The organism is Shewanella sp. 2_MG-2023 (assembly GCF_030548905.1).
Taxonomy (GTDB): Bacteria; Pseudomonadota; Gammaproteobacteria; order Enterobacterales; family Shewanellaceae; genus Shewanella; species Shewanella electrodiphila.
Map to the genome: position 1 here is coordinate 1 of NZ_JAUOSO010000015.1, position 57,671 is coordinate 57,671.

Annotated in this window: 50 protein-coding genes (1 of these 50 running past the window's edge); 17 read left to right on the plus strand and 33 right to left on the minus strand. The window is 39.0% G+C overall.

Annotated features, from left to right (window positions below; genetic code table 11):
* Nucleotides 1-201 precede the first annotated feature (201 nt).
* The 3 genes from Q4600_RS15010 (at nucleotide 202) to Q4600_RS15020 (ending at nucleotide 3,535) form a co-directional block, all read left to right on the plus strand.
* Nucleotides 202-705: a VC2046/SO_2500 family protein gene (locus tag Q4600_RS15010; RefSeq protein WP_229368580.1), complete on the plus strand. Its 504-nt coding sequence runs from the start codon at nucleotides 202-204 to the stop codon at nucleotides 703-705.
* 132 nt (nucleotides 706-837) lie between these two features.
* Nucleotides 838-1,125: a DUF406 family protein gene (locus Q4600_RS15015; protein ID WP_102527228.1), complete on the plus strand. Its 288-nt coding sequence runs from the start codon at nucleotides 838-840 to the stop codon at nucleotides 1,123-1,125.
* A 232-nt stretch (nucleotides 1,126-1,357) separates the two neighbouring features.
* Nucleotides 1,358-3,535 carry an EAL domain-containing protein gene (locus Q4600_RS15020; protein WP_229368697.1) on the plus strand — a complete coding sequence of 726 codons (2,178 nt, stop codon included), beginning with the start codon at nucleotides 1,358-1,360 and terminating at the stop codon, nucleotides 3,533-3,535.
* 28 nt (nucleotides 3,536-3,563) lie between these two features.
* Here Q4600_RS15020 and Q4600_RS15025 read toward each other — a convergent pair whose 3' ends face one another.
* Complete coding sequence (locus Q4600_RS15025) at nucleotides 3,564-4,046, minus strand: YchJ family protein (RefSeq protein WP_303517190.1); 483 nt, start codon at nucleotides 4,044-4,046, stop codon at nucleotides 3,564-3,566.
* A gap of 147 nt (nucleotides 4,047-4,193) precedes the next feature.
* Nucleotides 4,194-4,805: a DUF4440 domain-containing protein gene (locus Q4600_RS15030; RefSeq protein ID WP_303517189.1), complete on the minus strand. Its 612-nt coding sequence runs from the start codon at nucleotides 4,803-4,805 to the stop codon at nucleotides 4,194-4,196.
* Nucleotides 4,806-4,930: 125 nt separating this feature from the next.
* Between Q4600_RS15030 and smrA the strand changes: the two genes are divergently transcribed.
* A complete protein-coding gene (gene smrA / locus Q4600_RS15035) occupies nucleotides 4,931-5,524 on the plus strand; it encodes a DNA endonuclease SmrA (protein ID WP_248956345.1) in 594 nt (197 codons plus the stop codon).
* A 776-nt stretch (nucleotides 5,525-6,300) separates the two neighbouring features.
* On the opposite strand, the gene Q4600_RS15040 is transcribed toward smrA, so the two are convergent.
* Both Q4600_RS15040 and Q4600_RS15045 read right to left on the minus strand, forming a co-directional pair.
* Nucleotides 6,301-6,441: a hypothetical protein gene (locus tag Q4600_RS15040; protein WP_157936199.1), complete on the minus strand. Its 141-nt coding sequence runs from the start codon at nucleotides 6,439-6,441 to the stop codon at nucleotides 6,301-6,303.
* 623 nt (nucleotides 6,442-7,064) lie between these two features.
* Nucleotides 7,065-8,939, minus strand: coding sequence for a M2 family metallopeptidase (locus tag Q4600_RS15045; protein ID WP_303517187.1), 1,875 nt, complete (start codon nucleotides 8,937-8,939; stop codon nucleotides 7,065-7,067).
* Between the two features lie 193 nt (nucleotides 8,940-9,132).
* Here Q4600_RS15045 and Q4600_RS15050 point away from each other — a divergent pair, with 193 nt between their 5' ends.
* Entirely contained in the window at nucleotides 9,133-9,777 is a 645-nt protein-coding gene (locus tag Q4600_RS15050; protein ID WP_102527232.1) for a TetR/AcrR family transcriptional regulator, read from the plus strand.
* A 9-nt stretch (nucleotides 9,778-9,786) separates the two neighbouring features.
* Nucleotides 9,787-12,063: an acyl-CoA dehydrogenase gene (locus Q4600_RS15055; protein ID WP_303517186.1), complete on the plus strand. Its 2,277-nt coding sequence runs from the start codon at nucleotides 9,787-9,789 to the stop codon at nucleotides 12,061-12,063.
* A gap of 125 nt (nucleotides 12,064-12,188) precedes the next feature.
* Here the strand turns inward: Q4600_RS15055 and pyk are convergent, their stop codons facing one another.
* Together pyk and Q4600_RS15065 are read right to left on the minus strand one after the other, a co-directional pair.
* On the minus strand, nucleotides 12,189-13,628 hold the full coding sequence (gene pyk, locus Q4600_RS15060; protein ID WP_102527234.1) for a pyruvate kinase: 1,440 nt from the start codon (nucleotides 13,626-13,628) through the stop codon (nucleotides 12,189-12,191).
* A 206-nt stretch (nucleotides 13,629-13,834) separates the two neighbouring features.
* Nucleotides 13,835-14,689 (minus strand): MurR/RpiR family transcriptional regulator, encoded by an 855-nt coding sequence (locus Q4600_RS15065; protein WP_076541003.1) that lies wholly within the window; start codon nucleotides 14,687-14,689, stop codon nucleotides 13,835-13,837.
* A gap of 330 nt (nucleotides 14,690-15,019) precedes the next feature.
* On the opposite strand from Q4600_RS15065, the gene zwf reads away from it, so the two are divergent.
* The 7 genes from zwf to Q4600_RS15100 all read left to right on the plus strand — a co-directional run bounded on the left by zwf (nucleotide 15,020) and on the right by Q4600_RS15100 (nucleotide 22,185).
* Nucleotides 15,020-16,492 (plus strand): glucose-6-phosphate dehydrogenase, encoded by a 1,473-nt coding sequence (gene zwf, locus Q4600_RS15070; RefSeq protein ID WP_303517185.1) that lies wholly within the window; start codon nucleotides 15,020-15,022, stop codon nucleotides 16,490-16,492.
* A 9-nt stretch (nucleotides 16,493-16,501) separates the two neighbouring features.
* A complete protein-coding gene (gene pgl / locus Q4600_RS15075; RefSeq protein ID WP_229368590.1) occupies nucleotides 16,502-17,200 on the plus strand; it encodes a 6-phosphogluconolactonase in 699 nt (232 codons plus the stop codon).
* A gap of 11 nt (nucleotides 17,201-17,211) precedes the next feature.
* Nucleotides 17,212-19,038 (plus strand): phosphogluconate dehydratase, encoded by a 1,827-nt coding sequence (gene edd, locus Q4600_RS15080; RefSeq protein WP_303517184.1) that lies wholly within the window; start codon nucleotides 17,212-17,214, stop codon nucleotides 19,036-19,038.
* A 19-nt stretch (nucleotides 19,039-19,057) separates the two neighbouring features.
* A complete protein-coding gene (locus Q4600_RS15085; protein WP_229368592.1) occupies nucleotides 19,058-19,699 on the plus strand; it encodes a bifunctional 4-hydroxy-2-oxoglutarate aldolase/2-dehydro-3-deoxy-phosphogluconate aldolase in 642 nt (213 codons plus the stop codon).
* 163 nt (nucleotides 19,700-19,862) lie between these two features.
* The gene (locus Q4600_RS15090; protein ID WP_303517183.1) at nucleotides 19,863-20,540 is read left to right on the plus strand and encodes a class I SAM-dependent methyltransferase; all 678 of its coding nucleotides are present in this window, start codon (nucleotides 19,863-19,865) and stop codon (nucleotides 20,538-20,540) included.
* Nucleotides 20,541-20,608: 68 nt separating this feature from the next.
* Nucleotides 20,609-21,592 carry a hypothetical protein gene (locus Q4600_RS15095; RefSeq protein WP_303517182.1) on the plus strand — a complete coding sequence of 328 codons (984 nt, stop codon included), beginning with the start codon at nucleotides 20,609-20,611 and terminating at the stop codon, nucleotides 21,590-21,592.
* Nucleotides 21,593-21,732: 140 nt separating this feature from the next.
* Nucleotides 21,733-22,185, plus strand: coding sequence for a DUF4124 domain-containing protein (locus Q4600_RS15100; RefSeq protein ID WP_303517181.1), 453 nt, complete (start codon nucleotides 21,733-21,735; stop codon nucleotides 22,183-22,185).
* Nucleotides 22,186-22,306: 121 nt separating this feature from the next.
* On the opposite strand, the gene Q4600_RS15105 is transcribed toward Q4600_RS15100, so the two are convergent.
* The 4 genes from Q4600_RS15105 to yfbR form a co-directional block, all read right to left on the minus strand.
* Complete coding sequence (locus Q4600_RS15105; protein ID WP_303517180.1) at nucleotides 22,307-22,864, minus strand: DUF1569 domain-containing protein; 558 nt, start codon at nucleotides 22,862-22,864, stop codon at nucleotides 22,307-22,309.
* A gap of 203 nt (nucleotides 22,865-23,067) precedes the next feature.
* A complete protein-coding gene (gene adhE, locus Q4600_RS15110) occupies nucleotides 23,068-25,686 on the minus strand; it encodes a bifunctional acetaldehyde-CoA/alcohol dehydrogenase (RefSeq protein ID WP_102527243.1) in 2,619 nt (872 codons plus the stop codon).
* 638 nt (nucleotides 25,687-26,324) lie between these two features.
* Nucleotides 26,325-27,704 (minus strand): anti-phage deoxyguanosine triphosphatase, encoded by a 1,380-nt coding sequence (locus tag Q4600_RS15115; RefSeq protein WP_102527244.1) that lies wholly within the window; start codon nucleotides 27,702-27,704, stop codon nucleotides 26,325-26,327.
* 75 nt (nucleotides 27,705-27,779) lie between these two features.
* The gene (gene yfbR, locus Q4600_RS15120; protein WP_102527245.1) at nucleotides 27,780-28,388 is read right to left on the minus strand and encodes a 5'-deoxynucleotidase; all 609 of its coding nucleotides are present in this window, start codon (nucleotides 28,386-28,388) and stop codon (nucleotides 27,780-27,782) included.
* A 191-nt stretch (nucleotides 28,389-28,579) separates the two neighbouring features.
* On the opposite strand from yfbR, the gene Q4600_RS15125 reads away from it, so the two are divergent.
* Entirely contained in the window at nucleotides 28,580-29,488 is a 909-nt protein-coding gene (locus tag Q4600_RS15125; protein ID WP_303517179.1) for a hypothetical protein, read from the plus strand.
* Between the two features lie 15 nt (nucleotides 29,489-29,503).
* Here Q4600_RS15125 and Q4600_RS15130 read toward each other — a convergent pair whose 3' ends face one another.
* Entirely contained in the window at nucleotides 29,504-30,349 is an 846-nt protein-coding gene (locus Q4600_RS15130) for an endonuclease/exonuclease/phosphatase family protein (protein ID WP_303524414.1), read from the minus strand.
* A gap of 157 nt (nucleotides 30,350-30,506) precedes the next feature.
* Between Q4600_RS15130 and cls the strand changes: the two genes are divergently transcribed.
* Complete coding sequence (gene cls, locus Q4600_RS15135; protein WP_303517178.1) at nucleotides 30,507-31,958, plus strand: cardiolipin synthase; 1,452 nt, start codon at nucleotides 30,507-30,509, stop codon at nucleotides 31,956-31,958.
* Between the two features lie 126 nt (nucleotides 31,959-32,084).
* Here cls and Q4600_RS15140 read toward each other — a convergent pair whose 3' ends face one another.
* The 7 genes from Q4600_RS15140 to Q4600_RS15170 all read right to left on the minus strand — a co-directional run bounded on the left by Q4600_RS15140 (nucleotide 32,085) and on the right by Q4600_RS15170 (nucleotide 37,742).
* A complete protein-coding gene (locus Q4600_RS15140; protein WP_229368604.1) occupies nucleotides 32,085-33,299 on the minus strand; it encodes a pyridoxal phosphate-dependent aminotransferase in 1,215 nt (404 codons plus the stop codon).
* A 313-nt stretch (nucleotides 33,300-33,612) separates the two neighbouring features.
* A complete protein-coding gene (gene efp / locus Q4600_RS15145) occupies nucleotides 33,613-34,173 on the minus strand; it encodes an elongation factor P (RefSeq protein WP_102527250.1) in 561 nt (186 codons plus the stop codon).
* A 46-nt stretch (nucleotides 34,174-34,219) separates the two neighbouring features.
* On the minus strand, nucleotides 34,220-35,467 hold the full coding sequence (gene earP / locus Q4600_RS15150) for an elongation factor P maturation arginine rhamnosyltransferase EarP (protein WP_303517177.1): 1,248 nt from the start codon (nucleotides 35,465-35,467) through the stop codon (nucleotides 34,220-34,222).
* Nucleotides 35,468-35,764: 297 nt separating this feature from the next.
* Nucleotides 35,765-36,292, minus strand: a complete 528-nt coding sequence (gene fldA / locus Q4600_RS15155; protein WP_102527252.1) for a flavodoxin FldA — start codon at nucleotides 36,290-36,292, stop codon at nucleotides 35,765-35,767.
* A 49-nt stretch (nucleotides 36,293-36,341) separates the two neighbouring features.
* Nucleotides 36,342-36,614, minus strand: coding sequence for a LexA regulated protein (gene ybfE / locus Q4600_RS15160; protein ID WP_055023987.1), 273 nt, complete (start codon nucleotides 36,612-36,614; stop codon nucleotides 36,342-36,344).
* Nucleotides 36,615-36,622: 8 nt separating this feature from the next.
* The gene (locus Q4600_RS15165; RefSeq protein ID WP_102527253.1) at nucleotides 36,623-36,844 is read right to left on the minus strand and encodes a DUF2788 domain-containing protein; all 222 of its coding nucleotides are present in this window, start codon (nucleotides 36,842-36,844) and stop codon (nucleotides 36,623-36,625) included.
* A 133-nt stretch (nucleotides 36,845-36,977) separates the two neighbouring features.
* Nucleotides 36,978-37,742 (minus strand): alpha/beta fold hydrolase, encoded by a 765-nt coding sequence (locus Q4600_RS15170; protein ID WP_303517176.1) that lies wholly within the window; start codon nucleotides 37,740-37,742, stop codon nucleotides 36,978-36,980.
* Nucleotides 37,743-38,076: 334 nt separating this feature from the next.
* Here Q4600_RS15170 and seqA point away from each other — a divergent pair, with 334 nt between their 5' ends.
* Nucleotides 38,077-38,700, plus strand: coding sequence for a replication initiation negative regulator SeqA (gene seqA, locus Q4600_RS15175; protein ID WP_303517175.1), 624 nt, complete (start codon nucleotides 38,077-38,079; stop codon nucleotides 38,698-38,700).
* 22 nt (nucleotides 38,701-38,722) lie between these two features.
* Entirely contained in the window at nucleotides 38,723-40,363 is a 1,641-nt protein-coding gene (gene pgm, locus Q4600_RS15180; protein ID WP_303517174.1) for a phosphoglucomutase (alpha-D-glucose-1,6-bisphosphate-dependent), read from the plus strand.
* A 143-nt stretch (nucleotides 40,364-40,506) separates the two neighbouring features.
* Here pgm and Q4600_RS15185 read toward each other — a convergent pair whose 3' ends face one another.
* The 15 genes from Q4600_RS15185 to Q4600_RS15255 all read right to left on the minus strand — a co-directional run.
* Nucleotides 40,507-41,688 (minus strand): DUF1501 domain-containing protein, encoded by a 1,182-nt coding sequence (locus tag Q4600_RS15185; RefSeq protein ID WP_102527257.1) that lies wholly within the window; start codon nucleotides 41,686-41,688, stop codon nucleotides 40,507-40,509.
* Nucleotide 41,689: 1 nt separating this feature from the next.
* Nucleotides 41,690-43,195: a DUF1800 family protein gene (locus Q4600_RS15190; protein WP_303517173.1), complete on the minus strand. Its 1,506-nt coding sequence runs from the start codon at nucleotides 43,193-43,195 to the stop codon at nucleotides 41,690-41,692.
* A 335-nt stretch (nucleotides 43,196-43,530) separates the two neighbouring features.
* Nucleotides 43,531-43,695: a hypothetical protein gene (locus Q4600_RS15195; protein WP_198589538.1), complete on the minus strand. Its 165-nt coding sequence runs from the start codon at nucleotides 43,693-43,695 to the stop codon at nucleotides 43,531-43,533.
* Between the two features lie 49 nt (nucleotides 43,696-43,744).
* Nucleotides 43,745-44,089, minus strand: a complete 345-nt coding sequence (hypA, locus tag Q4600_RS15200; RefSeq protein ID WP_303517172.1) for a hydrogenase maturation nickel metallochaperone HypA — start codon at nucleotides 44,087-44,089, stop codon at nucleotides 43,745-43,747.
* Nucleotides 44,089-45,102 (minus strand): hydrogenase expression/formation protein HypE, encoded by a 1,014-nt coding sequence (hypE, locus tag Q4600_RS15205; RefSeq protein WP_303517193.1) that lies wholly within the window; start codon nucleotides 45,100-45,102, stop codon nucleotides 44,089-44,091. Before hypE ends, hypA begins: the two co-directional genes overlap by 1 nt.
* On the minus strand, nucleotides 45,095-46,216 hold the full coding sequence (gene hypD / locus Q4600_RS15210) for a hydrogenase formation protein HypD (RefSeq protein ID WP_303517171.1): 1,122 nt from the start codon (nucleotides 46,214-46,216) through the stop codon (nucleotides 45,095-45,097). The genes hypE and hypD overlap by 8 nt, the downstream gene beginning before the upstream one ends.
* Complete coding sequence (locus Q4600_RS15215) at nucleotides 46,216-46,458, minus strand: HypC/HybG/HupF family hydrogenase formation chaperone (RefSeq protein WP_303517170.1); 243 nt, start codon at nucleotides 46,456-46,458, stop codon at nucleotides 46,216-46,218. Before Q4600_RS15215 ends, hypD begins: the two co-directional genes overlap by 1 nt.
* A 1-nt stretch (nucleotide 46,459) precedes the next feature.
* Nucleotides 46,460-47,176, minus strand: a complete 717-nt coding sequence (gene hypB, locus Q4600_RS15220) for a hydrogenase nickel incorporation protein HypB (protein WP_102527262.1) — start codon at nucleotides 47,174-47,176, stop codon at nucleotides 46,460-46,462.
* A 119-nt stretch (nucleotides 47,177-47,295) separates the two neighbouring features.
* Nucleotides 47,296-49,770: a carbamoyltransferase HypF gene (gene hypF, locus Q4600_RS15225; protein WP_303517169.1), complete on the minus strand. Its 2,475-nt coding sequence runs from the start codon at nucleotides 49,768-49,770 to the stop codon at nucleotides 47,296-47,298.
* Between the two features lie 9 nt (nucleotides 49,771-49,779).
* The gene (locus Q4600_RS15230; RefSeq protein WP_303517168.1) at nucleotides 49,780-51,801 is read right to left on the minus strand and encodes a hypothetical protein; all 2,022 of its coding nucleotides are present in this window, start codon (nucleotides 51,799-51,801) and stop codon (nucleotides 49,780-49,782) included.
* Complete coding sequence (locus tag Q4600_RS15235; protein WP_303517167.1) at nucleotides 51,794-52,348, minus strand: HyaD/HybD family hydrogenase maturation endopeptidase; 555 nt, start codon at nucleotides 52,346-52,348, stop codon at nucleotides 51,794-51,796. Before Q4600_RS15235 ends, Q4600_RS15230 begins: the two co-directional genes overlap by 8 nt.
* 3 nt (nucleotides 52,349-52,351) lie before the next feature.
* The gene (gene cybH / locus Q4600_RS15240; protein ID WP_303517166.1) at nucleotides 52,352-53,017 is read right to left on the minus strand and encodes a Ni/Fe-hydrogenase, b-type cytochrome subunit; all 666 of its coding nucleotides are present in this window, start codon (nucleotides 53,015-53,017) and stop codon (nucleotides 52,352-52,354) included.
* Between the two features lie 29 nt (nucleotides 53,018-53,046).
* Nucleotides 53,047-54,750: a nickel-dependent hydrogenase large subunit gene (gene hyaB, locus Q4600_RS15245; RefSeq protein WP_303517165.1), complete on the minus strand. Its 1,704-nt coding sequence runs from the start codon at nucleotides 54,748-54,750 to the stop codon at nucleotides 53,047-53,049.
* 3 nt (nucleotides 54,751-54,753) lie between these two features.
* Entirely contained in the window at nucleotides 54,754-55,890 is a 1,137-nt protein-coding gene (hyaA, locus tag Q4600_RS15250; protein ID WP_303517164.1) for a nickel-dependent hydrogenase small subunit, read from the minus strand.
* A 512-nt stretch (nucleotides 55,891-56,402) separates the two neighbouring features.
* A protein-coding gene (locus Q4600_RS15255; RefSeq protein WP_303517163.1) for a hypothetical protein crosses the window boundary here: on the minus strand, nucleotides 56,403-57,671 show its 3' portion. 1,218 nt of this gene lie beyond the right edge of the window; the window shows 1,269 of its 2,487 coding nt (coding positions 1,219-2,487); the start codon falls outside the window, past its right edge — the gene reads right to left on this strand; the stop codon is at nucleotides 56,403-56,405.

Consider the following 57,671-nt stretch of genomic DNA (forward strand, 5'->3'; position numbering starts at 1 on the left):
GGAGAAGGATTCGAACCTTCGAAGGCTGAGCCGTCAGATTTACAGTCTGATCCCTTTGGCCACTCGGGAACCCCTCCTCAATTGCGGCGAGAATAATAGTCACGAATTAAATATAAGTAAAGCCAAAATCGAAAATAACTCTCAAGTATTTGTTCAAGTGGTCGATAAAATAACAATCGCAGTAATTAATGATGTTTTTATATGCAAATTGAGTTTCCTTTAGTCAATGAACTACAACTGGGCAATCGTTTAAATGATGCGATTGAACATGATCGTCGTGGTGAATTTGGCCTTCTTTTATCTATGTTGTCTGTTGATGCTCGTGACATGTCACAATTTCAACTTGATAAAGAACTCAATGTCGATGAAAAACTATACAAAACTTTTCAGTTACCTCAAGCTCAACAACTCGTATGTGATTTATCACAACAGCAAGCTATAGATCACGCCACTGATTTTCAACGCGGCGGGGTATCGCAATTTCATTTACAACAAGCTTTAAAACCCGAAGCATTAGTGACTCGCGGGCAATATGAGGATGAAATGCAAATCGTTTTGGCTAATTGCGATGAGCTTACTAAATTAAAACACCAACAATCAGTTCCAGAAATTACAGAAATAAATCAAATTCATTTCTTAGATCAATTAGCCACTCAGCGTAAAATAAGTGAGACTTTAGCAAACCAGCTTTATGCAGTTGCTTGATTTTTAAACTGTAATGATTGTTGTTGTCACATTTGTTGAATATTATGTTCTGCTAATTGTGTGAACTAGCTAGATAATAAATGACAGTTTTTACGTTATGCTGACGCTTTATAGCAGTGAAAGGCGATTAATATGATTAAAACGATTACTAAGCAAGACGTTCAAGTTAGTGATAGCTGTAATGATTGTGGTTCATTTGTTGATATCGGTACTGTGATCGATGAACAAGATACGCAGTTGATTTTGCAAGTTGAAGGCGAAACAGCCTTAGCGGATGCTCAGGCGATTATTGAAAAAGCAGAAACACGATTTGACTCTGTTAACACTCGTTTTGATGAAACCGACAATCACATAACGGTGTTTATTGAGTTTGAATTTACAGCTGAAAAAATGATTTTTCAGTTAGAAAACAGTCTGTAAAAGCGAAAACTCTTGGTTACAATCTAAATTTAAGGGTTACATCTTGCAATTTTATGTCGTAAGTGTAACCTTCGTAACACTAATACTTTTGGGATAGACCTTTTGTTTATTCCTATATACAGGTTTTTTTCTGTATAACACTTATGGGTATGATAATTACCCTGATTTTAAATGGATAAAGACCTCCTAAGAATGAGGTCAACCCGATTGCTATGCTGTCTTTTTGGGAATAATAATGAAGCAAACTGAGCAACACTTATTAGAGTTAATTGTAAACTCTGTGGCTAAAGAAAAGGGGGACTTCACCGGAACCTCTGAATTAGTCTGTAAATTGCTGTTGAAGCATTTTAATGCCACTTGTGTGTCTGTTATTTCTCTACGAAATAAAGCACTTGAGCAAAAAGTTGTTGCCTGCCTTTCCCCAGTAGTCGCTATTAGTGATGCGATTAAGCAATTACGTCATGATAATTTTGCCTCTGAATCATATTTTGAAGAAATCCGCCGTTATAGACACATTGCTAGTAGCATTTCAGCAACTGATAAGCGTTTAAGCTGTTTTTCTGACTATTATAAACAAACTGGAATTGAATCTAATCTTGATGTGGCTATCCGAATTAATGGCCATATCGAAGGTCTACTTTGTATTGAGTTTGATCACCAAGTTGAATTATCCATACCAAACATAGAATTTGCATGTCAATTTGCAGATCAATTAGCACTGACCCTCGCAACGCGTTATGCCTATGACAATAATGAACGACTAACTTTATTTCATAGTGCGACAGAACAAGCTAAGCATGTACTGATGTTAATCAATCTGAAAACTCAGATCATTGAGTACGTCAATCCTGCTCATGAAAAGATGACAGGGCTTGCTCGCGAGATTGTTCAAGATAACGAGTTAATTACTTTAGATTTTTTCCGTGGTAAACGCGAACTTGCCAATGAACTCACTGAAAAATTAATTGCTGGTGAAACGATTCAAGGTGAAGCTGAGCTGGAGAGAGTCGATAACACTAAATACTGGGTACAGTATCAAGCCAACCGCTTTGTAACAGAGCAAGGTAATTATTATGCCTTGGTTTCTTGTATTAATGTTTCTGAGCAGCGTCGACATAAAGACGAATTAGAAAACCTTGCTTGGAATTGTACTTTAACAGGCTTGCATAATCGGCTGCATTTCACCCAGCAACTTGACCGAGCTTCAAACGGTATACTGTTTCTAATCGATTTGATGGGCTTCAAACGTTTTAATGACACCAGTGGTCATGAGCAAGGTGATGCACTGTTAACTGAAGTTGCACGTAGATTAAAACACTTCGCACTAAGTAATAATGCCATTGATGTTGCACGTGTAGGCAGTGATGAGTTTGCCGTTTTGTTACCTGATCTTGAATCAACAGAAATTCTTGAAGAAGTTGTTTTTAAGCTTTATCAAAAGCTAGCTGTTCCTTCTGTTATCGGTCGCGAAAAAGTTGATCCTAAAGCAGCCATCGCGGTTGTGGATGTCGCTGCTGTTGCATCACAATTCTCACCTTTATCTTGTGCTGATATTGCACTGCAATATGCCAAGAAGAAAGCCATGTTGAATTTTCAGATATTCAATGATGATTTATTAGCCACGTTTAAAAATAATGCTGATATAGAAAGAGATTTAATGTCTGCTATCCGTGGTAGGCAATTTGAGCTCTACTATCAGCCGTTAATGGATTTAAAAAACCACAAGTATATTGGTGCTGAGGCGTTAATACGCTGGCATCACCCTAAAAAGGGCATACTTTATCCTGGTGCGTTTATTGAGATAGCAGAACAATCAGGAATGATTAATGCTATCGGCGACTGGGTACTCGAAGCGGCTTGTAAACAGCTTAATTTATGGCAGCGTAAAGATGTTGACATAGTGATGCATGTTAACGTTGCAGCAAGACAGTTCTTCAGTGGCAATTTATTCGAGCAAGTTTGGAATTTAGTCACTCGTTATAGAATAAAACCACAGAGTTTGATTCTAGAAATAACAGAAACAGAATTAATGGGTGATATTCGACATGCCACTCGTTTGTGTCAAGAATTGGCTGACTTGGGTGTAGGCTTAGCCATTGACGATTTTGGCACGGGCTATAGCTCTATGCGTTATCTAAAGCAATTTCCTATTACTAAGTTAAAAATAGATCGTTCATTTATATCAGATTTAACCACTAGCCATGAAAGCCGTGAGATAGTTAGCGCAATTATCGCAATGGCCAAAGCCTTGAACATATCATTGACAGCGGAAGGGGTTGAAACTAAAGAGCAGGAAATATTCCTCGAAGATAGTAGTTGCCATCATGCACAAGGGTATTTATACAGTCCCGCTATAAGAGAAAACGAATTTTCAAAGTTCATTTTTGAGCAAAATACAGCGGTACATTAAGCATTGATTTCACTTTAAAGCTTTAACGTTAGACAATTTTTCGCATGCAACAAGCTTTAAACTTTTTTCCACTGTAGCAAACGCACTTATCATTTCGTTTGGGTAACTCAGCCGCTCTTTGTTCTCCTTCTGTGTAATACCACATGCCATTCAACTTCTGAAATTGTGAACACTCGTAAATAGCATCGATGTCATTATTGTTTATATACCATGCTTTAAAAGTGACTGTGCCTTCGACCAAATCATTTTGCGATTCTTCTACGTCTAATCCTAACCATTCAGTGTCATTTGCGCCTTGCGCTAGAAGTTCAACGGTTAAGCCATTTAAGTAGTCAGGGTGGTGGGTGTCGATTAAGTATTGATGATGCTGTAGAACAAAAGCGCAATAACGAGAGCGCATGAGTGTTTCTACATCATTTGCAGTGTTAACTTTTAAGTGAAATGGCTGGCAACACTGGGCGTAAGTGAGTGTTCTGCCGCAAGGGCAAAGAGATTGAATGTTTATTGTCATGTTAATGGCTAATGATCTGCTGGCATTTTATTGATTAGTATTGAAATGACAATGGTACAGATTTTTAAAGCGTAACAGAATATCTTTATCGATTCACCGTCGTTATGGCATTTCTAATTGCGATTTTATTGACTGAACATGAACAAATTAATGGTCGTGTTCGTCAGACTCTTGATGATTTTCATGTAAAGCCGTGGTTTCTTCATGTGATTCTATTAGTGGGTTAAATTGACGCCCGTAGTATAAGTTTGAACTTGGTTTTGCAGAGAAGTAGAAATCAGGTTTAACTTTAGTATTTGAATCAACGATAAACTGCCATTGTTGCTCACCAACTTTACGAGACACGAGAACAAACTTTCCTGAGAATACACTCGTTGGTTCGCCAGTTTCTTTACGGGGATGGAAACGCACTAAGTAATAACCTACATCGGTTGCATTTTCATCGGTCAATTCTCGGTTGATGACTCTAAAATCGACATCGATATGGGCTGATTTTTTGGCAATTTTCTTAAAAAAGACTTTATACAAGGATAAGATATTTTCTTTACCTGTCACAATTTCTTTATCGAAGGTTTCTGAAATGTAAACGGCATCGTCAGCATAAATTTGATCAATGATGTTGAGATCTAATTTTTCAAATCCTGAAGAAAAGACTTTATAGTTAGCATTAATTAAGTCGTTGTCTGTCATTGTTTCAGCAGTTGAAAAGTGACTGAAAAAAGATAAAACGAAAATAAACAAAAGTTTTATATGGCTCATGTAAATATAATGCTCTTAAAATGAGTTTTAAATGAATGCGTATGCAGTTCAAGATATGGATGACACTATAAATTATTATAATCCGCAGCAAAAGCGTGGAATCTTTACAAATTGTGTAGGAGTTGATGATGCAGCAAGAAGACAGTGATTTATTTTGGGAAGAAATGGCAGGTGTTAAGCCACTTAAGGTCAATGATAGTCATTTTAATCAATCCACTCATTTACCGACTGACTCACAGTTAGCAAGACGAGCTGCGGCAGCACAAAACGAGTATTTGGATAAACTTACTGTTGATCCTGCTTTGATACTACCGGTTGAACCAGAGGAGATCATTAGCTATAAAATCAATGGTGTCCAAGAAGAAGTGTTTCGTCATTTACGTTTAGGTAAATATAAAACTAAATCTGTAATAGATCTGCATGCTTATCGTTTGGTTCAAGCACGTGAATTGTTAATCGATGCTGTTTTACAAGCCTATGGGCGAGGTGAGAGAAATATATTAGTTATTCACGGCAAAGGGTTTAAAAGCAAACCTTTTGCTGGATTGATGAAGTCGGCTGTTAATCATTGGTTAGTTCAGTTAGAAGAGGTACAAGCTTTTCACAGTGCAACCCGCGAACAAGGTGGAACAGGAGCTTTGTTTGTGATGTTAGTCAAATCTGAACAGCAACGCGTAGTAGCAAGTGAAACCAATCGCAAAGGCAGCGGCTTTAGATAATGCATATGTCGTTAGGAATATGTGATTAATAAAGCCCGTGGGGAAGGGCTTTACGTGTTGTTTATCTTTGCTGCAGTTATATCAGTAAATAGCCAAGTACACCGATAAGAATCACAAATATAATGATTGTGGTTGTGTTGTTTGCTTTATCACTGCTTTCGTTATTTAAACGTTGTGATCGCTCATTTCTGTGTTTTTGATAACTTTTCTTGTTCATGTTGTGCCTAGGTTTCATTGTTTGAAACCGATTTAATGTTTTAGAAGGCTGCGGGATTAGGTTTGATGCCTTGTAGACTCGACCATAACTCCTGGAGATCATTAAATTGTATTAAGTAAAACAAAGGATATTGCGGCTTAGATACACCGATCTGAGTCAATATTCTTCTCAATAGAAGCATTCAATCAAAGCTAATGATTAAATCTTTTAAGCAAACAGTTGTAATCAACAACCATTGGTGACAATCACTATTAACAATCACTAATAACAGTCATTAATTAACAATCACTCACATTCAAATATTAATTAGTAGTACTGAGGTTTGAGTGCTTTTGAAATTGATTCCATTAATAACTTTGTCATTTTCATCTAAAAAAATAACTATGTTTTATCCATAAATGTGAACTAGTGAGACATTTCATAAAAGATATTGTATAAAGCAAAGCTGATGGTTATAAAATGTTTAAAGTCGAAACTAATAAGTTAATTAACAGTAGCTTACATGTTGTTTGTTGTTGCTGAATTATTCACAAAAGGCATCATTGAACCGGCTTTGCACTTACATGACGAAATACAACACTGCCATAGTGATGAAGAGAAAGTGAATGCTAGTTTTGTGGTTAGCATAATTTAATGTCGAACCTTTACGGATCCGTTTAGCTCGACCATTTCTTAGTTTTACATAGTTACTTTTTTTCACACAAAACTCCTTGCTCCTGAATAATTCAAGAAAACAATACTTAGAATGAAGAAGGGCTAATTAATAACTGAATGATTAATTATATTTTTAAACGAAGGCGGGTGTTTAACTGTATTGAAATCAACAGAAATCCGAATGTGGATTGTTGATGTAATAGGATCACCTACGCATTCGCTGCACAAGTAACTCCATTCACTTTGTGTTCGAACGTAAATTACCACAAAGACTTGTCTCATAAACGGCTATTTATGTGATCTAGATCGTATAAGTCAAAATAACAACAGGTGTCATATTAATGTCGTTAAAAGGTGTGTAGGTTTTGGTTGCTCACCTGTTTCTCATTTGTTTTGATCTGGTTAAATTGTGGCGTTGTGTTCAGTAAAGGGATAAATGAGATTTTGTGTGATTGAAGAAGCAAAAGGTTATGTTGTTGGTATTTGTATTCGATTTATATTAATTGATTAGGATATGCAAAGACTGACATTAGCAGTCATCAGGTTAATGTGCCTAGAATTGATTTAAGGCTAAATATTACTGTAGCTACAAAAAGAGCACCTTAATTAGGTGCTCTTTAATGTTTTGATTATTTACCAAAACCAATAGGTGTATCTATATTGACTCGATTACCAACCGCATTGACGATTTTCGGTTTTATTCTGCTCATCAAGCCAAACCTGCAATGGCGCAAAATAATCCAATACCGCTTTAGCATCCATTGACTTAGTACCAGTAACAATATTCAGTGCTTCAGGCCAAGGCTGACTGAGTCCAGCTTCTAGCATTTGATTTAACTTATCGCCAGCTTCTTTGTTGCCGTAAATACTGCATCGGTGGACAGGGCCTTCATTACCAGCAATGTCACATAACGATTTGTGAAATTGGAATTGAAGTACATGAGCTAAGAAATAGCGTGTATAAGGCACGTTACCCGGTACGTGGTATTTAGCACCGGGATCGAAATCGGCTTCTGTACGTGCTATCGGTGCAGCCACACCTTGATATTTTTCACGTAAATCCCACCAAGCTTGGTTGTATTGTTCAGGTGTTATTTCGCCATTGAAGACTTTCCAGCGCCACTGATCAATCATTAAGCCAAATGGCATAAAAGCAATTTTATCGAGTGCTTGTTTTAATAATAGACCTATGTCTTTAGAAGCATCAGGTACCTCGTCAAGTAAACCTATTTGTTTTAAGTAGCTTGGGGTGATTGATAATGCGATGGTATCGCCAATAGCTTCATGGAAACCATCATTGGCAGAGCCTTTAAATAAATGAGGCTGGTTTTTATAGGCTCGTTGATAATAATTGTGGCCAAGCTCATGATGAATAACAGTAAAGTCTTCAGCAGTTTTTTGAATACACATCTTAATACGAATATCATCTTCGTTGTCTAAATCCCAAGCAGATGCATGACAAACGACATCACGATCTTTGGGTTGAACAAAAAGGGAACGTGTCCAAAAAGTATCTGGTAATTCATCGAAACCAAGGGATGAGAAAAAGCCTTCAGCTTGTTCAACCATTTTAATTTCGTCATAATTATTTGCAGCAAGTAGGGCTGTTACATCATAACCTGGATCAGCATCTTCAGGTGCCACTGAATTGTATATGGTTCCCCATTGCTGTGCCCACATGTTACCCAATAGATGAGCAGGAATTGGACCTTGCTTAGGTGCTATGTCATCACCATATTGCTCGTTTAACTCGCCACGTACGTAACAATGTAGAGAATCATATAAAGGCTTAATGTCACCCCATAATCTATCGAGTTCTGCAGAAAAGTCGTCTGGTTTCATATCATATTGACTACGCCATAATTCAGATAGATCAGCAAAACCTAAGTCTCTAGCGCCTTCATTAGCAAGTTCAACTTCTCGTTCAAACAAAGGGCGCATCGGCTTAGCTATTTCACGCCAACCTTGCCAAGCCTCTAATAATACAGCGGGATCTTGAGACTCTGCCATTAACGCTGAAAGTTCAGGCTGCGTGAGACAACGTCCATCATCAAAACAGTATTTCCCTTTGCCATATAAGCCGTTTAATTCTGAACTGATTTGTGCAAGTTCTGCATTCTTTACTGGATCGAGAGGTGCGGGCAAAACAAGGCTACTGCGTAGAATATGTAACTTACGGGCATTGACAGAATCGAGTTCTACATTGGCATATTTGGCGGCTTCGGTAGCAAAGCTAACTGAGCGAGAAGTCATTTTCTCACCAATAGCAGCTGAGAGTGCGGCTGTATCTTCAGTAATAAAGTTACTATATACCCATTCAGTACGAGCGCCTTCTATAGACAGTTGAGCCAACTCAGCTTCTGCTTGATTAATAAACTTAATTGCTGATTCACTATCAATTGTTGATGTTGCTTTAATAACAGTATTTTGAACTTCCGCTGTTGAAGTGATGATTTCTTCTTCTGCTTGTTGGCAGGCAGTAAGCCCTAATGCAATTGAAATAACCAATGCAATTTTGGACGGCTGTTTAAAAGGGTGTTTCATCTTATCGTTTTCCTTATTTTTATTGTCGGCGTTAGTTTACATAAATAAGGCTTATATTGCATATAAGTTAACAGAACCCGCTGTGATGCCTATAAACCTGCTATTAACTTAGTCTGTTAACAGTAAATTAGATTGACAAGTGTGCGCTCAATGTTTAATTTAAACGAGTGTTTTAATTGAAATGGGTCATGGAATGGCAAGCAGAACAGATACAAAAACAAGAATTCTTGATGCCGCTGAAAAATTATTTGCCGAAAGAGGCTTTTCAGAAACATCGTTAAGGTTAATTACCAGTAAAGCTGAAGTCAATTTGGCATCCGTTAACTATCATTTTGGTTCAAAGAAAGAACTCATTCGAGCGGTGTTAGCACGCTACTTAGATGTGTTTATGCCTAGTGCAGCAGCTGAAATACAAAGGTTATTTAAAAATCCAGAGCTTGCTAATTTGAATGAAATATTTTCATCGCTAATTAAGCCCTTGCTGGAACTCAATCAGGTACGTCATGGTGGAACAACGATTTTTCTACAGTTGTTAGGTCGTGGTTATATTGAGAGTCAAGGTCATTTGCGTTGGTTTATCACAACGCATTATGGACAATATTTAGAAGCGTTCGTAAAAGCGGTTTCAGCAAGTGCGCCGCATATTCCGCCTGCAGAAATGTTTTGGCGTCTACACTTTACCTTAGGCACAATTGTTTTCACTATGGCTTCTGCAGATGCATTAAATGAAATTGCTGCAGCAGATTATGGTGAACATAACGATACCGAAGCAATTATACGTAAAGTCATACCATATATGGCAGCTGGCGTTTCAGTACCCATTTTAGCAAAGGAATAAGGGATTAACATGACTGTCCTCATACTAGTTTTAATAGCACTGATTGTGCTATTTGGTGTCCGAAATTTAAGGATGCGTTTTATTACTCGTCCTGTTTTTAGTTTTTTCAAAAAAGTGTTACCACCGCTCTCAAGTACTGAAAAAGAAGCTATGGAAGCTGGCGATGTATGGTGGGAAGGTGAGTTATTCCGTGGTAACCCTAACTGGAATACGTTACATAACTACGGCAAACCAACACTCTCTGCTGAAGAACAAGACTTTATTAACAATCAAGTGATGACAGCACTCACAATGATTGACGATTATGACATTGTTCATAATCGTAAAGATCTACCTCCTGAATTATGGGATTACTTTAAAAAAGAAGGTTTTTTCGCTTTAATTATCCCTAAAAAGTTTGGTGGTCGTGAGTTCTCTGCTTATGCGAATTCAACTATTGTAAGTAAAATTGCTACCAGAAGTATCAGTGCTGCTGTGACAGTTATGGTACCTAATTCACTGGGTCCTGGTGAATTATTGACTCACTATGGTACTCAAGAGCAAAAAGAGCGTTGGTTACCAGCATTAGCGGTTGGTGAAGAATTACCGTGTTTTGCGTTAACTGGCCCTGAAGCAGGTTCAGATGCTGGTGCTATTCCAGATGTTGGTATCGTTTGTCGTCGTGAGTTTAATGGTGAAGATACCCTAGGTTTAAGTTTAACTTGGGATAAACGCTATATCACTTTAGCACCTGTTGCGACCGTACTCGGATTAGCGTTTCAAATGCGCGATCCTGAAGGTTTATTAGGTGATGAACAAAACATTGGTATTACTTGTGCGTTAATTCCTACCGATCATGAAGGGGTTGAAATTGGCCGACGCCATAACCCACTCATGATGGCATTTATGAATGGCACCACCACAGGTAAGGATGTATTTATCCCCCTTGATTGGATTATTGGTGGCCCTCAATTTGCCGGTAAAGGCTGGAGAATGTTGGTTGAGTGTTTATCAGCTGGTCGCGGTATTTCTCTACCTGCACTTGCCACTGCATCAGCGCAAATGGCGACCAAAACAACAACTGCTTACAGTTATGTGAGACAACAATTTGGCATGCCAATTGGTAAGTTTGAAGGCGTACAAGAAGCTTTAGCCCGTATCATTGCTAATACTTATCAACTTGAAGCCGCGCGTTGTTTAACGACAACAGGTATTGACCTTAAGGTTAAACCGTCAGTAGTAACGGCTATTGCAAAATACCATATGACTGAACTGGGTCGAGATGTGGTTGAAGATGCAATGGATATTCAATCAGGTAAGGGTATTCAGCTTGGCGCTAAAAATTACTTAGGTCATGCATACATGTCTAGCCCAATTTCGATAACGGTTGAAGGCGCAAACATCCTCACTCGTTCTCTGATGATTTTTGGTCAAGGTGCAACACGTTGTCATCCTTATGTCCTTGCTGAAATGGAAACGGCAGCGATGGAAGATCAAAAAGCAGCTATTAACCGTTTTGATGCTTTGTTGATGGGTCATATGGGCTACGCAGCGCGTAATGGTGCTATGGCGTTCTTTAACGCATTAACAGCCAGTAAAACTAATTCATCGCCAGTGAGTGGTACCACGCAGCAGTATTACAAAGACATGAGCCGATTATCATCGGGTTTAGCCATCATGACGGATTTGTCTATGCTAATAATGGGCGGTGACTTAAAGCGTAAAGAAATGATTTCTGCGCGTATGGGTGATGTACTTAGCCAACTTTATTTAGCATCTGCCACTTTAAAGCAATTTGAAGACAACGGCCGTCAACAAGACGATTTGCCGATTGTGCATTATGTAATGACAGAACGTTTACATCTTGCGGCTAAAGCGCTTCATGAAGCAACACGTAACTTCCCAAGTAAGCTTGTTGGCATATTATTGAAAGTGATTATATTCCCATTAGGCAATCATTTTAATGCGCCATCAGATAAACAAGCGACGACATTAGCAGACAACTTCTTACAACCATCACCAGCAAGGGATCGTATTACTTTCTTATGTGCTGATTTTGAAGGGGATAAGAGTGGTATTGCTGAAGTTGAACAAGCTTTTCTTGCAAAGATTGAGTGTAAGCATTTATATGCTCGCTTGAGAAAAGCACAGAAGGCAGGTGAACTCACGCCAAAACTACCTGCTCTAGCTAGTTTCAGTGAAGCATTAGAAAACAATGTTATTGATCAGCAAGAGTACGACCAATTGGTTGATGCTGATATAAAACGTTTAGCTGCGATTAATGTGAATGATTTTGAATCACTATAATTAATGTTATTTGAAAGATTAAAACACACGTAATAAAAAACCACCTCATTGAGGTGGTTTTTTTATGAAGCTAAATAGCGAGTTAATTACCATTGAGCTTGATGTAAATGTAGTTACAAAATCAACTAAGCTACGACTAACACTTTACAAGTGTTTGTGCCGCCAACTGTTTCCATCGCATCACCTTTAGTCATTAAGACCATGTCACCTGATTTAAGGTAACCAGCTTTAGCGACAGCTTTTAGTGCTTCAGAAGCTAATGCATCTGCTGCGACTGCTGTAGAGTCAAACTGAACCGGCATCACACCACGGAACAATGCAAGCTTTGCTAACGTCTTTTGATGACGTGACAGCGCAAAAATAGGTAATGATGAACTGATACGAGACATTAATTTAGTTGTCTCACCAGATTCAGTCAAACTGATAATCGCTTTAACACCTTCAAGGTGGTTAGCTGCATACATAGTAGAAAGAGCGATAGTTTCTTCAATAGAATTGAACTTTTGATCCAATCTATGTTTAGAAGACATCACTGAAGGATGTTGTTCTGCACCTTTACAAACGTTGCTCATTGCTAACACAGTTTCTTCTGGGAAGTCACCGGCAGCTGTTTCAGCTGAAAGCATTACCGCATCTGTGCCATCTAATACAGCGTTAGCTACATCCATCACTTCTGCACGTGTTGGCATAGGACTAGAAATCATTGATTCCATCATTTGGGTCGCTGTAATAACAACTTTATTAAGTTGACGTGAGCGCTTAATGAGTTTCTTTTGAACAGCCACTAATGCAGCATCGCCAATTTCAACACCTAAGTCACCACGAGCAACCATTACAGCATCAGATGCTTTAATAACATCGTCCATTGCTTCGTCAGTACCAACAGCTTCAGCACGTTCCACTTTTGATACGATTAATGCATAGCTACCAGCTTCTTCAGCAAGTTTACGAGCTAAGTCTAAATCTGCACCTGTACGTGGAAATGAAACGGCAAGGTAATCAACTTGAATTTGAGCAGCTGTTAAAATGTCAGCTTTATCTTTTTCAGTTAATGCTGGTGCAGTTAAACCGCCACCTTGCTTATTGATACCTTTATTGTTTGATAGAGGACCAGCAACAGTAACAGTAGTGAAAACTTTTTGACCGTCTACTGAATCAACACGAAGTTGAACACGACCATCATCAAGCATTAAGATGTCACCGATAACAACGTCGTTTGGTAACTCTTTGTAATCAATACCAACTTGCTTTTCGTCACCTTCGCCTTTGCCTAATGCCGCATCTAAAACAAAGATATCACCTAAATTCAGTTGAATTTTCTTGTTATCTTTGAAAGTAGAAACACGAATTTTAGGGCCTTGTAAGTCACCTAATACTGCGACATGAACGCCTAACTCTTTAGCGATGTTACGAGCGTCAGTAGCACGTTTAAGATGATCTTCTGGTGAACCATGTGAGAAGTTAAGACGCACCACATTCGCACCTGCTGCGATGATTTTACGTAAATTGTCATCACGATCAGTTGCAGGGCCAAGTGTAGTAACGATTTTAGTTCTGCGGAACATAAGATACTCCGTTAATTTAAAGAAAAAGAATTCGGTACATATAATGAAACTATATTAACAGAGATTTTGGCATTATGTAGGAAAGTTACAAACAAAAAGAACGGTTTTTGTGTTTTATTTTTGTGACATAATCGATCTTTAGACAAAAAAAAGGCCGAACAGTTAATACTGTTCGGCTTTTCAGTCTTGTCATTTAAAGGAAATATTTAAATAGTAAGATCTTTATTAACTCGTGATTCTTTTAAAACTTCCTTAACACGCTTCAAATTATCTCGAAAACGTGGGCCTCTGCGAAGGGTAAACCCGGTTGCCAGAACATCAATTGTGACGAGCTGTGCTAAACGAGATGCCATAGGCAAATACATATCTGTATCTTCTGGCACTTCCATCGTCACTGGTAGAGTACATTCGTGTGAAAGAGGGGAATTACGTGCAGTAATACCAATCACGGCAGCGCCGTTCTCACGTGCAATACGGGCTATTTCAATTAATGATTTGGTACGTCCAGTATGTGAAATTAGTACGACCACATCACCTTCATCACAGCCAATGCAGCTCATTCGTTGCATCAGTACATCATCAAAGCATATAACTGGAACATTAAAGCGGAAGAATTTATTTTGCGCATCGTGAGCAACAGAAGATGAAGCACCTAGGCCGAAAAACGAGATGGTTTTAGCTTGAGTTAGGATATCGACAGCTTTATTAACTGCTACTACATCTAGGCTTTGACGTGCTGTATCAAGGGATGCCATTGAAGATTCGAAGATTTTTGTTGTATATGATTCTGGAGAATCATCTTCTTCGACATGACGGCTAACATAAGGCGTGCCGTTAGCAAGACTTTGCGCTAGATGTAATTTAAAATCAGGAAAACCTTTAGTGTCTAGACGGCGACAAAAGCGATTCACCGTTGGCTCACTGACGTCAGCCATTTTCGCAAGCGTAGCTATACTAGAGTGGATAGCTGTTTGTGGAGAAGATAAGATAACTTCTGCCACTTTACGCTCTGACTTACTAAATTGTGTAAGGCTCTTTTGCACCTTTTCAAGGGTATTCATAAGCAATTGTCCGCTAAAATGGATGATGTAATTTTATATCATAAATTACATTTTAATAGTAAATGAAGTAATTTTCGTACTTCTATAAACGTTATGTAGTCAGTTTACTGAGTTATTCTGTAACTATAAAGAGATAGTAGAGTAATTTAATCACCAAAATACTATCAGGTTTTATGTTAAAAAGGCTAGATACAAGACAAACGAATATTTTCAAATTATAGATGCACAAATCTAATTCTGTTGTTATATTACAACAAAAGTGTGTTTTAAATCATCGGCAGCACAAAATAATAGCCAATGAGCACACAATATAAAGGAGTATGTAAAGCAATGAGTAACTCATCATCAGGGGCTAAGGCTTGCGATTTTGTACTTTTTGGTACGAAGGGCGATCTCGCGAGACGTAAATTACTGCCTTCACTTTATCAATTAGATAAAGCAAACCTGCTAGATAAAGATACGAAAGTGATTGGTGTCGCTAAAGATGCCTTCACTCATGAAGAGTTTGTCGCCTTAGTACATAAAGCGTTAAACACATTTGTTAAAGACGAATTGTGTGAAGAAACCCTAGAAAGATTTATTGCTCGTTGCCATTACATCGGCACTAACTTTACAGAAGCTGAAGGCTATAAAGCATTCCATGACTTATTAGAGCCTACTAAGCGTGTCATGGTAAGTTATTTTGCAACACCTCCTTCTATCTTCGGCGATATCTGTCGTTGTCTTAATGAACAAAATCTTATTCACTCTGATACGCGTATCGTGCTTGAAAAGCCAATTGGTACTTGTCTTGAGTCTTCAAAAGTTATCAATAATAAAGTATCTGAGTATTTCAATGAAAATCAGGTTTACCGTATTGACCATTACTTAGGTAAAGAAACAGTACAAAATCTGATAGCACTTCGTTTTGCAAATTCTTTATTTGCATCGAAGTGGGATAACCGAACCATTGATCATGTACAAATTACTGTCGCTGAAGAAGTGGGTATTGAAGGCCGTTGGGGTTATTTTGATACTGCAGGTCAAATGCGTGACATGATCCAAAACCATTTATTACAAGTGTTAACCCTTGTTGCAATGGATCCTCCAGTTAATCTTGATGCTGACAGCATTCGTGATGAAAAGGTAAAAGTCCTTAAATCATTGCGTCCAATCACACCATATAACGTTTTTGAGAATACTGTGCGCGGTCAATACACCGCTGGTTTCTTAAAAGGCAGCCCAGTACCTGGTTACCTTGAAGAAGAAGGTGCAAACGTTAAATCAAGCACTGAAACTTTTGTAGCACTGCGTGTTGATATTGATAACTGGCGTTGGGCAGGCGTACCTTTCTACTTACGTAGTGGTAAGCGTATGCCATTTAAGAGTTCTGAGATTGTGGTTTACTTTAAAAATCCACCGTTGAACTTGTATCGCGACAGCATGCGTAATTTGCCGCCAAATAAATTAACGATTCGTCTACAGCCTCATGAAGGCGTTGAAATTCAAATGATGAATAAAGTGCCTGGTTTGGAAGAGAAACAGCGCATTCAAACTACCAAGCTTGATTTAAGTTTCACCGATACTTTCAAAAACGAACGCATTGCTGATGCTTATGAACGTTTGTTATTAGAAGCCATGATTGGTAACCAAGCCTTATTCGTTCGTCGTGATGAAGTTGAAGAAGCATGGACTTGGGTTGACGGCATCATGAATTCTTGGGAAAACGGCGGCGAAAAGCCAAAGCCTTACCCTGCAGGCACTTGGGGCCCAGTTGCTTCAGTTGCTCTTATTACTAAAGACGGCCGTTCTTGGGACGAGTAAGGATTGATGATGATAAAAGAATCTGTATTTAAATCATTTGATACACCTAGCGATTTAGAAGCAAAGCTTGCTGATAAAATTGCTAGCCAATTACAAGACGCAGTTGATAGCCGAGGTAAAGCTAGCTTAGTTGTTTCTGGTGGCTCAACACCGTTGAAATTATTCAAATTACTCAGTAATAAAGCCATTGATTGGGCTGATGTATACATTACATTGGCTGACGAACGTTGGGTTGATGCTGAAGCCAATGACTCAAATGAGCGTTTAGTCCGTGAACATCTATTACAAAATCGTGCAGCAAATGCAAAATTTCGCGGTTTAAAAAACATGTTTGATAGCCCAGAGAAAGGCTGTGATATGACCATTGAGTCATTAGCTAATTTCCCTAAACCTTTTGATGTCGTTGTTTTAGGTATGGGAACAGATGGACACACCTGTTCTTGGTTCCCGTGCAGCGCTGAATTAGATAATGCATTTACCACCGAGTCTTTGTGTGCAGCGGTTAATCCAACTACAGCGCCACATGCTCGTATTACTTTATCTAAAGGTGCAATCTTAAACAGCCGTCAAATCTATCTTCACCTTGTAGGTGAGTCAAAATTATCCGTATATCGCCAAGCGTTAGAAAATGACGATGTGAACGAAATGCCTATCAGAGCAGTATTAGCGCAGCGCAAGACGCCCGTTGATGTGTTCTATAGCGCTTAAAGGAGTCCATTATGCACTCAGTAGTTCAAGCTGTAACCGATAGAATTATCGAACGCAGCAAAGATTCTCGTAAAAAATATTTAGCGGCATTAAATGATGCCAGTGCCAAAGGTGTTCATCGCAGTGCATTAAGCTGCGGTAATTTAGCTCATGGTTTTGCTGCTTGTCAGCCTGCAGATAAAGAATCATTGCGTCAATTAACAAAAGCCAATATTGGTATTGTTACTGCGTTTAATGACATGCTTTCTGCACATCAACCATATGAGACTTATCCAGATTTTTTAAAGAAAGCGTGTCAAGAAGTCGGTAGTGTTGCACAAGTTGCAGCAGGTGTTCCTGCAATGTGTGATGGTGTGACTCAAGGTCAGCCTGGCATGGAACTCAGCTTACTTAGCCGTGAAGTCATTGCTATGTCAACTGCAGTGGGTCTTTCTCACAATATGTTCGACGGTGCATTACTGCTGGGTATTTGTGACAAAATCGTACCTGGTTTATTGATTGGCGCACTGAGCTTTGGTCATTTGCCTATGATGTTTGTCCCAGCAGGGCCAATGAAGTCGGGTATTCCAAATAAAGAAAAAGCACGAGTACGTCAGCAATTTGCCCAAGGTAAAGTTGATCGCGCTGCATTGCTTGAAGCTGAATCAAGCTCTTACCATAGTGCGGGGACATGTACTTTCTATGGTACTGCAAACTCAAACCAGTTAATGCTTGAAATCATGGGGCTGCAGCTTCCTGGGTCATCTTTTGTGAATCCAGACGATCCATTACGTGATGAATTAACCGCTATGGCTGCCAAGCAAGTGTGTCGTTTAACCGAAATGGGCACCCAATACACACCAATTGGCGAAGTCGTTAATGAGAAATCAGTGGTTAACGGTATTGTCGGCATTCTTGCAACAGGAGGGTCAACTAACCTAACAATGCATATTGTTGCCGCCGCTCGTGCAGCTGGCATCATTGTTAACTGGGATGACTTTTCTGATTTATCTGATTGTGTGCCATTAATGGCGAAAGTATATCCGAATGGTCATGCAGATATTAACCATTTCCACGCTGCAGGCGGAATGGCATTTTTAGTTAAAGAATTACTGGATGCAGGCCTTATTCACGAAGATGTTAATACCGTCGCAGGTTTCGGACTACGTAAATACACTCAAGAACCACGTATTCTTGATGGCAAGCTAACCTGGGTAGATGGACCGGTTGAAAGTCTAGACAAAGAAGTTTTAACCAATGTTGCTACACCATTCCAAAATAATGGTGGTTTAAAATTGGTTAAAGGTAATTTAGGCCGTGCAGTGATTAAAGTCTCTGCAGTACCTAACGGTAACCGTATTGTTGAAGGTCCTGCCGTTGTTATTGACGATCAAAACAAACTTGATGCCATTTTCCAAGCGGGTGAATTAGACAGAGATTGTGTCGTTGTTGTTAAAGGACAAGGACCTAAAGCTAATGGTATGCCTGAATTACACAAACTCACGCCGTACCTTGGCACGCTCCAAGACAAAGGATTTAAAGTTGCATTAGTCACCGACGGACGTATGTCTGGTGCGTCGGGTAAAGTACCTGCTGCAATTCATTTAACGCCAGAAGCGTTAGATGGTGGAATGATTGCCAAAGTAGAAGATGGCGATTTAATCCGTGTTAATGCCGAAACTGGCGAATTAAGTTTACTTGTGGATGAAGCAACCTTAGCTGCACGTGTTGCCGGTAAAGTGGATTTACATCATTCAAGTTATGGCATGGGACGCGAACTATTTGGTGCACTTCGAAATAGTTTAAGCAGTCCTGAAACAGGCGCTCGCAGTACCAGTGCCATTGACGAAATTTACTAATTTTAAGGAAGATTAACGAATGCTTGAGAATAACTGGACAATACAGCCGCAAGATATTTTTAAACGCAGTCCGATTGTTCCTGTAATGGTTATCAATAAAATTGAGCATGCTGTACCGTTAGCGAAAGCATTGGTTGCGGGTGGCATAAGTGTTTTAGAGATTACTTTACGCACAGAGTGTGCTTTAGAAGCAATTGAATTAATTGCTAAAGAAGTACCAGAAGCGATTGTGGGTGCAGGTACAATTTTAAATGAACTTCATCTTCAGCAAGCCATTGATGCAGGATCACAATTTATCATTACCCCTGGTGCTACAAAAGGATTACTTGAAGCTGCGAAAAAAGGTAATGTGCCTTTAATTCCTGGTGTTGCGAGTATTTCTGAAGTTATGGTTGGAATGGAGCTGGGTTATACCCACTTTAAATTCTTCCCTGCAGAAGCGTCTGGCGGCGTGAATGCGCTTAAAGCTTTCTCGGGGCCTTTAGCTAATATTCGTTTTTGTCCAACGGGTGGTATTACGCCATCGAGTTACAAAAATTACTTGGCCCTGCCAAACGTTGATTGTATTGGTGGAAGCTGGATTGCGCCAACTGATGCAATGGAGCAGGGTGACTGGGAACGTATTACTCAGTTATGTAAAGACGCGATTAGCGCACTTTAATTATTGCACTAGCACTAGTTTAGCTCTAGATACGCAATGATTGTAAAAACCACCTTAGGGTGGTTTTTTTATATCCTAAAATTGTAATATTGGTTAATCTTTTACCCACTGTGAATTGAATATTTTTGTTTCTGTAAGCTGACTAAATGGACTGAATAATTATATGGATAAGGTCAATGAGACTGTCTCAACTTTTAATAAAATGGCCCAAAAATATCAAGATAAATACATGGACTGTGGTTTATATCGCGACAGTTTAGATAAGTTATGTGGACTAATCTTTGAAGAACAAACATTGAATAGAACAACCATACTAGAGGTTGGTTGCGGCCCTGGTAATGTTAGCCAATACTTATTGAACTGGCGCTCCACAGATAACGAAAAACTTAATATTGATATTGCCGGTTTTGACCTTGCACCATCGATGATTAAACTTGCTAAGCAAAACAATCCGCAATGTCATTATCATGTTAGAGATATGCGTGACTTGAATGATTTATGCCCTCAATCTTCAGCTGATACATTTAATATTGCTATATGTGCGTTTTGTATCCCTTATTTAGACCAACTCGAGTTAACACAATTTATTACTGATTTAGCTAATGTATTAGCTGCCAACAGTTTATTGTTTATTAGCTTTATGGAAGATGATTATCAGAATTCCGTCACCCAAGAATCAGCAGTGGGTGACCGCGTGCATATGCACTATTTTCAATCTGAAGATGTGATTAAATTATGCCAAGCGCAAGGTTTTGAGCTTGTTGAAAAACATACTAAAGATTATCTGGTTGATGATGTTAAACAAGCCACGGATTGTTTTATTTATCTAAGGCGAGAGTAAATAATTCAGCTATTAATGACTAATGGTAACAATACTAAATAATGTGTTTATAAAGGAATATATCCACCATGACAAAGCACAAGTTAATACTAAAGCTTCCTTTTGTTTGCTTCGTTTGCATGTCGATAGCTTGGTGGTATTTTTATACCCATGATATGTGGCTAAACGATTTTGGCAGAGTAAAAAGTGAATGGCTTTTACTGATTGATATGATGGTGACAATGCCATTAATTTGTTTTATGTGTGTAAAATCCAATAAGTTAGCCTTGCTCAAGTCATTAAGTTACTTTGCGCTGTTTGTCGCTCTCGGTAGTTATGTTATTCCAGTTGAAAATCAAGTTTTATGGCAACACTTAACCGATTTACGCTATGTACTAATCACGGGATTTTTTATCATAGAGTTAAGTGCTATTTTGTGCGTAATACTTGCTATTAAGCAAGCTGTAAAAAGCGGTGAAGATCCTGATATAGCTATTGATAATTCAATTATAAACCTCGTAGGAAATGGCATATTAGCCAGTTTGTTAATGCTTGAAACGCGAGTATGGAGTTTTGTTTTTTGCAGTCGTTTTATTAAACCAAGTAGCTATAAAGGGGAGCAACATTTTTATTATCACCTTAAGGATGCTAATCAATCGAACGCACTTGGTTTTATGTTAATGATTGCTTTTGAAATCCCCTTAATGCATTTACTGATTCATTTTATATGGTCACCTTTTGCTGCAAACATCATTACTGGTTTAACCTGTTTTAGTTTGGCTTTTTTCATTGCAGAGTATCGCGCGATGTCACGTCGTCCTATCAGCATTGACCAACAAACATTATATGTGCGTTATGGGGTGTTTAACCAATTTACGATTAGTCTGTCTAACATCACCTCAATTAATATCAATCACGATGTGATTGCTCGAAGTGAACATATTAAGCGTTACAATTTCAGTGGTGTACCTAATGTCCGTATTTTACTCACATATCCTGTCAACGGTATTGATGCCATTTATCTTGGTGTAAATGAACCACATAAGTTAATCAGTGCTATTCATAATAGTTAATAAGATATGTATGCCTTTACCTATACGGTCATAATTATCGTGAAATTGAAATTGAATTTGACACCCTAAAGAGCTATTTATTTTTGAACTTATTTTCAGTAGGTTATGGTTCCTATTCATAATTATTATACGATTTATAAATGATAAAATTAAATATTAAGCCTTCGCTCATATCCACTAGCTTATTAATCGTGCTCTCCTACCCAGTGTCTGCAGAAATTTATAAATGGGTTGATGAGGCTGGAGTGGTGCATTTCTCTCAGCATGAACCTAAAAATTTACAGGTTGAAGAGATTGATGTTGCCGTCGTTAATAATATGAAGACCAGTGGTTCTCACAGCAGCGCTGCAGGTTTATCGCAATTAAATTGTGATAAAGCGGTACGAAATTCAACTAAGTTAATTTTAGCGGATTTGAAAAGTAAAGCTGAAGGTCAGTCTAACCTGTTTATTAAAACCATGAGTTCGCCAAGCTTTATAGATGATGGCGTTAAGCGGTGTAATAGGGATAAAAACGATCCTAAACGCGCAGGTGCTTGGCTGTGCCAACAAAGAGCAGTATCTGCCAGTGCTGTTAAAAGTTGTGAAGCTTAAAATTTTCTACCGCGGTAAATGAATGCACTTAATTCATTTATTATTTTTTTCATTAAGTCAGTTTTAATGAGTTAATTAGTCGCTGACTCAGTTAGGTGTATTTAAGTTAGGTGTATTTAAATTAGACCACCATAATTTCTTTTAAATGGTTATTAAAGTGCATCACATGTGCTAATTCATATTCTGATTTCGTTAATTCGCCATAAGCGAAGTGTGGTTGCAGCTTACCTGCGTGTTGCTGGAAGTCAGTTAATGACAGTTGCAGACGATTTAAAGCCACATCAATATCTTTTGGGGTGAGTAGTGGTGCGCCTGGTATTGCTTCGCTCAGGTTATGACTCATTTTCCCTTTTGCAGCAAATGCTGAAAACGCGAAGCTACCGAGGGTGTTTTTGAATAACTCAGATTTATGCTCTGGGTATCCGCTGATAGAGTATTCAACACTTTGAGCACAATGATTTAAAATTTGGCTAAGTTCCCAATTACCAGTCGTTAAAATTCTTGAATCGTTTGTCTGTAAATTCAGTAAATTCTGTTTCATTTCAGCAATGCGCTTCAACGTATACTCAATAGTTAACGGACCTTCTTCGGTATCCATGGCAATCCAAGTGGTTGCGCCTGCAACCGTTAATATAGCGCTACCAGTTAATACAGATTTTAGAAGTAAACGACGTTCCATTCAGACCCACATGATTGTTGTGTTAGCTGACTAGTTAATCAGAAGGGCAAGAAAACAGCAATGGATTAACAATAAACAGTGATTGATTAGATTAATTAAATTAACTGTCAAAAATGAAAAACGCCAATCAATTGATTAGCGTTTCATTATTGAAAGCTGAATAGTAAAACAGAATCTATTCAGACTGAGTACTTTGACTATGACTATGCCTGTTTATCTTGATACTCTGTACCGTAAAAGCTATCGAGTAAAATCTGTTTTAGCTCTTTGATTAATGGGTAACGTGGGTTAGCACCAGTACATTGGTCATCAAAAGCATGTTCTGCTAATTCATCTAATTTTGCTAAGAAATCAGCCTCATTTACACCTGCTTCTTGAATAGAGGCTGGAATGCCCACTACAGACTTTAATTGATCAATTTTAGCAATTAATAACTCAACTTTTTCACTGTCAGTATCAGCAGTGTCGACGCCTTCAATTTTTAAATGTTCAGCTATGGTCGCATAACGACAAAGTGCTTTAGGGCGATCGTATTGGCTAAATGATGCTTGTTTTGTTGGCATATCTGTGGCGTTAAATCTAATAACATTACTGATCAATAATGCGTTTGCTAAACCATGGGCTAGGTGGAATTCTGCCCCTAGTTTATGTGCCATAGAGTGACAAATTCCAAGGAATGCATTTGCAAATGCAATACCGGCAATCGTTGCGCCATTATGGACTTTTTCACGTGCCACTGGCGCATTTGCACCTTGTTCATATGCTGCTGGTAAATATTCAACCAGTAAGTCTAGTGCCTGCAAAGCTTGCCCGTCACTAAACTCATTAGCCATCACACTGACATAAGCTTCAAGTGCGTGTGTCACTGCATCGATACCACCAAATGCTGTGAGTGATTTTGGCATATCCATGACTAAATTTGGATCGACAATAGCAATGTTAGGCGTGAGTTGATAATCGGCAATAGGGTATTTCATACCAGAAACTTCATCTGTGACTACCGCAAATGGAGTTACTTCAGAGCCTGTTCCTGACGTAGTTGGTATCGCGACCATTTGCGCTTTTACACCTAACTTAGGGAATTTGTAAATACGTTTACGAATGTCCATAAAGCGCAGTGCTAAATCCGCAAAATCTACATCTGGATGCTCATATAACACCCAAATGATTTTGGCAGCATCCATTGGCGAACCACCGCCCAAAGCAATGATCACATCTGGTTGAAAACTTTGTGCGACTTTAGCGCCTTGTTTGACGATAGCTAAAGTTGGATCTGCTTCGACTTCGTAAAAGACTTCAGTTTCTAAACCCTGTGCTTTAAGTATTTTAATTGTTTCATCACAGTAACCATTATTAAATAGGAACTTGTCGGTAACGATTAAGGCGCGCTTTTTAGTTTCCAACTCTTCCAGTGCAATAGGTAAGCTGCCGCGACGAAAATAAATAGATGAAGGAAGTTTATGCCACAACATATTCTCAGCCCTTTTAGCGACGGTTTTCTTATTAATTAAATGGCTCGGTCCGACATTTTCAGAGATAGAATTACCCCCCCAAGAGCCACAACCTAAGGTCAGTGATGGTGCTAACTTAAAGTTATATAAATCACCAATACCCCCTTGCGACGCGGGTGTGTTAATTAAAATGCGGGCTGTTTTCATTCTAAAGCCAAAGGCTTTAACACGCTCGGTTTGACCGTCTTGGTCTGTATACAAACCTGATGTGTGGCCAATACCACCTAGGGTGACTAAAGCTTCAGCTTTATCCATTGCATCATTAAAGTCAGTTGCGCGATACATACCTAAAAGAGGCGATAGTTTTTCATGGGCAAAAGCTTCGGCATCACTAATGTCAGTCACTTCACCGATAAGTACTTTGGTCCAGCTTGGTACATCTATGCCCGCCATATCTGCAATGGTTGATGCACTTTGACCGACAATATCTGCATTTAAATTACCATTTTTCAGGATTACATCTTGCATCGCTTTTGTTTCGGCAACGGACAAGATATAACCGCCGTGGCTGGCGAATCTTTCTTTTACTTGCTCATAAATACTATCAACGACTACAACAGCTTGCTCTGACGCACAAACCACGCCGTAATCAAAGGTTTTAGACATTAAAATTGAGCTAACTGCGCGCTTAATATCGGCTGTTTCATCAATAACGATAGGGGTATTACCAGCGCCAACTCCAATGGCTGGTTTTCCTGATGAATAAGCCGCTTTCACCATACCAGGGCCGCCAGTCGCGAGAATTAAATTGATTTGCTCGTGGGTCATTAATTGATTTGATAAAGCCACTGATGGTTCATCAATCCAACCGATAATATCTTTGGGTGCACCTGCTTCAATAGCAGCTTCAAGCACGATTCTTGCTGCAGTAGTCGTCGACTCTTTTGCACGAGGGTGAGGTGAGAAGATGATCCCGTTACGTGTTTTAAGGCTGATTAATGCTTTAAAGATTGCAGTAGATGTTGGGTTGGTAGTTGGTACGATGCCGCAAATAATGCCTACAGGCTCGGCAATTGTAATGGTGCCGAACGTCACATCTTCAGCAATGATGCCACAGGTTTTATCATCTTTATATTTGTTATAAATATACTCTGATGCAAAGTGGTTTTTAATTACTTTGTCTTCTAACAAACCCATATTGGTTTCATTGGCTGCCATTTTGGCTAATGAAATACGGGCATCAGTTGCAGCGAGGGCGGCAGCTCTAAAGATTTTATCAACCTGTTCTTGGCTGAAATTAGCAAACTCTTTTTGCGCTTTTGATACGCGGTCCACTAACTGGTTAAGTTGCTCAGTGTTGGTGACAGTCATAATCACTTCCTTTAAAAATAGTTAACTAAACAGTTTTAGGTAACGACTCTCAAATATCTTTAAATCATTTTGTTTATAGTTAAGAATTCTTAATCCTCGTTATAAAATTACCTCTTTAGGGGCGTAGTTATCGTGATCAAACCCACAAAATGATGCTTATTGGTAATTTTATTACGTTGTTTGGTTTGTAAATAAAGGCTAGATCACATAGTAAACCTAAACGTTGTTGTTTAAAGATTAATGACAGTCAAATCAACTGAAAGTTGAAGTCTACTTGAAGGCTATTAGATAAGGGCTGTTAGATAAGGGTTATTAGATAAGGGTTATTAGATAAGAGCTATTAGCATTGGCCAAATTGCTTGTTTAAGCTTCAGTAAAAGTATAAGTATAAGTATCTGTATAAGTATCTTTATAAATAAGGCTCAAACATTAAGAATGAAAAATTGGCATAGTGAGTAGAAGATATTGAGCCGGAGGAAGTGTGCAAAAGGTAGTGTGAAAGAAATAGTGCGAAAGAGATAGTGTGCACGCATAGAGTCTGATCTGCCCATTCAACTTCTAACTTGGTTGAATAGGCTAATCATAAAAGTGAAATGAGTTTTGATATCTTTGCTGTTTAGTTGTGTATTCAAAAAATATCAACGTTCTAGGCTAATTTCAAAAATTCCTGCTGATTTAGGACCGAAAAGTTGTTGATGTAATCGTCCAGCAAATTCATCGGTCATACCGGATATATAATCAGCGATAACGCGCATTTCATTTAAATTATTATCTTTAGCATGTTGCCAACGCTCCTGGGTATTAAGTGGCAATAACCTTAAAGGATCTGATTCAAATGCTTCAAACAGCTCCATGACAATTTGTTGGCCTTTGTACTCTAGCATTTGTATTTCTGGTTTACGGATAACATACTTAAACACGAACTGTTTTAATGTATTTAACGCATCTGCGAATGCTGGCTGAAGTTTGGCATTGTATCTCAATAAAGGTTCTTCAAATTGAGTATCTTCGACAACAATGATATCAGTTACAAAACCATTCACTAACGTGCCAATGGCATCTTTTCTTAAGTGATGATGCGGTGAAAATAGCTTGTCTGCTATCGTTTTAAATTCGTTGCTAAGCCATTCGTCTTCACTTTGAGATAAGTGACTTGCGACGTCTTGTTGCCACTGCGCAGGGGAGACAATTCCCATGACGATAGCGTCTTCTAGATCGTGTACTGCGTAAGCGATATCATCAGCTAATTCCATGATGGAACAATCAAATGATTTATATTGAGTTCTATTATGCGGGTAAGTGTCGGTTTTACTGGGTTTTGAACTCACAAAACGGTTTCTGTCTTTAACAGATAAACCTGCCAACACCCAATCATAAATGTCTTTATCATCATCGAATAAACTTTTAACCGGTGGCCATTGTGACGGTTTAAGCTGACGATGGCTTTTAATTTCTTCAGTACCTAGATCTATATGTAATTGACTGTATAGAGCAGGGTATTTAAGGATCCCTAACAGCGTACGTCTTGATAGGTTCATTCCCCAATATTGGGTGTAGGGCTCAAGCCTTGCCAAGATACGAAAGGTTTGCCCGTTTCCTTCAAAGCCTCCATGGTTTCGCATCATGTAGTTGAGCGCGACTTCTCCACCGTGGCCAAAAGGTGGGTGGCCAATATCATGGGCTAAACACAAGGATTCAATCAAACTCATTGAATCGAGTAAATCGTTAACATGGGGGTGTTTTCGTTTTAGTTGCGCAGCGATCCCTGTTCCTATTTGCGATACTTCAAGTGAATGAGTCAATCTTGTTCGGAAAAAGTCGTTCATGCCGATGCCGTGAACTTGGGTTTTTGCTTGTAATCTTCTAAATGCAGCTGAATGTAAAATTCGTGCTCGGTCACGTTGAAAAGGGCTGCGATGATCGTTGCGTCTTAACTTATCTTCACCCAAGCGTCTATCATGCCAAGGATTATGGGGTTCATTGGTATCAGGTTGTTTATATGAAATCGTATCTGGCATTGTCATTCCTGTTATCAAGTGAATTAATACATCAGCTCATTACGTTAGAAGGGTTATCGCTAAAGTAACAAGGTTTTAAATATGTGGATCATTTTCAGTTAGTTTATCTAAGGTTGATGTGCAACTGTCTAAAAAGATATCGATAAAGCATTTTACTTCGGGTAGCTGCTGCTGTATTTCGTTAAGTTTTTTATCTAAGTTGTCTTTGACATGATGAAATTCGTCATTGTTAAACCTAAGCTCATTCATGGTTTTAACGTATGCCTGCAATATATCTGCTGCTTTTACGATGGCTTTGTATTCAGGATCAACTTCAGACTGGACCAGTAAAGGTTCCATCTCTTCTCTTAAATCTTCAGGCAGCGAGGCTAAACATTCTTTCTCTGCTAAATCTTCTAACTTTTTAAAGGCTTTAGTAAATTCAGGGCTGTGATACTTGGTATTTGAATTGATATCTTGGAGCTTGGTTTCTGAGACTTCATGATAAAGGGCAATAGTGGCGGCTGTTTCCGGGTTCAAATTACCATTAAACCGTTTGTTTTTGATGACAACCAATAAATGTGCGATGACTGCGACTTGATGGCAATGCTCTGACACGTTTTCTTTTTGGAAGCAGTGCATTAAAGCCCAGCGTTCGAGTAAAGGCATACGGGTGATCCATGCCATAAAAGTACTTGATTTCATATGCGTCCCCTAGAGAGTGTGACTCGCTGAATACGGAAGATGGTAATCCTCATATAGTTATAACATTACTGTAGTTGCTGTCGAACTGCCAGATAATCAATTTGTTTTTATTCAATAAATTAACACTATAATTTGATCTCATATCTGCATAGCTTTACTCTTAGTTATTGGAATAAATATAGAGTACTAAGATGGATGATGCCCGTTGTGTTGAATTACAAAAGACTGTCACAAATGAAGATTTGTATTTAATCGACGACGTTAAATCTTATCAGTTTGTATGTGACGAGTGCGGGGTTAGTTTAATACCATGTTCATACAAAAAAGCAGTTAATCTGCGTAAACCCTACTTTAAAACAGGAAAAAACAGCGAACACCTTGTTGGTTGTTATGCCAAAGCAACCTCTAAAATACGCGAACAAGCTAAAACCGCTAGGATTTCAACTGATGAAGGCTTTCCATTAGCCTATCCCAATCGTTTCAATTTAACGGCTGCTAAATCAGTAAAAACGGACAAAAGTTCAGCTAGTGATATACAAGCACAGCATGGTGTGATTAAAAAACAATTTGATAATGCCAGTCGAGGGAACAGCAAGCAAAACTATGTGACCAGTTCTTTTCAAACCTTAGTGGACCAATATTTTAATTTTCCCTTCGATCGCGATCGTGAGCTAACGTTTGTTGGGATTAGTGGTCATCAATATCAGCAGGTTTTTCAAAAAATACAAAACCCGATAGGTAAACAAAAATTTCGTTTTCAATCTGAGAAACCGGAGAAAAAGGTCTTTTTTAGTAGCTTGTCCTGGGAGAAACCAGAAATTATTGATGATCAGATTATTGTGAAACTGTCAGCTGGTTGGTGGCAAGAAAGTGACGGTAAGAAAAAGAATTTACGCCCCTATTTTGTCGAAATCAATACTACAGAATGGAGTAAAACAGTCCTTAATAATTTTACACAAAGGCTAACTCAAATAAGAGAGTTAGTGAAAGGTACAGATAAGAAAGCCATGATGGTGTTTGCTGGCAAGCAAGACCGTGAACAGGATTTTTATCGTTTTACTTGTGATGAATCGCGGCTGATTTGCTTTAAAGTATTTTAAGTTGCGAGTAGAGACTTAACGTAATTCGAACTGAGTTTGTATCGGATTATGATCAGATGCTGTGGTTTTATCTGAATTAGCACCCGTTAAATGCAAACCACGATAATATAGGTGATCTAAAGGTAGCCCGAATACGCGTTTTCTAAAATCGACTTTGTAATGGGCTTCTTCTAGTCGTAAACCTTGTGCTAACTGTGTGACAATATTCATCCGACCTTCACGCCATGTATTGAAATCCCCAGCTAAAATCACCGGCCCTCGATGCATTGTTACCTTATGCAGAATTTGTTTGAACTGGGCTTCAAAACTACTTAATCGCACATCAAAATTCACACCATGTAAATTAATGACTAATAGCTGTTCACCTGATGAGAGCGGGTAACGGCTGACTAAGGTTGATTTAGCAAAACGAATGAGTGGCTCGGTTGTTTGATAGGCGCAGGCTTCATTAGCCGGTTGTGTCGATAGGTTCATGACCCCCATTGGTACATTCATTAACTTGAAGCCTTTAGCCATCAATACATGAAACTGATGGTCATCAAGATATTGAACAAAGGTACTGTTTAGCTTCGCTTCTTGAAGTAATACTAAGTCATTTTGTTGGGTTAATTCTGTTAGGACAGGCTGCCAATCAATTTTTTGCTGTTTATAAATATTCCAAACAGCAACGTTTAGTTTACCTTGTCTATCGATCGGGGCAGATTCCGAAGACTGACTAGAGCACTGAGATACAAAAAAAGGCGGCTGTTCACTCATCATTATCTCCGGTTGACCATTAAACGTCGAAATTACATACATATAAGACAACAAGGTGCCGGTTATGATGATGAACAATAAAGGATATATGACACGTTTAATAATAAAGACCTTATTATTGTGATGGTTATTAGCACTTTAAATAGGATAGCACCTATAAAGCTACGCTATTTATGACGTTTGATCGAATATTCAGTACAATCAAACTTTACTATTATTTTATAACAAATTCACTATAAAGCTTAGGGCGAATCAAATACCTATGGATCAAATAACCCAAATAATTGCCGTGCTTGGTGTTTTCCTTTATTGGTTAATTCTGGGCGGCGTTGCAACGCGCATTGTGATTAAACGCAGAAGTGTTGGGGTTTCTTTTTCGTGGTTATTGATTATTTATTTCCTGCCTTTTGTGGGGGTTATTGCTTACTTATTATTTGGTGAATTACACCTTGGTAAAGCGCGTTCTAGCCGCTCTAAAGCCATGTATAAACCTTATGCTGATTGGTTTTCAGCTTTATATCAGCACAACGCACATCAACCTGAGCGTCAAAGTGATTATGCTAGTTCGATAAGTAAATTATGTGATGTGCAATTAAATATTCCTTCGTTAACAGCAAACGAATTAGTGCTGCAAAAAACACCTGAGCAAATACTGAACTCGATTATTAGTGATATTAATCATGCCGAATCGCTCATCGATATGGAGTTTTATATTTGGCACCCAGGAGGACTAGCTGATGAAGTCGCTATAGCACTCATCAATGCATCAAACAGAGGTGTTTCAGTTAAGCTACTACTAGATGCAGCGGGTAGTCGTTTGTTTTTCAAATCATCTTGGCCTTCAAAAATGAGAAATGCTGGGATTAATGTTGTTGCCGCATTGAAAGTTAGCCCACTAAGAATGTTTTTTAGAAGAATGGATTTACGCTTGCACCGTAAAATAGTGGTTATAGATAACACGATTGGTTATACCGGCTCTATGAATTTAGTTGATCCCAAATGCTTTAAACAATCTGATGGTGTAGGTGAGTGGATTGACATTATGGTTAGAATTACTGGCCCAGTTGTGCCGGTAATGAATACCGTAAGTGCTTGGGACTGGGAAGTTGAAACTAATGAGCGAATTTTACCGGAAATGCCGCCAGAGGCGCATTGTACTGATACATCCTCTTTAGTTCAGGCTATCCCGTCAGGACCTGGTATGCCGGAAGAAGTTATTCATCAAGTATTATTGCAAAGTCTGTATCAAGCTGAACATAAAATTATTATTACGACTCCTTACTTTGTTCCCAGCGAGCAATTGCTAGATGCGCTAGTGACAGCTTCATTACGAGGAGTGGATGTTAACATCATCATTCCACGTAAAAATGATTCTACTATGGTAAAATGGGCTAGCAGCTCCTTTTTTACAGAGTTATTAGCAGCTGGAGTGAAGATTCACCAATTTAATGGTGGTTTATTACATACCAAGTCAGTGCTGATAGATGAGGAACACTGCTTAATTGGTACTGTGAATATGGACATGCGCAGCTTATGGCTAAACTTTGAATTAACCTTAGCTGTGGATGATGTCAAATTCGCCGCAAGGTTAGGGCAACTTGTACAAGCCTATATGGATGACTCAGATATTTTAACCGATGAAGAGTGGCAGCAACGTCCTATGTATAAACGTTTTATAGAGCAAGTCTTTTATCTATTTAGTCCGCTTTTGTAATGATTAACGATTGCAGTTTATAACGCCTCAAGAATAAAATTAAGCGCATATGACAACAAAAAGCCACTTAGAGAACTGAGTGGCTTTTGGTTTAATGGGTTGTACTACCAACTTAATATCTGTGGTTTACTGGGAATAATCCTCTAAAAAGTTCCCAAAGTCGGTGAGCGCCTTAGATAAGTCTTCTTTATGTGGTAAGAACACCACTCGAACATGATCTGGTTCTGGCCAGTTAAAAGCCGTTCCTTGTACTAATAAAATCTTTTGTGATTTCAATAGGTCGAGCACTAATCGTTCATCATCGCGCAAGTTAAATTTTTTCATGTCTAACTTAGGGAATGCGTACAAGGCGCCTTTGGGTTTTTTAACACTGACTCCAGGAATACTATTAAGCGCATCAAAACATACATCTCGTTGTGCTGTTAAGCGCCCATTTGGCAGTATTAACTCATTAATACTCTGATAACCGCCTAATGCAGTTTGAATGGCATGTTGATTGGGCACATTAGAGCATAAACGCATTGAGGCCAACATATCTAATCCTTCAATGTAATTAGCTGCAGACTTTAAATTTCCGCTTAGTACCATCCAGCCAACTCGGAAACCTGCGGCGCGATATGCTTTTGAAAGGCCGTTAAAAGTAACCGTTAAAATATCGTCTGAAAGCGACGCCGCATGGGTGTGTACTGCGTCATCGTATAAAATTTTGTCGTAAATTTCATCGGCAAATAAAATAATGTCATGTTGGCGACAAAGTTCGATCACATCTAATAACAACTCTTTACTGTATACCGCACCAGTGGGGTTATTGGGATTAATGATCACAATACCGCGTGTACGGGAGGTGATTTTACTTTTGATGTCTTCTAAGTCTGGGAACCAATCTGACTCTTCGTCACAGCGATAATGAACCGCTTTACCACCTGCTAGGTTTGCAGCCGCTGTCCATAATGGATAATCAGGCGAAGGAATAAGTACTTCATCGTCAGTATTCAGCAAGCCCTGTAATGCCATGCAGATAAGTTCTGATGCACCATTGCCGATATACACATCTTCAATGTCGATACCGTGTATACCTTGAGCTTGATAATGTTGCACAATGGCCTTACGAGCTGAGAATAACCCTTTTGATTCGCAGTAACCTTGAGCACTGGGTAAGTTTAAAATAACATCACGAACAATTTCTTCTGGGGCTTCAAATCCAAATGGGGCCGGGTTACCAATGTTAAGCTTTAAGATTCGATGTCCTTCATCTTCAAGACGACGAGCTTCTTTATGTACAGGGCCACGGATGTCATAGCATACGCTATCGAGTTTATTGGATTTGATTATAGGGCGCATACTTGCCTCAACATTACTAATTACGACTTAAGTCTGCGAACAATAACGAATTTAACCTTTAGTTTAAAGGTTTTTTTATAAGGTTTTTTGCAATAATTAGCGTTTTATTCTGTGGTGATGTTTTATTAATACCTGCAGCGATGTTTAATTCTGTATATTCGCAACTCGGTAGTTTATTAATCTTCGAAATGGCTGTTGGATAGATATTGTCTCTTATGAACTCAAATTGGCTTTAACCAATTAAAAACAATAAAAAAAGCCAGCATGAGCTGGCTTTTTATACATATCGTAATCTTGATCTAAAAAGCGTGGATTAAACGCGCTTTTTGAATTCGTTTGTACGAGTATCAATTTCAATCATGTCGCCAATCTTTACGAATTCAGCAACAGTCACAGTACCGCCACCAGTAATAGTCGCAGGCTTCATTACTTTACCTGAAGTATCACCACGAGCAGCTGGTTCTGTGTAAGTCACTTCACGTACGATTGTAACTGGTAACTCAACAGAGATAGCTTTACCTTCGTAGAAAGTTACTGAACACTCTTCTTCCATACCGTCAACGATATAAGCAGCTGCATCACCTAAGTTATCAGCTTCAACATCATATTGATTGTACTCAGCATCCATGAATACGTACATTGGATCAGCGTAGTAAGAATAAGTACATGCTAAACGTTCTAGGATGATATCTTCCATCTTGTCATCACCTTTGAAGGTGGTTTCAGTGGTTGAATCTTGTAGAACATGCTTAAGCTTCATTTTAACGATTGCAGCGTTACGGCCAGAGCGAGTTGTTTCAGTTTTCTGAACAACCCATGGGCTGCCATCTAACATGATCACGTTACCAGGACGGAGTTCATGAGCAGTTTTCATTACTTTATTCCTATTTTTAGGTATTAATTTTTAATTGCGCAGTATCTTAGCTGGTTTTCACAAATTCAACCAGTCGTGAAGCGAGATCTGCATCCTTTTTAGCATCAACCGGCCAATCTTTAGCATGCTGCTGCAGTGGCAATTGTGCTGAAATGAGTTGCTGCCAATGTTCAACGACATTGGTATCTTGCTGATTAAAAGCAAAATTGGTTTTAGACCAAGTATTTGCGATATCATTTTCAAGTTTCAGGCTGTAGATATTAACAAAAGCCTGTAATTTTACTAGATGATAATCATCTTCTTGTGGGTATATGTGCCAAATAAATGGTTTTGCTGCCCATTGCGCCCTTAAAAATGAGTCCTCACCGCGAACGATATTAAAATCGCAGCTCCATAAAAGACGATCAAACTCAGTCTGATCTGTCATGGGCAATATATGTATGGTTAAATTACCCATAGAGAATCGCTGGGTTGCTTTTATAGTGTCGAACGACACACCTAATAGACTGATAATACTATGCAGACTCTTACCCATGGGAATTAAGGCATGTATCTTTTGGGTGTTAATTTCAGACTGAGCTGCATTAATCCAATACTGGCATAAAGCGGTTAGCGCGTCAGTTTCATAACTAAAAACGCTAATAACGTAATCATTTACATCAATACCGGTTAAACCAAGCCGCTTAAACAGGGCTAGTTTATTTTTATCATCCGATTGCCAGCTATCACGTTGGTTAAATAAATTTTCTTCACAGATTAATCCACCACTGTGATGACTAAATCCTGGGAAGTAGAAATATTTTTTAATGCCGCTTGCTTGCATTGAGGGCAGGCCATGGCATCCATCAACCCAATCTTCAGCCGAAAGGTATTCAAGGTTTATCCATACAGGTGGTTCACTGACATTATTTGCTAAACTACTATTTGGCTCAATTGTCTGATGCGCTTTATGTTGTGATTCAATTATGTTGATTACTGATGAAGGCAATTCACAGGCGAAAGCTTCTATTAGTAGTGAGCCAGGAGTGTAAGGTATATCCAGAGGTGTGTTCCATTGTAATATATTCACACCAAAAAAACGCTGCTTTGAGAGTTTACAATCTAGCTCTGGTAAAATATGTGAGAAGCTTTGTAAGTCATCGACCCACAAGTTAATGTCAATTTGATATTCAGCTGCTAACTGTTTTGCTAGACGCCAAGTAACACCAATATCACCATAGTTATCAACCACAGCACAAAAGATATCCCAGTGTGTTGCTTGGTTTTGAGTAAATGAATCACTCAAGCTCGTCATATAGCGTTTCCTTTGTACTGAAGTTGTAGTTTGTAAACTTGCTGCCATTGGCTCTTTCGAGCAATTAGGTGTTATGGATTGTAAAAATTAATTCTAATATCGACTTTAAAAATTGACTTAAATAAGCAACTTAAATAAGCAACTTAAATAAGCAACTTAAATAAGCAACTTAAATAAGCAATTAAAATAACCGGCTTCTACAATTAAATTTAAAAACTAGATTCAAAAAAAGCGGCTAATGCCGCTTTTTTTATTCAAGCTATCGAACTGATATCCGATAACTGATGAGATATGTGGTTAGTCTTCTAACTCTGCTAAGCACATTTCTTCGTAAATTTGTTTAACCCAAGCGTCTACACGCTCTTCTGTTAATTCAGGTTGACGATCTTCATCGATACCTAAACCAATAAAATGCTTATCATCGACTAAGCCTTTAGAAGCTTCAAAATCATAACCTTCAGTTGGCCAGTTACCAATGATAATGCCACCACGTGCAGAAACGATGTCACCAACCATGCCCATAGCATCAAGGAAGTATTCAGCATAATCTTCTTGGTCACCACAACCGAAGATTGCGACTAATTTGTCAGTAAAGTCTACTTGCTCGAGTTCTGGGAAAAAGTCATCCCAATCACATTGTGCTTCACCGTAATACCAAGTTGGAATACCGAATAAAATTAAATCGAATTCAGCGATTTGTTCTTTAGTGCTCTTGGCGATGTCTTTCACATCAACCATTTGCTTACCCAGTTTCTTCTGGATCATTTTGGCTACAGCCTCGGTATTACCAGTGTCACTACCGAAAAAAAGACCTACAGTTGCCATTTGCTATCCTTTAAATATCTAGTTCGCTTTGCGAATTATAAAATATGGTTCAGTTGTCGATTTGTTGTTGCAGGATTAATTCGATTAACTGGCTACGGCTGATGTTACTGGCCAATGCTTGTTCGTTCAAGGCGTCATACAAAACTTGTGACACCTTTAACTCTATTCGCTTTAATCCATTAGCGCGATCCCGTTGGATCTGATTACGCTTATTGATTTTTAACTGTTGTTCCCGACTTAAGGGATTGCTTCTTGGACGTCCACGACGTTTTTCAGAAGCAAACAGGTCAATCGTTGTTCTGTCTGTTGATTCTTTTGCCATCGTTTTGTTTAACCGATGCCTGAGCCTTCCCAGGTCATCTGAATAATACCTTTTGCTACAAACCCGGCACAGCCAAGGAATAATACTAACCAAACGATATATCGACCAAACTTAGGCACTTTACCTTGTTTGAGTACATCGTGAATCGCCATGCCGATAAAGAAAAAAATTAAAGCAAAAAACAAGTTTAGACCGAGAGTCTCAATTTGATCCATGTATTGATTCAACATGTTTTTACCTTCAGTTTTACTTTAAGGCTAAAAGAGGGCGGGAATATACCACAATGATGATACGTGGGCTATATCTGCAGAGTTCATTTTTTTAAATTTACACAGATGCCGACCTAACTGAGCCTTATGCTAGTTAACTTTGGTGCTTATCAATAAATTCAACCACTAAACGATTAAATATTTCAGGTTTTTGTGCATGTAACCAATGGCCTGTGCCATTGATTGTTTTTGCGCTTACTTGTGGAAACTGTTTCATAATGGCGCTTGTATGTTCCGCCAATACATATTCAGAGTCACCACCCCGAATGAAAAAACATGGTTTTGGATATACAGCATCAGGCATGTCCCAACCAATAATATGTGGGTAATTTTCGATTAAACCTTCTAAGTTCATTTTCCATTCAAAACCATTATCGGTTTTCTGTAAATTTTTAAGTAAAAATTGTGCCGTACCAAGTTCAATGTCTGCGTGAGTGAGGTGATCTAAAGCAAATTTTCGTGAAGTAACATTTGCTAACGGTAAACTTGTTAATCCGGCAAATACTTTTTGATGGCGTGGGCTGTATGCGACAGGGGCAATATCAGCAACGACCAAACTCGTGACCATTTCAGGGTGCAATAAAGCTAACGCCATGGCCACTTTACCCCCCATGGAATGACCGACAAAATGCGCCTCAGATAATTTTAATTGCTGTAAAAGCTCAACACATTCCTGAGCTAGGCTTGGATAATCCATAGAATGCCAATGCTTACTATTGCCATGATTGGGCAAATCAACACGAATGACTTGGTAGTTTTGTTCTAATGCACTGGCTAGGTTTTTGAGATTGTCTGAATTACCAAATAAGCCATGAATTAAAATTACTGCTTGGCCTTCGCCTGATGAAACAAAATGCATTGAGTATTTATCCGTTGTCACGATCATTTAGGCGGTGATTTTGCCTGTAAATTAACTTAAATTTCAACACTTGATGTGATTTTTTCTTGAAACAAATGTTCATTAAACAATCCACCAGCAAATTGATTTAATGAAATTGACTAATTATGAACGATTTAGTGACTTTAGCTCTTTAACCTACAGCGACAGATGGGTAGACTGTAATTATTAATTTGATCGATCAAAATCGATCCTTTAGCCGCCATTATTCAGCATCTTGTTAAAAGAAGTGCACAAAAAAGATTAACAGCATTAGGCGGCATTCGTTTTTTAAGACCAAAGGAAGCAGACTAATATGAAATATATTGAGATAGACGAAGAACTCTATCGTTATATTGCAAGCAAAACGGAACGTATCGGTGAAAGCGCATCAGATATATTACGCCGATTGTTAGACCTTTCTGTTGAAACATCAGAACCTGCAGAGCCTCTTGCTATTAGTCACCCTAGTTTAGAATCTACCAATGACGCCATTGAAATAAAGCCGGTTACAAACAATCAAGTTGCTAACGTTCAAGTTAAAGAAGAAAAAGTTCCAGTTGCTGAAGCTGAAAATCTCATAGACACTAGTGAACATGTTGATGTCGATTTTAAAGATGTTGTGCATGAACATATGCTTGCTCAACAAAAAGGTGCAGTAGGGCGATTTATGTTCTTGTTGGAATCATTGTCTGCATTAACACCTAAGACATTTGAACAAATCTTAAAAATCCAAGGACGCGGGCGTCTTTATTTTGCCCGTTCTAAGGCTGAGTTATTATCAGCAAGCCAATCAGCTAATCCAAAAGAAATTGGCGAGAGCGGTTACTGGGTGACAACCAATAATAACACCGCTAAAAAGCGCACTATTTTATCAGAAGTGTTATTGCAATTAGGTTGTAATGAAGAACTGGCACAATCGATTTCAGAAAGAATTTAAAATCTAAATAGGGAGAACATGGGTGGCGATTCACAATAGAGCAGGAAAGGTGGCGTTACAAACGGATTTGATCAATTTACCCAAATTGATGAGTTATTATTATCGTATCACCCCCAACGTTGAAGATGTGCAACAGAAAGTCACTTTCGGTACATCTGGACATCGCGGCAGTGCGTTAAAGTCGAGTTTTAACCAAAACCACATTTGGGCAATCACTCAAGCCGTAGTTGATTACCGTCAACAAGCTGGCATAAAAGGGCCTATGGTTGTTGGTTTTGATACTCATGCATTGTCTTACGCAGCTTATTTGTCAGTACTTGAAGTATTGACAGCTAATCAAGTCGCTGTGAAAGTTCAAAAAGACGATGGATTCACCCCTACACCCGTTGTATCTCAAGCCATTATTGCAGCTAATGCAAATGGTGGGGAATTAACTGATGGGTTAATTATTACCCCTTCACATAATCCGCCACAAGATGGCGGTATTAAATACAATCCTCCCCATGGCGGTCCAGCGGAAGCTGACATCACCAAACAAATTGAAGCAAAGGCGAATCAATATTTAGCTAAACAGCTATCTGGTGTGCAGAAAGTTAATTATGGCGTTGCACTCGATTCAGGTTGGATTGATGAGGTTGATTTCATCGCGCCTTACGTCAATGCGTTATCTAGTGTGATTGATTTAGAAGCCATTGCTAAAGCTAAAATACGTATTGGTGTTGACCCATTAGGTGGTTCAGGTATTTATTACTGGGAACATATTGCTAAGCAACATGGTTTAAATATTACCTTAGTTAATGAAAAAGTTGATCCGTCATTTGGTTTCATGACATTGGATAAAGATGGCAAAATCCGCATGGATTGTTCATCCCCTTATGCGATGGCGGGTTTGTTAGCTCATAGTGAAAGTTATGATGTTTGTGTGGGTAACGATCCAGATTACGACCGTCACGGAATCGTGTGTCCTGGTTTTGGATTAATGAACCCTAATCATTACTTAGCTGTAGCAATTGATTATTTGCTGACATATCGCCAAGGTTGGTCTGCAGATTTAGCCATTGGTAAAACATTAGTATCAAGTGCGATTATTGACAGAATTTGTCAGTCTCATAATCGTCAATGTTTAGAAGTGCCAGTTGGTTTTAAATGGTTTGTGGACGGCTTGGCAAATAGCACAATTGCATTTGGTGGTGAAGAAAGTGCAGGCGCTGCATTTTTAAATAAAGACGGTAGCACTTGGTGTACCGATAAAGATGGCTTTATTTTAGCCTTACTTGCCGCTGAAATTTTGGCCGTAACCGGTAAAACACCCGCGCAGCGTTATGTTGAACTTACTGAACAGTTTGGTGAAAGCTTTTACACTCGCATCGATAGCCCGATCAGCTTGAAGAAAAAAGCCAAGTTTGAAAAGCTATCTTCAGACAGTTTTACTGACAAAGAGCTTGCAGGTGAAACTATTACTGCTATTTTGTCACATGCGCCAGGTAACAACGCGGCAATTGGCGGTATTAAAGTGACGACTGAAAATGGTTGGTTTGCAGCGCGTCCATCTGGCACCGAAGCGCTATTTAAAATATATGCAGAGAGCTTCATCAGTGAAGATCACCTTGCTGAAATAATCAGTCAAGCACAAGTTATGATTGATGCAGCGCTTAAAGCTTAGAGTTAACATCATTAAAGCCACTTCATAAAGATTTGGCTTTGAAGTGAATGGTAAAAATGCCTGACTATTTAATATGATAGTCAGGCTTTTTAGTATTTTGCTCTTGGTATGTAAGTAGGGATTGAAAACTTATCGCATATTTTTTACATCATTATTTGATTACTATATGGCTTATGTAAGGGAAGGACTTTTGCGATGGCGTCATCGCTTAACTGCCAATGTTGCTTCAATATACTGGCTATCCAACTAAAACTATTAGTTGTTGGCTGTAAATCACGTTGTTTAAATAGTTGCTCAGTTTGAAGACCCGGCCAATCACCTAATACTTTACCGCCTTTTACCTGGCCACCAGCAATGAACATTGCACTGCCTGTACCGTGATCGGTTCCTTGAGTGCCATTTTCTTTTACGGTGCGACCGAACTCTGTCGCTACAATCACAACAGTGTCATCCCATTGAGAACCCAAAGAGGACTTTAAGGCTGCTAAGCCACTGTCTAATTCAGTTAACTGTTTCAATAAACGCTTATGCTGATTATTGTGAGTATCAAAGCCACCCATTTCCAACATGGCACAATCAATGTCATCACTCTTTACTAAGAAATTACCACATGCTTTTGCTAACTCGATAAATTTGCGACTGGTTTTTTTACTATCATCAATCATGGCAGTGTCTTGAAGTGCTAACCCATCGGTTAAATTCTGCAGTAAACTTTTATCATCTTGATATAAGTTATTTAATTGACGATAAATATCGTCATCTGCAGCTTTGATATTTGCTGGGTACCAGGTGTTAACAGCGTTGCTTCCACGTAAGCTAATTGGCGTACTATTGGCAATGGCAATCGCTGATGAAGTTTGTTTACTATATTTACTCGTACTTATAGCAGAATTAGAAAGACCACTTAAAGATCTCGCTAACCATCCAGAATCTAAGTTATTTAAATTACCGCCGCTTTCGAGGTAATCTTGACCATCAAAATGTGAGCGACTTTCATAACCTGATGATACAGCGACAATAGGCAGTAATTGCTTGTCTAAGTACCATTTATGTAAATGAGTTAAAGCGGGATTAAGCCCAAACTGGTTATCTAATGCTAAGGCACTTTTCATCACGCTCTTAGCTAGAGTAGGCCGTAACGTGAGTAAGTTGTCGTCTTTTATCGGAACTACAGTGTGCAATGGGTCTAAAGCGCCTCTAAGCATGACCCAAACTAGATTCTTTTTATTGGTTTTGATATCGGTTGCTAGTGCTGATGTCGATACTCCACTACTTAACATCACTAAACTGGCACCGAGTCCTTTGATAAATTCGCGACGTTCCATGTTATCTCCTTAAAAATTCAGGACTCAATAGCAGTAATGCAAGTGCTTGATCGCGACTTTCAGCTCGGGTAATGGTCTTATAAGATGACTCTGTCATGGTTTGACCAAAAGTATTTACAATCAAATCTGCTGCCATTTGTTTACGTTGTCTCTCCGCTAATCTCACCGACCAGTTAATTTTGGTCATCAGCGCATTGGCTCCATTCCAATCTTTCTCATCGTCACTAAAGCCTGCTGGAGAATTAGCTTTAAAAGGCTGCTGACCTAACTCCGTGAGTAACTGAATCATTTTTCGACCTTTAGGCACAGAAATATCAAATGCTCGATAAGCTGAGATAACAAACTCTGTGGGTGTTTTAAACTTCTGCCGTATAGGTTGCCATGCCTCTGTTGAGCTAATCATGGTGATCATCACTTGTTTGATATTCCCGTTAGTGCGAATCCAGGTTTTCACTAATTGATTTTGTAATGACGCGGAAGGTTTATCTGCAATAAAGTGTTTGGCTAACTTATAACAAAGATGTTTTGCAGTTTGAGGATGCCTTGCTATATCTACCAGCATGGTTTGCCCTTGTTCAATACCGGATTGAGGGTACTGTTTGCCAAGTAACTTTCTTGTTCCTGATTCATGGCCATTTGAGCGAAACAAAAACCCGGTTTGTTTGTCTCGTTTTGGGTTAGCAATACTCCAACCACTAATGCCTTTTGCTAGTTCAATCACATCAGTTTGTGAATAGCCGCTATTTACCCCTAAGGAATGTAATTCAAGGATTTCACGGGCGAGATTTTCATTTAAACCTTTGCCTCTTCTACCTAATTTTGAATTAGCGCCAAAAGACTTTTCATTGTTTAAATATTTAATCATTGCAGGATGGGCTGTAACAGCAAGCAACATATCTTCAAACGAGCCTAATAGATTAGGCGCGATAGCCTCACGTTCTAGCGTCGGTGCTAGTCCTGTCATGAAAGGCCCTTGAGCTGTAACGCTGAAGTGATTAGAAAAGAATTGTAATAGCCGCCAACTCAGGGAGTTCGGTGAGTCAATTGCGCTCTGTAAACTACTGGTGGTTAATTCAATAAAAGCTTTTCTAAATGGCGGTTTGTTTTTCGGCTTTAGAGGAGCAGCCTTGACATTGTCTGTCGCATCTGAGTTAGCCATACTTGTATCAATAGACATACTGTTAGCAGTTTCTGTGGGTATATTTATACCTACAGTGCTCGTTTCAACCGCTTTTCTATCTCGTTGTTTCTGTTTTTGATAGTCTGCTAAAAGCTGCATTATTGAATCAGAACTATATTGAGTGGGTAAAAACTTAGGTATGACTAATTGATTAATCAAAAAGGCTTGCGGATCTTTTTCCGCATGGGTTAATTCGTTAGGTTTTGCGCCGAGACCAAAACGATTTACTGCAATCACGGCATTATTTTGTGAAATGGCATTTTTAGTTGAAATGAAGTCTGCAGCTTCACTTACAGTAAAAGGATCATCTAGCATTTCTTCTGGCATCACGCTTCCTTGAATATGTCTTAATTAGCTTCGATTAAACTGTATGAACTTCATGATTAAACATAACCCATTATTTTATTAATTAGTAAAAAGTGACATAGCTTTACATTGCTTTGCATAAATGGACATGACTCTGATTGTTTTATGTTCAAAGTTGGAATAAAAACAGCGATAGGAGATTAATACGATTCGACATAAGCGTTTGCAGTTTGTGTGTATCTCAATTTTACAATGTAATAAACACAAGTTTGCTTCAAAGATGGGGCAAAAAAATAACCTACTTTAAAACGAGAGAGCCCTGTATCTAGAGCTCTTCGAGAGATATCTATCGTTATTTATTTAGTTTTTTGATAAATAACAAATGCGACGATTGCAACCAGTGTAATTGCTGGTGCTAGTTCATATAAATGATGAAATAAGCCCATACCACCATGACCTTCATGGGCAAAAACAGCCGTCGGTGCAGTCGCGAATAATAGAGCAATTAATTTAGTGTTCATTATTAATTTCCTTTTGTAAGAATTGATACTAGGTACCTAGTTTGTTTTATTACGTATTCATCTCTAATTGCATCAACATCATTTCTTCACCTTCAACCACTTGAGTGTTATAACTCATACATAAAGGGCAGATAACATTTCGTTGTTCAAGCGTTGTTTCTTTATCACATTGCCTACATTTAATTATTAAGGGCTGTAGCTTGATGTTAAGGAAGGCTGACTTACAAATTGTTTCCAGTTTAAAAGTATCAAATGCACGCAGAAGTAAATCTGGCTCAACACCACTAAGAACGCCCACTTTAATATCAACCCTCACAATACTGGTGGCCTGGTTATCTTTGGCTAACTGCTCAATTTGTTCCATTAGTGACATGACGATGGAGTATTCATGCATTAGCAAATCCTTGGCAATAATTCACCTTGAGGAATGTCTAAGTATCGACTGCTTCCCCATGGGGTATTTAAAATGACTTTGCCATTGTGCGCGTCTGTGACATAACCAATAATACTGGCCTGATCGCAATGACAATACTGGGTCATGACTTCTAATGCTTTATCTGCTGCGGCTCGTGGCAATGCCATTATGAACGTCCCCTCATTGGCTAAATCATAGGGTTCAAAACCATATAGCTCACATAAACCTTGCACTTCGGTCGAAACAGGAATCAATTTTTCATCGACACTAATGCCAACATTAGATGCCATTGCCCATTCATTTAATACTGCAGATAAGCCACCACGGGTTGCATCTCTCATTGCATGAATGTCAATATTTACTGTGATAAGTTGCTCAACAATAGGCCACAGACTTGCACAATCACTGGTTAAATCTGATTCTAAAGACAAACTGTCACGGGCCATGAGTATTGCAGCACCGTGGCGTCCAATATCCCTTGAAACAATGATCACATCATCATTTTGAAGATTGTTGACTGATATGCCTTGTTTGATAATTTTGCCGACACCAGAGGTATTGATGAATATGCCATCGGCGCAGCCTTTAGGGACGACTTTGGTGTCACCGCAAACAATATGAGCGCCACTTTGCTGCATTTCTTCAGCCATGCTGGTCACAATGGTTTGCAGATCCTTTATGGCAAAACCTTCTTCAATAATAAAACTACAACTTAAATATTCTGGCAGTGCGCCCATCATGGCAAGATCATTCACTGTTCCAGCTATGGCTAGTTTTCCAATATTGCCACCAGCAAAAAATAAAGGGTCGACAGTAAAAGAATCAGTAGTAAAAGCCGTTGCGCCTGATAGTTGTAACTGAGCTGAGTCTTCTTGAGATGTTAGAATTGGATTCGCAAACGCAGTAAAGAACATATCGTTAATCAATGCATTCATTTCTTTGCCACCCCCGCCATGACTAAGTTGTATTTGTTCGAACTTTTTATTAAGCATGAGATACCCCAGCATATCGATAATAAGCATTACAAGCGCCTTCAGAGCTCACCATACAGCTACCTAATGGAGTTTCAGGAGTACAACCACGCCCAAATACTTTGCAATCAGGTGGGTTAGCTATGCCCCGTAAAATATCACCACATTGACATGCTTTATGATCGTTGATTTCTTCTGTAGGCAGCACTGTTGAATAAATAATTTCAGCATCGCGATGGGAAAACTCATCTTTAAGACGTAAAGCCGAATTGGGAATGGGGCCTAGTCCTCGCCACCTAAAACTGTCTCGTAGGGTCAAATATTTGTTGATTAACTGTTGAGCTGCAAGATTGCCGTCTTCAGTCACTGCTCGGCTATATTGAATATCCAGCTCAGCAATTTGGGCATGTTTTTGTTTAACGATACGTAAAATTGATTCCATAACATCAACTGGTTCAAACCCTGATACAACAAGCGGTGTTTGATATTGCTTTACTGCAGGTCGATATACTTTAGCGCCACTAATGACACTGACATGAGCAGGTCCGATAAAAGCATTAACCTTACACTCTGTATCAGCCATGACAGTGTCAATGACGGGTGGAACAAGCACATGGTTGATGTGAAACAAAAGGTTTTCAATGTTTTGTTTCTCTGCTTGATCAATTAATACTGCAGTCATAGGGGTAGATGTTTCAAAACCAATAGCAAAGAAAATGACTTTTTTATACGGATTCTCTTTGGCTATCGTGATCGCATCTAAGGGATCATAAAGCGGTCTAATATCTGCGCCTTTAGCCCGAAATTTAGCCAGGTTCCCCTTAGACCCTGGTACTCTAATCATGTCACCTAATGTCAGTAAAATCGTATTGGGTAACTGGGCAAGGGCAGCGGCGTGGTCTATTCGCTCTTTTGGCATAATACAAACAGGACAACCAGGGCCGTGAATAAATTTGATGTTTGCAGGTAGTAGTTGGTTCAAACCATATTTCATTATCGTATGAGTATGCCCCCCACAAACTTCCATGATATTAATATCCGTTTCGACTTTACTTGCGATTTTTTTTATCGCTTGCGACAAAGCTCTTATAGTTTCAGGGTTTCTGAACTGCTGGTATAAATCAGAGAGTATCATTAGGCTTGCTCCTCAAGGGCTAGCTTTTCAACTATCTCTTTGTAGAGTGCTAAACTTAAGTTGGCTTCTTTTTCATCAATTTTATTCATCACGAAACCAATATGGATAAGAACAAAATCTCCAATTGCTAATGGTTCCGTCATTAAATGAGCACTGACACGTCGCTTAACACCTAATGTATTAACGGTTACGCTTGCATCATCATGTAATTCAGTCACTTGTGAAGGAACAGATAAGCACATATTACAATTCCTCTTGATGTTTAAGGATCCACTGAGCCACAGCCGTAATCGACTGTGGATCTTTTACTGAAACAGGCATTAAAGTGACATTAGGGTTTAATTTTTCGAGTTGTTTACGACACTCAACTAAGGAAAAGTTAAAGTGTTCTGCTAAATCCATTTTAGTAATCAGGACTAGATCTGCGCGGCGGAACATGACGGGGTATTTTTCAATTTTGTCATCGCCTTCAGGTACAGATAATAAGACGATGTTGTGGTGGGTACCTACATCATAACTGGCGGGACACACCAAATTACCGACATTTTCTACAAAACAAACATCGATAGGCTTTAGATCGATATGGTGTAATGCTTGATGCACCATGAAAGCGTCTAAATGACATGCCGAACCCGTTTGAACTTGGTATGCCTCAATTCCTTTAGCTATTAATCTGTCAGCGTCCCTTGAGGTTTCAAGATCGCCTTCGATTACCGCATATTTTTTAGGTAAGTATTCATGTAAGTGCTCAAGTAGGGTTGTTTTACCGCTCCCTGGACTACTCATTAGATTGAAAGCTGTCACTTTATTCGCTTCAAAGTGCTGTCGATTATGTTGCGCTTCGTGATCGTTCTTATCTAAGATTTTATGAATAACAGATAATGTTTTGGTGTCATTAAGCTGTGGATTCGTATGAAGGTTTGAGTGATCCGTTAATGAACATCCGCAATCTTGGCACATACTTTAACTCCTTTAAAAACCCTATTTACCATTGTCGTACTGGTTATTGTTTATTCAATATTAACTCGTCATTCATTTGATACTTTGATTAACATCAGTAAATCGAAACTCTTTAGACTCTAATGCTGGGTTTGTGATTTGTTCAGTTGTTGGTAGGCATACCAAATTTGTCCTAATGAAATGCCTGCATCATTTATGGGAACCAATTTGCTTGGTAACACCTTATCTAGTGAATAATTAAAATGACGATTTAGATGTTGTAAGGTCATCTCATATAACAATTTATTTTGAAAAACACCGCCACATAGAATTAGCTTATAGCTCGGATATAGCTTTGCCATGTAGCAAACAACTTGGCTTAAACTTTCGATAAACTCTAAACACAGTTGGTTAGTCACGCCTGGCAGGTCGTTGCTACTTTTTGTGTTTTTTAAACGAGTGATTAACTGATAGATAAGTTGTGAAGGTTCAAAAATCTGAATACTTTTTGTTTCAATATTGGTATTGGTATTGGTACTGGTGAGGGGAGTTACATCATTAATAAGATCCTCATTTGAGATTATCGACAACTTACCTGAGGTCGATGGGGCACTGATTAGATTGTTAGCGTCATTATATAGTTCTGTTTCAATAGCCATATTTGCGTGAGTGCTTATCAGCATTCCAGCTTGTGCTTCAAAATCATTTTCTATGATAAGGTTCAGGGCAACTGCAACAGCATCGAAAATACGTCCTACCGAGCGGCACTCAATACAAGCGCTGTTATTAAGCCACATGTTGTGAAGATTATTGACTGTTGATTTATCCATTTGCTGTATGGCATTAATCGGCAATGTCATGATTTCATCAACAGACATGGTGTCGAATAACAAGGCTAACAGAATACGTACTGGTTGCTTTATCGCTTGCTCACCGCCTATCAGTTTAAATGATCTAAAGTGCGCTTTAACTTCAAAATTATGCGCATCAGCAAGCATACATTCGCTGCCCCATAATTGGTTGTCATCTCCAAGCCCTGTGCCATCAAAGCTAAATGCTAAGACTTGTTTATGATAATTGTTGGCAGCGAGAACACTCAATACGTGAGCATAGTGATGCTGAACATTGGCAAGCGGGAGTTTTTGTTCATTGGCCTGTGACTTAGCCCATTGTGACGATGTATATTTTGGGTGCTTATCGGCGATTATTTGTTCAGGTGTAAATTGATAAAGGCGGCGAAAAGTATTGATTGTTTGCTCGAAATATTGATTAGTTTCTAGATTATGTAAGTCACCAATATGTGGACTTACAAATGCATTTTCGTTAAACGCAAAACACTGGGTATTTTTCTGTTGAGCGCCAACAGCTAATAGGTGATGCTGTAATTTATTGCTTAAAGGGATGCTAAGTGGTGCATAACCTCTTGCGAGTCGAATGACTTGGATCTTATCGTCAATGACTTGCACCACACTGTCATCGCAGGCATTAACTATTGGCCTGTTATGATCAACAATTCCGTCTACCACCTCGCCAAGCTTTTGTTTGATTTCATTACCATCGGTAATGATAGGTAAGCCAGAAATATTAGCACTGGTTGCAACTAACGGTTTTCTAAAGGCTTCAACTAATAGATGGTGCAGCGGTGTATATGGCAGAAATATACCTAAAGTATCAATATCAGGCGCAAGCGCTGGACTTAGGTTATTCTCCATATCACTGCGCTTTTTCATCAGTGTAATAGGATTTTCTGCTGAGCTAAGGATCTGCCATTCTTTATTTGTACCTTCAACCATTTGACGAGCATTAGGTAAATCGGTTGCCATAACCGCCAAGGGTTTAGCTTTACGATGTTTGCGCTGACGTAGACGTTTTACTGCAATATCATTAGTGGCATCACAAATGATATGAAACCCACCTAATCCTTTTATGGCAATAACTTTTCCATTATTGAGTTCACTAACAATTTTGCTGATTATTTGTTGGTTGGTAAGAGCACTAAAACTGTTTGAATTAGCTGTACAGTCGATATAGTTCAGTTGTGGCCCACATTTGGGGCAACTGACCGGCTGGGCGTGATATCGTCGGTTTAAAGGATCGTTATAGGCATACGCGCATTCATCGCACATCACGAAGTTTGCCATTGATGTATTGATGCGATCGTAAGGCAGATTGTTAATGATGCTATAACGAGGTCCGCAATTGGTGCAATTGGTAAATGGATATTGATAGTGACGGTTTTTGGGATCGCGCATTTCCAGTAAACAGTCACCACAAACACTTTTGTCGGCAGAAATAGACACGACAGCATCATCACTACTTGTACTGGTTTCAATAACAAAGTGTTGCAGTGAGCTATCTATAGCTTCTTCTTTTATTAACAACTTGTCGATACGTGCGAGAGGTGGGGGATTGACTTTTAGTTGATGTACGACCTTATTGATATCAGTATTTAAACCTTGTAAATGAATACACACACCTTGTTGGTTATTTAACACTGAACCCACTAAATTAGATTGAGTTGCAAGCCGGTACACAAAAGGTCTAAACCCAACCCCTTGTACGATGCCGTTTATATTTAACCTGACTTGTTGGCGATAACCACTATGTATTGTCATCAATGGCTCCTATCGACGTCGTTTAGCAAGGTACAAACCACCAACAGCAATATTGGCACCTTCTAAATCAAGTTGACGATTCACAACTAAAGGATAGTTTTTGCCAAGTCGGATACACAATCTGTTTGCCATGACTTCATAACTAAAGTCGTTTCCGGCTAACACTACCGCATCTATGCCTTGCTCTTGTTCTAAATGATCTATCCAGTTGCTCAAATAGTCGGTTAACGAATCAAAAAAACCAAAGGCTAAAATTGCAGGGTTGGCACCCGCTAATTTAAAGCTCATTAAACTTGCGAGTGTTTTACGCCAATTAATAGAACGTTTATGTAGGGCATTGTTATCTTCACTATTAATCGCACACAGCGGAAAATCGACTCTAGGAGCATTATTGCCATGATAACTTTGCGCCAATGCGTGGAATTTGTCTGCTAACTCTCGGGCATTACAAACAGGGGCATTAGCAATAGGAACATTACAAGCAGGGGCGTTAGAAAATGGTGAACTAGGACCATTCTTTCTAACTTCTTCATCAGGTAATACTATTAACGCTGCGTATGCCATAAAGGTTTGCAAGCTATCTGCTTGAGCCCCTGAAGTTAACGTAAAATCAGTTAGTAACTTGAATACTTCAGGGTAGGCTACACAATATTTGTTAAATATAGTGTTCATATCAGAGGCGACTAACTCTTCAATTAATTGCTGACCACTTTGTGGCAGTGTAGGCATTTGTAAAAATGAACTAATTTCGCCTTGCTGATTTTGAGTAATCACAGAGCTTGATTGACTATTTGATAAATAAATACAAGCGAGCTTTTTAAGACTAGAAGAAGCCTCTAATGAACTATTAATGCTAGTGACACAACCCGTATTTAATAAACCAGCGTGTAAAGCACAAGTTGCTGCGTCTATACCTTGTAATGGTTTTTGTTGAATCAGACTGCTAGCTAATGTTTCATTTGATTCAGTAACGGTACATTTCAACGTATTTTTTTGCCACGACACATTATATATATGATTACCTTTAAGATATCGATTGTCATCGTGCTTTGGCATGGGGGCTTCAAAGTTTAAGTCAGTTGTCGTTTGGTTTTGAACCCACACATTATTGACCCAAGACACGCTAAGGTTATTTTGTGGCTTTTTGATATATAACCAATTAATTTGTTGTCTTTTTAATAGTGCTGCAACACGAATGAGTAACCGGCTGTCAGCGAAAGTCACATTGTAATAGCTATCATTTAAATCTTGATTCAGTTCACTCCGGTTATTGTTTGATTTTTTATTCGGGGCAAGCTTTAGAAAAGGTTTCTCGAAGCTAGATAAAGCAAGAGATTGGTGCTGTTTAATGATAAAAGAAGATGAAATAACAGCTGGGTGGGTAATCAACACTTGCTGCAAGGAACTTAGTTCTAAGAGATTAGGATGTAATTCTGTGGTTTGATTAGTAATGATGGGATTCAAACTCAAACTAAGTGAGTTTTCTTGCTGGCCAATCCAAACTTCTTCACCTTGCAGTATCCTGTTGACTAGGTTTGATATATCTTGCTGATTGAAACCAATTTCATACTGTTTAAGGTTGCGCTCACCTAAACAGTGGGGGCAAGGAACGGCTATATCTATTTCTTTATTTAAGCCTTTATATAAGTCTTTATCTGAGCTGTTATCTAAGTTCGAAATCAATGGTTCACATTCACTGCAATAACCTTGATGGACTGCTTGGTGTTGTAAACACGTTTTAGTGCCTTTTCTTACGTCGATAGCAATGACTTCGGCGCTTTTAAGCCAAATTGAATATAAAAATTTAGCCGCTATTTCATCAGCTAATTGGGCTAATTCAGACTGTGAAGCTTCTACTTCAATAAAGTAAGTATGTATCGGTGTGAATTGGGCATGTTGAGCGATTTGGCCATTATTAATATTATGGCCGACAGTAAAATCAAAACGGTTATCCGCGAGGTATGAATTACAGAGATCTGCATATAAAGGAATATCGCGATGGCAAAAAAAGTTAAAACTGATTTTAGGCATATGCTAGTGTTCCGCGTTTATATGAATCAGGAATAAGTGCGTTAATATCGACTTCAGCTTTTTGCTGATAAGTAAACCCTTGTTCAGTAAGGTGCTTAAGCAATACTTTTTCCATAGTGGGGACCGCTGCTTGGATAGAAGGTGTCAGTCCCAACGTCATCGGTTCTATTACTGTTGGTGTAACCCCCACAACATGGGTATCAGGTCTATCGCCAACCATTTCCATCATGATAAGGGTTTGCAGCATCTCAACTTCATGAGCGCTGCCTTGCCAATCGATTTCCGGTGGCGCTTGATCAAAGTTAAAAGAATATACTTCACCTGGATTAACTCCTGGACTGTTGACAGTATCAACAACAATTAAGTTATCGTAGCGACATAGAATAGGGATTAACCCTTGTGCGAGTGTGCCACCATCGAGTAAATCAATGCTGTCTGTTGGGTGGTTAAACTGATATTTCTCTTGGATATAATTAACGAAATGTACGCCGATACCTTCATCAGCGTACAGTACGTTTCCTATCCCGATGAGTAGAGTAGTAGACAAGGCTTAGTGATCCTTATGGTAATCATAACCAGAGACAATTGAGTCAACAGAGTTATGTTTAAAGCGAATACCTGACCAAACAGCCATGTAAACATGGATAACCATGAATGCAATAAATGCCCATGTGATAATGTGGTGCCAAATTCTAACTTGTGCCAGTCCTCCCATAAGGGCAGTAAACCAAGCTGAAATCTCCCATATTAATCCACCGAATCCTTCATGGTACACATTAGCGTAAAGCACTAAACCCGTTATACACATGAATAATGCTGCCAATGAAATACCTACATAAGTGACGAATTGTAGTGGACCATATACACCAGCTTTATTAAGGTGCCCCATCCAAATGTAAGATTTAATTTGGGTTATCCAGCTGTTAATACTTAATACATCTTTAACTGAACGTCTTTCAATGGAACTCCTTCCAAAGAAAAACAGATAAAAACGCACTATGGTGACGCTGGTTAATGCGAAGCCAAAAATAACATGGGCAAAACGTATCCATCCTTGAACTAATACATCGGATGATTCTGGTGCCACTAAAAATGGCCAAGAAATGTAAAATCCAGTAGCTATGAGTACTACAATCGATAATGCCCTAATCCAATGAAATATTCGGATGGCAGGCGAGAAAATTAATTCTCTATGATGGGTAGCAACCTGAGTCATAATCAATTCCTCTTTGGTTTGCGAAACGATTAAAGACCATTAGGGTCAATACGGAACTCACCCAAACTTGTGCCTTTGTAGTCCATGACATGAACTGCACATGCCATACAAGGATCAAAAGAGTGAATTATACGAATGACTTCAAGTGGTTTACTCGGATCTTCAAGCTCTAAGCCTATTAACGAAGCTTCATACGGACCAACTTTACCGTTGGCGTCTACCGGCCCAGCATTCCAGGTAGTAGGGACAATCGCTTGGTAGTTTTCAATTTTACCACCTTTGATCCTTAACCAATGACTGAGCATGCCTCGCGGTGCTTCAATCATCGCGTGCCCAACGTACTCTTTCGTTGAATCAATCTCAGGCGTAACGTAAGTACTTTCATCTGACTGCATGTTGATAAGCATCGCATCAAATGTCTTTAACCCTTCTTCAGCGACAATAACAGTTTGTAGCATCCGAGCAGCTGTTCGACCAAGCGTGGTAAATAAGGCTCCAATAGGTAAGCCTGTTGCCTCAAGTAATCCGTTTACTGCACTAACGACGACTTGGTTTCCACGAGCATAACTCACCAATAATGATGCCAGAGGACCAACTTCAACGGGTTCGTCTTTGTATCGAGGTGATTTAACCCAGCTATATTTTCCATCGCCATCTACTGTAGGTAATTTTCCGTAGACAGTATCTCGTTCGACGAAACCGGTGTAATCGGGTACGGTCGTTCCGTCATAGGGATGTTGTGGGCCATCAGCTTCATACCATGCGTGCGTAACATCTTCTTTGATTGAATCTGGGTCAATGTCTGTCACACCAGCAAGATCGCCAGCCATTATCACGCCTTGATCAAACATGTATTGACCGTGAGCCAGCACAAAGTCATTAGTTGCCATAAAGTTGTTTACATTAACGCCCCCTAGCACACTTGGCTCATTACCAAAGGCCGCTGCAGCCATCACAATATCGGCTTTATATGCGCGAATAATAAAATCTTGCACTATGGCATGTTTTTGCTTCCATTCTTGCAAACGAGCAGGGCTTAACATGTCTCGAACAGAAGTGACGCCACCTACAACTAGCGATTGTGGGTGAGGGGATTTGCCGCCGAAAATGGCTAACATCTCTGCAGCGACGCGTTGAACTTCTAACGCTTTTAAATAATGTGATAAAGCGATTAAGTTTTGCTCTGGGGTAAATCGATAGGTTCTATTACCCCAATAGGCATTGGCAAATGGCCCTAACTTACCTGTATCCACGAGACCTTTAACGCGCTCCTGTGCAGCGCGTAAATCACCTTCACCGGCAGCGATAGGATTTGCAGTGTATTTACCTGCCTCTTGTGCTGCTAATGCGGGATCCGCGCTCAATGCTGAAACCACATCAACCCAATCTAAACCATGTAAATGATAAAAATGAACAATGTGGTCATGCATATACAAAGAGGTTTGCATCAGTGAGCGCAAGTATTTTGCATTTAAAGGAATTTTCACACCTAATGCATTTTCTACCGCTTCTGTTCCGCAGCGATAATGAGAATAAGTACAGACACCACATATACGTTGAACAATAAGGCCCACATCCATCGGAGTACGACCTTTTAAAATAACTTCAATGCCACGCCATAAAGTAGAAGAAGACCAAGCCTTTTTAATAACATTATTTTCATCAACTTCGACTTCTACACGCAGGTGACCTTCGATTCGAGTAATAGGATCGATTACAACACGTTTGTTCATGAGTTATTCCTCTAAAGGCTTAGCAAATAGACTTGCGACAGCATGTGCACCTATACCAACAACGGTTGCGCCTAGTATTACAGCGCCAATGGTGTCAGCTGTTGCATCAACCCCATGCAATAACTGTCTCCCTAATGGTTTCTCGAAATCTGCCATGTCATCCCAGAAATTAGGTTCTGAGCATCCAATACAGCCGTGACCCGCTAATACTGGCCAGCTTGTATGATGATTAAAACGTTCAGTAGGGCAGTTGTTGTATGTGTACGGTCCTTTACAGCCCACTTTATATAAGCAGTAGCCATCTTTTGCGCCTTGATCGCCAAATGTTTCAACGAATTCGCCTGCATCAAAACGTCCACGTCTTTCACAGTTATCGTGTACGCGTGCGCCATAAGCCCATTTAGGTCGATTGAACATGTCAAGCGCAGGTAGTTTTCCAAACATAATGAAATACATCAAAGTGCCGACAATGTTTTTTTCACTTGGCGGGCAGCCGCCTAGATTAATAACAGGTTTATCAATAACGTCTTGAACACCTTTGGAACCTGTAGGGTTTGGCGCTGCCGCTTGAACACCACCGAACGCTGCGCAAGTTCCCACCGAAATAATCGCCGCAGCACCTTCAGCTGCCTCTTTGACAATCTGCATTCCAGTGTGGCCTTTACAGCCAACAGTTAGAAATGCACCGTTATTTGCTGTTGGAATGGCGCCTTCAACTGCCAATAAATAGTTGCCTTTGTAGGCTTCCATGGCATGTTCAAGGTTTTCTTCAGCTTGCCAGCCAGAAGCTGCCATTAATGTTTCGTGATATTCCAATGAAATATGATCGAAGATTAAGCTGTCGAGGTTGGGCGTATCAGTGCGGATTAGCGACTCAGAGCAGCCTGTACATTCGGCCATATGTAACCAAATGAGTGGAACTCTGTCAGCCAGCTCTGCGGCTTCAGCTACTAAGTTGGTAAAAGGAAGGGGAAGTGCAAGTAATGCGGTTACTGAAGCACTCCATGTCATGAATTCGCGTCTTGTTATACCGTTTTCTTTTAGTTTTTCATCTAACGTTACGGTTTGTCGAGGCGCTGATTCACGTAGTTCTGCTAAACGGCTTTTACACCGATGATATAAAGCTGAATGTGTATCCATGTTATAACCTATTCCGTTTGGGAGGAACAAACTGCCTGATCCCAATATAACGGGATGGATAGATTAAATATTGACCTGAATCAAAGTTAAAACACTTGATTGAACTTTTTATGAAACAATCGTTGTTGATTTGTTTTTAATCAATTAATGCTAATTAAGGACAGTTTCAACTGAGCATAATTTTTGATAAAAGTTTGATGTTGAGCAGTTATAACGAAGGGTTATTTCATTTTTTGCAATTTGGATTCCGAAAAATGGAAATGCGGATATTACATAATGAAAAGTGAATTAAGAAAAATGCAAACGGAAATGACGTTACAATTTGCTGTTGGGAACAATCTGTATGACTCCATAACGACTTGAGGTTTACATATACTGCAGGCTTGACATGATGTTTTTTATCACAAAAAACACTCAATAAATTTTGTTGAGCTATTACTCTTTCTAGATTGACCAATTTCTAGATTAACCCATTTTTAGATTAGCGCATTTTTGGATTGATAGTGTTCAACTTACTGACTCATCGAAATCTTGCGTAAGCCCCAATTGGTGTCAGTTGCAGGGCTAGATATGTTATTTAACCATTTAAGCTCTATGATTTTTTCACCTGTAGTGTCTATAGGAATTAGAATTGACGATTGTTGCCACTCTGTGTCTGAGGCGGGCACAGTTAACTGAGCCTTTGACTCACCATTAACGATAACTTCTATTATAAAGCCAGGGTAGTTGTCAGGTAGTTTTCTTTCTCCAGGTTTATTTATCGATTCAAAATTGATAGCAATATTTTTAGTGTTTTCTACGGTAACTTTCCAGCTTATAGCAGCATCACTTTTCCATACGGATCTGGCTTGTTCATCTTCGTAATAAGACCAAGCCCAACTATCTTGTAATTTATAAAAATTGTTAATGTTAACGTTTAAATCCTGGATAGCTGAATAATCACTTATATCTATTTGGCTGATCCCTTGGGAATATCCAGCTACAAATAATTGCTGAGAACATGTTGAAAAGACTAAATCGGCTATACCAATTCCGACATTAGCATTAATTTTTTGCCAATTGATACCAGCATCATTACTGATATGTAATTCACCTTCGTTTTTGTGAATCCAATTGGTTAAACTCACGACAATTCGTTCTGGATTAAGTGGATCGACTACCAGGGCATCAACAGCACCTACGACGTTAAAGTCTTTAACCAGTTCCCATTCACTTTCTGGATTTTGCTTTTTGAAGACTGCAGCTCCATGTCCGTCCTGTTCAGAATTAGCAGAACCAGCATAAACAGCGCCATCCTGACTAACTACAAGGTCATATATATACTTCTTTTTAAGACCAGTATGAACCCATGTCTCACCATCATTGTTGGTACTATAAACCCCATTGGATGCTGTACCCCAGTATAAAATATTGTTTAATTTATCTTGATCTAAAGCATTATAAATTCGTTTACTTGGAGGCTTAGTAAGCGAGCGCTGCCATTCATATCCACCATTCGTTGAAATATATAAACCATGACCATCAATGCCTAAATAGAACTTGTTTGGATCATTTTTATCAGCGATTAAAGCTCTAGCATAACCTTTGCTCCAAATTGGCCAGTCTGTAGAATAATAAGAAGGAAGTCCCTGACTGACACGCTGCCAAGTCACGCCACTATCTTCGCTGATGACTATTTGGTTTGCTTCAGATTGCCAGGCGCTGCTGGTGGCGATTATTTTTTTAGATTGAACAATAACATTCCAGAAATGTCCCGCCATATCGTTATCAAAATATTGGTC

What these genes read in the sequence shown, in the direction of transcription:
- Q4600_RS15010 (WP_229368580.1), top strand. Translation starts at nt 202, where the DNA reads ATGCAAATTGAGTTTCCTTTAGTCAATGAACTACAACTGGGCAATCGT.
- Q4600_RS15015 (WP_102527228.1), top strand. Translation starts at nt 838, where the DNA reads ATGATTAAAACGATTACTAAGCAAGACGTTCAAGTTAGTGATAGCTGT.
- Q4600_RS15025 (WP_303517190.1), bottom strand. Translation starts at nt 4,046, where the DNA reads ATGACAATAAACATTCAATCTCTTTGCCCTTGCGGCAGAACACTCACT.
- Q4600_RS15030 (WP_303517189.1), bottom strand. Translation starts at nt 4,805, where the DNA reads ATGAGCCATATAAAACTTTTGTTTATTTTCGTTTTATCTTTTTTCAGT.
- smrA (WP_248956345.1), top strand. Translation starts at nt 4,931, where the DNA reads ATGATGCAGCAAGAAGACAGTGATTTATTTTGGGAAGAAATGGCAGGT.
- Q4600_RS15045 (WP_303517187.1), bottom strand. Translation starts at nt 8,939, where the DNA reads ATGAAACACCCTTTTAAACAGCCGTCCAAAATTGCATTGGTTATTTCA.
- Q4600_RS15050 (WP_102527232.1), top strand. Translation starts at nt 9,133, where the DNA reads ATGGCAAGCAGAACAGATACAAAAACAAGAATTCTTGATGCCGCTGAA.
- Q4600_RS15055 (WP_303517186.1), top strand. Translation starts at nt 9,787, where the DNA reads ATGACTGTCCTCATACTAGTTTTAATAGCACTGATTGTGCTATTTGGT.
- pyk (WP_102527234.1), bottom strand. Translation starts at nt 13,628, where the DNA reads ATGTTCCGCAGAACTAAAATCGTTACTACACTTGGCCCTGCAACTGAT.
- Q4600_RS15065 (WP_076541003.1), bottom strand. Translation starts at nt 14,689, where the DNA reads ATGAATACCCTTGAAAAGGTGCAAAAGAGCCTTACACAATTTAGTAAG.
- zwf (WP_303517185.1), top strand. Translation starts at nt 15,020, where the DNA reads ATGAGTAACTCATCATCAGGGGCTAAGGCTTGCGATTTTGTACTTTTT.
- pgl (WP_229368590.1), top strand. Translation starts at nt 16,502, where the DNA reads ATGATAAAAGAATCTGTATTTAAATCATTTGATACACCTAGCGATTTA.
- edd (WP_303517184.1), top strand. Translation starts at nt 17,212, where the DNA reads ATGCACTCAGTAGTTCAAGCTGTAACCGATAGAATTATCGAACGCAGC.
- Q4600_RS15085 (WP_229368592.1), top strand. Translation starts at nt 19,058, where the DNA reads ATGCTTGAGAATAACTGGACAATACAGCCGCAAGATATTTTTAAACGC.
- Q4600_RS15090 (WP_303517183.1), top strand. Translation starts at nt 19,863, where the DNA reads ATGGATAAGGTCAATGAGACTGTCTCAACTTTTAATAAAATGGCCCAA.
- Q4600_RS15095 (WP_303517182.1), top strand. Translation starts at nt 20,609, where the DNA reads ATGACAAAGCACAAGTTAATACTAAAGCTTCCTTTTGTTTGCTTCGTT.
- Q4600_RS15100 (WP_303517181.1), top strand. Translation starts at nt 21,733, where the DNA reads ATGATAAAATTAAATATTAAGCCTTCGCTCATATCCACTAGCTTATTA.
- Q4600_RS15105 (WP_303517180.1), bottom strand. Translation starts at nt 22,864, where the DNA reads ATGGAACGTCGTTTACTTCTAAAATCTGTATTAACTGGTAGCGCTATA.
- adhE (WP_102527243.1), bottom strand. Translation starts at nt 25,686, where the DNA reads ATGACTGTCACCAACACTGAGCAACTTAACCAGTTAGTGGACCGCGTA.
- Q4600_RS15115 (WP_102527244.1), bottom strand. Translation starts at nt 27,704, where the DNA reads ATGCCAGATACGATTTCATATAAACAACCTGATACCAATGAACCCCAT.
- yfbR (WP_102527245.1), bottom strand. Translation starts at nt 28,388, where the DNA reads ATGAAATCAAGTACTTTTATGGCATGGATCACCCGTATGCCTTTACTC.
- Q4600_RS15125 (WP_303517179.1), top strand. Translation starts at nt 28,580, where the DNA reads ATGGATGATGCCCGTTGTGTTGAATTACAAAAGACTGTCACAAATGAA.
- cls (WP_303517178.1), top strand. Translation starts at nt 30,507, where the DNA reads ATGGATCAAATAACCCAAATAATTGCCGTGCTTGGTGTTTTCCTTTAT.
- Q4600_RS15140 (WP_229368604.1), bottom strand. Translation starts at nt 33,299, where the DNA reads ATGCGCCCTATAATCAAATCCAATAAACTCGATAGCGTATGCTATGAC.
- efp (WP_102527250.1), bottom strand. Translation starts at nt 34,173, where the DNA reads ATGAAAACTGCTCATGAACTCCGTCCTGGTAACGTGATCATGTTAGAT.
- earP (WP_303517177.1), bottom strand. Translation starts at nt 35,467, where the DNA reads ATGACGAGCTTGAGTGATTCATTTACTCAAAACCAAGCAACACACTGG.
- fldA (WP_102527252.1), bottom strand. Translation starts at nt 36,292, where the DNA reads ATGGCAACTGTAGGTCTTTTTTTCGGTAGTGACACTGGTAATACCGAG.
- ybfE (WP_055023987.1), bottom strand. Translation starts at nt 36,614, where the DNA reads ATGGCAAAAGAATCAACAGACAGAACAACGATTGACCTGTTTGCTTCT.
- Q4600_RS15165 (WP_102527253.1), bottom strand. Translation starts at nt 36,844, where the DNA reads ATGTTGAATCAATACATGGATCAAATTGAGACTCTCGGTCTAAACTTG.
- Q4600_RS15170 (WP_303517176.1), bottom strand. Translation starts at nt 37,742, where the DNA reads ATGCATTTTGTTTCATCAGGCGAAGGCCAAGCAGTAATTTTAATTCAT.
- seqA (WP_303517175.1), top strand. Translation starts at nt 38,077, where the DNA reads ATGAAATATATTGAGATAGACGAAGAACTCTATCGTTATATTGCAAGC.
- Q4600_RS15185 (WP_102527257.1), bottom strand. Translation starts at nt 41,688, where the DNA reads ATGGAACGTCGCGAATTTATCAAAGGACTCGGTGCCAGTTTAGTGATG.
- Q4600_RS15190 (WP_303517173.1), bottom strand. Translation starts at nt 43,195, where the DNA reads ATGCCAGAAGAAATGCTAGATGATCCTTTTACTGTAAGTGAAGCTGCA.
- Q4600_RS15195 (WP_198589538.1), bottom strand. Translation starts at nt 43,695, where the DNA reads ATGAACACTAAATTAATTGCTCTATTATTCGCGACTGCACCGACGGCT.
- hypA (WP_303517172.1), bottom strand. Translation starts at nt 44,089, where the DNA reads ATGCATGAATACTCCATCGTCATGTCACTAATGGAACAAATTGAGCAG.
- hypE (WP_303517193.1), bottom strand. Translation starts at nt 45,102, where the DNA reads ATGCTTAATAAAAAGTTCGAACAAATACAACTTAGTCATGGCGGGGGT.
- hypD (WP_303517171.1), bottom strand. Translation starts at nt 46,216, where the DNA reads ATGATACTCTCTGATTTATACCAGCAGTTCAGAAACCCTGAAACTATA.
- Q4600_RS15215 (WP_303517170.1), bottom strand. Translation starts at nt 46,458, where the DNA reads ATGTGCTTATCTGTTCCTTCACAAGTGACTGAATTACATGATGATGCA.
- hypB (WP_102527262.1), bottom strand. Translation starts at nt 47,176, where the DNA reads ATGTGCCAAGATTGCGGATGTTCATTAACGGATCACTCAAACCTTCAT.
- hypF (WP_303517169.1), bottom strand. Translation starts at nt 49,770, where the DNA reads ATGACAATACATAGTGGTTATCGCCAACAAGTCAGGTTAAATATAAAC.
- Q4600_RS15230 (WP_303517168.1), bottom strand. Translation starts at nt 51,801, where the DNA reads ATGCCTAAAATCAGTTTTAACTTTTTTTGCCATCGCGATATTCCTTTA.
- cybH (WP_303517166.1), bottom strand. Translation starts at nt 53,017, where the DNA reads ATGACTCAGGTTGCTACCCATCATAGAGAATTAATTTTCTCGCCTGCC.
- hyaB (WP_303517165.1), bottom strand. Translation starts at nt 54,750, where the DNA reads ATGAACAAACGTGTTGTAATCGATCCTATTACTCGAATCGAAGGTCAC.
- hyaA (WP_303517164.1), bottom strand. Translation starts at nt 55,890, where the DNA reads ATGGATACACATTCAGCTTTATATCATCGGTGTAAAAGCCGTTTAGCA.